54 protein-coding genes and 1 tRNA gene (1 of these 55 only partly in view) are annotated in these 56,856 nt (G+C 63.3%); 32 read left to right on the top strand and 23 right to left on the bottom strand.

From position 1 onward, the window contains the following. On the bottom strand, positions 1-642 hold the 5' portion of the coding sequence (gene nucS, locus QRN42_RS13515; protein WP_284979674.1) for an endonuclease NucS. 54 nt of this gene lie to the left of the window's left edge; only the first 642 of its 696 coding nucleotides appear in the window; it begins with the start codon at positions 640-642; its stop codon lies beyond the left edge, outside the window. A gap of 49 nt (positions 643-691) precedes the next feature. Between nucS and QRN42_RS13510 the strand changes: the two genes are divergently transcribed. After that, positions 692-1,036 (top strand): Rv1322 family protein, encoded by a 345-nt coding sequence (locus tag QRN42_RS13510; RefSeq protein ID WP_284979673.1) that lies wholly within the window; start codon positions 692-694, stop codon positions 1,034-1,036. A 19-nt stretch (positions 1,037-1,055) separates the two neighbouring features. Next, positions 1,056-1,850, top strand: coding sequence for an alpha/beta hydrolase (locus QRN42_RS13505; RefSeq protein ID WP_284975361.1), 795 nt, complete (start codon positions 1,056-1,058; stop codon positions 1,848-1,850). Positions 1,851-1,942: 92 nt separating this feature from the next. On the opposite strand, the gene QRN42_RS13500 is transcribed toward QRN42_RS13505, so the two are convergent. Then, positions 1,943-3,235, bottom strand: coding sequence for an AI-2E family transporter (locus QRN42_RS13500; protein WP_284979672.1), 1,293 nt, complete (start codon positions 3,233-3,235; stop codon positions 1,943-1,945). A gap of 244 nt (positions 3,236-3,479) precedes the next feature. On the opposite strand from QRN42_RS13500, the gene QRN42_RS13495 reads away from it, so the two are divergent. The 6 genes from QRN42_RS13495 (at position 3,480) to QRN42_RS13470 (ending at position 10,465) form a co-directional block, all read left to right on the top strand. Beyond that, a complete protein-coding gene (locus tag QRN42_RS13495) occupies positions 3,480-5,360 on the top strand; it encodes a DUF8094 domain-containing protein (RefSeq protein WP_284979671.1) in 1,881 nt (626 codons plus the stop codon). A gap of 38 nt (positions 5,361-5,398) precedes the next feature. Next, positions 5,399-6,391 carry a tetratricopeptide repeat protein gene (locus tag QRN42_RS13490; RefSeq protein WP_284979670.1) on the top strand — a complete coding sequence of 331 codons (993 nt, stop codon included), beginning with the start codon at positions 5,399-5,401 and terminating at the stop codon, positions 6,389-6,391. After that, entirely contained in the window at positions 6,391-7,491 is a 1,101-nt protein-coding gene (locus QRN42_RS13485) for an NADH:flavin oxidoreductase/NADH oxidase (RefSeq protein WP_284979669.1), read from the top strand. Before QRN42_RS13490 ends, QRN42_RS13485 begins: the two co-directional genes overlap by 1 nt. A 66-nt stretch (positions 7,492-7,557) precedes the next feature. After that, a complete protein-coding gene (nagB, locus tag QRN42_RS13480) occupies positions 7,558-8,340 on the top strand; it encodes a glucosamine-6-phosphate deaminase (RefSeq protein WP_284975366.1) in 783 nt (260 codons plus the stop codon). Positions 8,341-8,348: 8 nt separating this feature from the next. Further along, positions 8,349-8,684, top strand: coding sequence for a DUF3039 domain-containing protein (locus QRN42_RS13475; RefSeq protein WP_284975413.1), 336 nt, complete (start codon positions 8,349-8,351; stop codon positions 8,682-8,684). Next, the gene (locus tag QRN42_RS13470) at positions 8,684-10,465 is read left to right on the top strand and encodes a DEAD/DEAH box helicase (protein WP_284979668.1); all 1,782 of its coding nucleotides are present in this window, start codon (positions 8,684-8,686) and stop codon (positions 10,463-10,465) included. Before QRN42_RS13475 ends, QRN42_RS13470 begins: the two co-directional genes overlap by 1 nt. A 26-nt stretch (positions 10,466-10,491) precedes the next feature. Here QRN42_RS13470 and QRN42_RS13465 read toward each other — a convergent pair whose 3' ends face one another. Continuing rightward, positions 10,492-11,118, bottom strand: a complete 627-nt coding sequence (locus tag QRN42_RS13465; RefSeq protein ID WP_284979667.1) for an isochorismatase family protein — start codon at positions 11,116-11,118, stop codon at positions 10,492-10,494. Continuing rightward, positions 11,118-12,446 carry a nicotinate phosphoribosyltransferase gene (locus QRN42_RS13460; RefSeq protein ID WP_284979666.1) on the bottom strand — a complete coding sequence of 443 codons (1,329 nt, stop codon included), beginning with the start codon at positions 12,444-12,446 and terminating at the stop codon, positions 11,118-11,120. The genes QRN42_RS13465 and QRN42_RS13460 overlap by 1 nt, the downstream gene beginning before the upstream one ends. 37 nt (positions 12,447-12,483) lie before the next feature. Between QRN42_RS13460 and clpS the strand changes: the two genes are divergently transcribed. From clpS to rdgB, 6 genes are all read left to right on the top strand, one after another. Next, positions 12,484-12,846, top strand: coding sequence for an ATP-dependent Clp protease adapter ClpS (gene clpS / locus QRN42_RS13455; RefSeq protein WP_284975370.1), 363 nt, complete (start codon positions 12,484-12,486; stop codon positions 12,844-12,846). Continuing rightward, positions 12,839-13,405: a DUF2017 domain-containing protein gene (locus QRN42_RS13450; RefSeq protein ID WP_284975371.1), complete on the top strand. Its 567-nt coding sequence runs from the start codon at positions 12,839-12,841 to the stop codon at positions 13,403-13,405. Before clpS ends, QRN42_RS13450 begins: the two co-directional genes overlap by 8 nt. 103 nt (positions 13,406-13,508) lie before the next feature. Next, the gene (gene murI / locus QRN42_RS13445; protein ID WP_284979665.1) at positions 13,509-14,510 is read left to right on the top strand and encodes a glutamate racemase; all 1,002 of its coding nucleotides are present in this window, start codon (positions 13,509-13,511) and stop codon (positions 14,508-14,510) included. Continuing rightward, positions 14,507-15,304, top strand: coding sequence for an MBL fold metallo-hydrolase (locus tag QRN42_RS13440; RefSeq protein ID WP_284979664.1), 798 nt, complete (start codon positions 14,507-14,509; stop codon positions 15,302-15,304). The genes murI and QRN42_RS13440 overlap by 4 nt, the downstream gene beginning before the upstream one ends. 19 nt (positions 15,305-15,323) lie before the next feature. Then, a complete protein-coding gene (gene rph, locus QRN42_RS13435) occupies positions 15,324-16,082 on the top strand; it encodes a ribonuclease PH (RefSeq protein WP_284979663.1) in 759 nt (252 codons plus the stop codon). Then, entirely contained in the window at positions 16,079-16,750 is a 672-nt protein-coding gene (gene rdgB, locus QRN42_RS13430; protein WP_284979662.1) for an RdgB/HAM1 family non-canonical purine NTP pyrophosphatase, read from the top strand. The genes rph and rdgB overlap by 4 nt, the downstream gene beginning before the upstream one ends. Positions 16,751-16,765: 15 nt before the next feature. On the opposite strand, the gene QRN42_RS13425 is transcribed toward rdgB, so the two are convergent. Then, positions 16,766-17,530: a VTT domain-containing protein gene (locus QRN42_RS13425; RefSeq protein WP_284979787.1), complete on the bottom strand. Its 765-nt coding sequence runs from the start codon at positions 17,528-17,530 to the stop codon at positions 16,766-16,768. A gap of 104 nt (positions 17,531-17,634) precedes the next feature. On the opposite strand from QRN42_RS13425, the gene QRN42_RS13420 reads away from it, so the two are divergent. Further along, the gene (locus QRN42_RS13420) at positions 17,635-18,660 is read left to right on the top strand and encodes a 3'-5' exonuclease (RefSeq protein WP_284979661.1); all 1,026 of its coding nucleotides are present in this window, start codon (positions 17,635-17,637) and stop codon (positions 18,658-18,660) included. Positions 18,661-18,667: 7 nt separating this feature from the next. On the opposite strand, the gene QRN42_RS13415 is transcribed toward QRN42_RS13420, so the two are convergent. Beyond that, positions 18,668-19,738: an ADP-ribosylglycohydrolase family protein gene (locus QRN42_RS13415; RefSeq protein WP_284979660.1), complete on the bottom strand. Its 1,071-nt coding sequence runs from the start codon at positions 19,736-19,738 to the stop codon at positions 18,668-18,670. Between the two features lie 80 nt (positions 19,739-19,818). On the opposite strand from QRN42_RS13415, the gene QRN42_RS13410 reads away from it, so the two are divergent. The 6 genes from QRN42_RS13410 (at position 19,819) to QRN42_RS13385 (ending at position 27,488) form a co-directional block, all read left to right on the top strand. Next, the gene (locus QRN42_RS13410) at positions 19,819-20,175 is read left to right on the top strand and encodes a YidH family protein (protein WP_284979659.1); all 357 of its coding nucleotides are present in this window, start codon (positions 19,819-19,821) and stop codon (positions 20,173-20,175) included. A gap of 2 nt (positions 20,176-20,177) precedes the next feature. Next, complete coding sequence (locus QRN42_RS13405) at positions 20,178-20,564, top strand: DUF202 domain-containing protein (protein WP_284979786.1); 387 nt, start codon at positions 20,178-20,180, stop codon at positions 20,562-20,564. A gap of 146 nt (positions 20,565-20,710) precedes the next feature. After that, positions 20,711-21,679: an aquaporin gene (locus tag QRN42_RS13400; protein ID WP_284979658.1), complete on the top strand. Its 969-nt coding sequence runs from the start codon at positions 20,711-20,713 to the stop codon at positions 21,677-21,679. Positions 21,680-21,750: 71 nt separating this feature from the next. Continuing rightward, positions 21,751-22,998 (top strand): exonuclease SbcCD subunit D, encoded by a 1,248-nt coding sequence (locus QRN42_RS13395; RefSeq protein WP_284979657.1) that lies wholly within the window; start codon positions 21,751-21,753, stop codon positions 22,996-22,998. After that, a complete protein-coding gene (locus tag QRN42_RS13390; protein ID WP_284979656.1) occupies positions 22,995-26,027 on the top strand; it encodes an AAA family ATPase in 3,033 nt (1,010 codons plus the stop codon). The genes QRN42_RS13395 and QRN42_RS13390 overlap by 4 nt, the downstream gene beginning before the upstream one ends. Positions 26,028-26,147: 120 nt before the next feature. Continuing rightward, positions 26,148-27,488 (top strand): MFS transporter, encoded by a 1,341-nt coding sequence (locus tag QRN42_RS13385; RefSeq protein ID WP_284979655.1) that lies wholly within the window; start codon positions 26,148-26,150, stop codon positions 27,486-27,488. Positions 27,489-27,500: 12 nt separating this feature from the next. Here the strand turns inward: QRN42_RS13385 and QRN42_RS13380 are convergent, their stop codons facing one another. After that, a complete protein-coding gene (locus tag QRN42_RS13380) occupies positions 27,501-28,460 on the bottom strand; it encodes an AraC-like ligand-binding domain-containing protein (RefSeq protein WP_284979654.1) in 960 nt (319 codons plus the stop codon). A gap of 230 nt (positions 28,461-28,690) precedes the next feature. On the opposite strand from QRN42_RS13380, the gene QRN42_RS13375 reads away from it, so the two are divergent. Then, positions 28,691-30,169 carry an APC family permease gene (locus tag QRN42_RS13375; protein ID WP_284979653.1) on the top strand — a complete coding sequence of 493 codons (1,479 nt, stop codon included), beginning with the start codon at positions 28,691-28,693 and terminating at the stop codon, positions 30,167-30,169. A 24-nt stretch (positions 30,170-30,193) separates the two neighbouring features. On the opposite strand, the gene QRN42_RS13370 is transcribed toward QRN42_RS13375, so the two are convergent. Together QRN42_RS13370 and QRN42_RS13365 are read right to left on the bottom strand one after the other, a co-directional pair. Next, on the bottom strand, positions 30,194-30,940 hold the full coding sequence (locus QRN42_RS13370) for an IclR family transcriptional regulator (protein WP_502869505.1): 747 nt from the start codon (positions 30,938-30,940) through the stop codon (positions 30,194-30,196). Between the two features lie 33 nt (positions 30,941-30,973). Next, complete coding sequence (locus tag QRN42_RS13365) at positions 30,974-31,636, bottom strand: phosphoribosyltransferase (protein ID WP_284979784.1); 663 nt, start codon at positions 31,634-31,636, stop codon at positions 30,974-30,976. A 72-nt stretch (positions 31,637-31,708) separates the two neighbouring features. Between QRN42_RS13365 and QRN42_RS13360 the strand changes: the two genes are divergently transcribed. After that, complete coding sequence (locus QRN42_RS13360) at positions 31,709-32,122, top strand: winged helix DNA-binding protein (RefSeq protein ID WP_284979651.1); 414 nt, start codon at positions 31,709-31,711, stop codon at positions 32,120-32,122. 12 nt (positions 32,123-32,134) lie between these two features. Here the strand turns inward: QRN42_RS13360 and QRN42_RS13355 are convergent, their stop codons facing one another. The 5 genes from QRN42_RS13355 to QRN42_RS13335 all read right to left on the bottom strand — a co-directional run bounded on the left by QRN42_RS13355 (position 32,135) and on the right by QRN42_RS13335 (position 36,880). Continuing rightward, positions 32,135-32,962: an alpha/beta fold hydrolase gene (locus QRN42_RS13355; protein WP_284979650.1), complete on the bottom strand. Its 828-nt coding sequence runs from the start codon at positions 32,960-32,962 to the stop codon at positions 32,135-32,137. Positions 32,963-32,966: 4 nt separating this feature from the next. Beyond that, positions 32,967-33,296 (bottom strand): biotin/lipoyl-containing protein, encoded by a 330-nt coding sequence (locus QRN42_RS13350; RefSeq protein WP_284979648.1) that lies wholly within the window; start codon positions 33,294-33,296, stop codon positions 32,967-32,969. Next, entirely contained in the window at positions 33,289-34,320 is a 1,032-nt protein-coding gene (locus QRN42_RS13345) for an alpha-ketoacid dehydrogenase subunit beta (RefSeq protein WP_502869504.1), read from the bottom strand. The genes QRN42_RS13350 and QRN42_RS13345 overlap by 8 nt, the downstream gene beginning before the upstream one ends. Next, positions 34,313-35,359 (bottom strand): thiamine pyrophosphate-dependent enzyme, encoded by a 1,047-nt coding sequence (locus tag QRN42_RS13340; protein ID WP_284979647.1) that lies wholly within the window; start codon positions 35,357-35,359, stop codon positions 34,313-34,315. Before QRN42_RS13340 ends, QRN42_RS13345 begins: the two co-directional genes overlap by 8 nt. A gap of 138 nt (positions 35,360-35,497) precedes the next feature. Continuing rightward, entirely contained in the window at positions 35,498-36,880 is a 1,383-nt protein-coding gene (locus tag QRN42_RS13335) for an amino acid permease (RefSeq protein WP_284979646.1), read from the bottom strand. A 200-nt stretch (positions 36,881-37,080) separates the two neighbouring features. Here QRN42_RS13335 and QRN42_RS13330 point away from each other — a divergent pair, with 200 nt between their 5' ends. The 6 genes from QRN42_RS13330 (at position 37,081) to QRN42_RS13305 (ending at position 43,503) form a co-directional block, all read left to right on the top strand. Further along, positions 37,081-37,554: an Lrp/AsnC family transcriptional regulator gene (locus QRN42_RS13330; RefSeq protein ID WP_284975418.1), complete on the top strand. Its 474-nt coding sequence runs from the start codon at positions 37,081-37,083 to the stop codon at positions 37,552-37,554. Positions 37,555-37,701: 147 nt separating this feature from the next. Continuing rightward, complete coding sequence (locus tag QRN42_RS13325) at positions 37,702-38,412, top strand: NUDIX hydrolase (RefSeq protein ID WP_284979645.1); 711 nt, start codon at positions 37,702-37,704, stop codon at positions 38,410-38,412. Beyond that, positions 38,409-39,716, top strand: a complete 1,308-nt coding sequence (gene nadA, locus QRN42_RS13320; RefSeq protein WP_284979644.1) for a quinolinate synthase NadA — start codon at positions 38,409-38,411, stop codon at positions 39,714-39,716. The genes QRN42_RS13325 and nadA overlap by 4 nt, the downstream gene beginning before the upstream one ends. A 34-nt stretch (positions 39,717-39,750) precedes the next feature. Beyond that, on the top strand, positions 39,751-41,433 hold the full coding sequence (gene nadB / locus QRN42_RS13315; protein WP_284979643.1) for an L-aspartate oxidase: 1,683 nt from the start codon (positions 39,751-39,753) through the stop codon (positions 41,431-41,433). After that, a complete protein-coding gene (gene nadC / locus QRN42_RS13310) occupies positions 41,430-42,320 on the top strand; it encodes a carboxylating nicotinate-nucleotide diphosphorylase (protein ID WP_284979642.1) in 891 nt (296 codons plus the stop codon). The genes nadB and nadC overlap by 4 nt, the downstream gene beginning before the upstream one ends. Before the next feature lie 16 nt (positions 42,321-42,336). Continuing rightward, complete coding sequence (locus QRN42_RS13305) at positions 42,337-43,503, top strand: cysteine desulfurase family protein (protein WP_284979641.1); 1,167 nt, start codon at positions 42,337-42,339, stop codon at positions 43,501-43,503. A 36-nt stretch (positions 43,504-43,539) separates the two neighbouring features. On the opposite strand, the gene QRN42_RS13300 is transcribed toward QRN42_RS13305, so the two are convergent. Further along, complete coding sequence (locus QRN42_RS13300; protein WP_284979640.1) at positions 43,540-44,025, bottom strand: GtrA family protein; 486 nt, start codon at positions 44,023-44,025, stop codon at positions 43,540-43,542. 149 nt (positions 44,026-44,174) lie between these two features. Between QRN42_RS13300 and QRN42_RS13295 the strand changes: the two genes are divergently transcribed. Continuing rightward, positions 44,175-45,446, top strand: coding sequence for an SLC13 family permease (locus QRN42_RS13295; RefSeq protein WP_284979639.1), 1,272 nt, complete (start codon positions 44,175-44,177; stop codon positions 45,444-45,446). Here QRN42_RS13295 and QRN42_RS13290 read toward each other — a convergent pair. Then, complete coding sequence (locus QRN42_RS13290; protein WP_284979638.1) at positions 45,443-46,114, bottom strand: DUF1684 domain-containing protein; 672 nt, start codon at positions 46,112-46,114, stop codon at positions 45,443-45,445. The genes QRN42_RS13295 and QRN42_RS13290 overlap by 4 nt on opposite strands. A gap of 138 nt (positions 46,115-46,252) precedes the next feature. On the opposite strand from QRN42_RS13290, the gene QRN42_RS13285 reads away from it, so the two are divergent. Then, on the top strand, positions 46,253-47,059 hold the full coding sequence (locus QRN42_RS13285) for a transglutaminase-like domain-containing protein (RefSeq protein ID WP_284979637.1): 807 nt from the start codon (positions 46,253-46,255) through the stop codon (positions 47,057-47,059). Here the strand turns inward: QRN42_RS13285 and QRN42_RS13280 are convergent. From QRN42_RS13280 to bcp, 7 genes are all read right to left on the bottom strand, one after another. Then, positions 47,056-47,517, bottom strand: a complete 462-nt coding sequence (locus QRN42_RS13280) for a MarR family winged helix-turn-helix transcriptional regulator (RefSeq protein WP_284979636.1) — start codon at positions 47,515-47,517, stop codon at positions 47,056-47,058. The two genes, QRN42_RS13285 and QRN42_RS13280, sit on opposite strands and share 4 nt — an antisense overlap. Beyond that, a complete protein-coding gene (locus QRN42_RS13275) occupies positions 47,517-48,635 on the bottom strand; it encodes an LLM class flavin-dependent oxidoreductase (RefSeq protein WP_284979635.1) in 1,119 nt (372 codons plus the stop codon). Before QRN42_RS13275 ends, QRN42_RS13280 begins: the two co-directional genes overlap by 1 nt. 134 nt (positions 48,636-48,769) lie before the next feature. Further along, positions 48,770-52,024, bottom strand: a complete 3,255-nt coding sequence (locus tag QRN42_RS13270) for an efflux RND transporter permease subunit (RefSeq protein WP_284979634.1) — start codon at positions 52,022-52,024, stop codon at positions 48,770-48,772. Between the two features lie 67 nt (positions 52,025-52,091). Then, positions 52,092-53,597, bottom strand: a complete 1,506-nt coding sequence (locus QRN42_RS13265; protein ID WP_284979633.1) for a malate:quinone oxidoreductase — start codon at positions 53,595-53,597, stop codon at positions 52,092-52,094. A gap of 79 nt (positions 53,598-53,676) precedes the next feature. Beyond that, complete coding sequence (locus QRN42_RS13260) at positions 53,677-55,341, bottom strand: ABC transporter substrate-binding protein (RefSeq protein WP_284979632.1); 1,665 nt, start codon at positions 55,339-55,341, stop codon at positions 53,677-53,679. 211 nt (positions 55,342-55,552) lie between these two features. Beyond that, positions 55,553-55,634 (bottom strand) — tRNA-Leu (locus tag QRN42_RS13255). A gap of 52 nt (positions 55,635-55,686) precedes the next feature. Further along, positions 55,687-56,163, bottom strand: coding sequence for a thioredoxin-dependent thiol peroxidase (gene bcp, locus QRN42_RS13250; RefSeq protein WP_284979631.1), 477 nt, complete (start codon positions 56,161-56,163; stop codon positions 55,687-55,689). An 85-nt stretch (positions 56,164-56,248) separates the two neighbouring features. Here bcp and QRN42_RS13245 point away from each other — a divergent pair, with 85 nt between their 5' ends. Continuing rightward, entirely contained in the window at positions 56,249-56,716 is a 468-nt protein-coding gene (locus QRN42_RS13245; RefSeq protein WP_284975406.1) for a MarR family winged helix-turn-helix transcriptional regulator, read from the top strand. Positions 56,717-56,856: the final 140 nt, after the last annotated feature.

The following is a 56,856-nucleotide window of genomic DNA, read 5'->3' as shown; positions in this document are numbered from 1 at the left end:
CGTGACGCAGTCGATGCCCCGGTCGTTGGCCAGCACCTTGGCCTGTGGCTTGATCTGTTGGGCAGCGAAGATTCCGCGCACCGGGGCGAGTAGGGGGTCGCGGTTGAGCAGTTCCAAGTAGCGGGTCAGCTGTTCGACGCCGTCGATGTCGCCCCTGCGCTTCAACTCGATGGCCACGGTCGCCCCTGTGGCGTCCCTGGCGAGAATATCCACGGGGCCGATGGCAGTGAAGTACTCACGCCGGATCAGCGAGAAGCCCGTGCCCAGCGTTTCTATCTGCTCGGCGAGGAGGCGTTGCAGGTCTGCTTCGACGCCGTCCTTGATGAGTCCCGGATCGGTCCCGAGTTCGTGGGAGGAGTCGTGCAGGTGCTCATAGATGTTGATGATGAGGCGGTCGTCGGCTTTGGCTGACTGGACTGTCCACTGCTCAATCACCCCGGATTCGAGGTCAGTGTCCTCGGGCGTGCCCACACGGAGCTTGGCGGGCGGACTCATCCAGTTCAGCGGCTTGTAGGACCCGCCGTCCGAATGCACCAGGACCGAACCGTCGGCCTTGACCACAAGGAGCCGCGTGGCCAGGGGGAGGTGGGCCTTCAAACGGCCGACGTAATCAACAGAACAACGGGCTATGACGAGTCGCACGCGGCCAACATTACCGTGTGGATGGCACATGCTGGGGCAGAATGGAACCATGCCCCGCTCCAACCGACCCCGCCGCAACACGTCCACTGGGCGAGGCGCCAAGCCGGCGGGCAAGTGGATGGAACCTCCCGTCGAACTGGATCTTGAGCGTGCACGGGGCGGCATTGTCCGGCGGGAAAGTGCCCCGGACGGCGAATGGGTAGTCCGGACCATGACGGCCAAGAAAGCGGAGAAGCAGTACATCTGCCCGGGTTGCTCCACGGCCATCCTGCCCGGCGTTGCGCATTTGGTGGTGTGGTCCGATAGCCATCTGTTCGGACAAGCCGCCGGCTTGGCCGAACGTAGGCATTGGCACACGAACTGCTGGGCTTCCCGGACGTACCGCTACCGCTGATGCCCGTAGGCTTGGAAGCATGACTTTCGACCCCGCATCGTTCGTTTTCGCTTCCCAGGATGCTCCGTCCGGCATCCGCGCGTCCACGGTATTGCCCGCCCGGCGGGAAAATGTGGAGTTCACCACACAGGACGGGAAGGTCTTGGTGGGGGAGCTTGCGCTGCCCGAATCAGGGGAGATCAGCGCCACCCTCATCACGCTTCACCCGTTGCCGACGCACGGGGGGTTCATGGACTCTCACGTCTACCGGAAAGCCTCGTACAGGCTTCCCGCACTGGCCGGGATTGCTGTTCTCAGGTTCAACACCCGCGGCACGGCATCGCCTCGAGGAGTCAGTGACGGCGAGTTTGAGGAGGGTATCGGCGAGCGTTACGACGTCGAAGCCGCCGTGCGTTTCGCAGTGGAACGGGGCCTGCCAAACCGCTGGCTGGTTGGCTGGTCCTTCGGCACCGAACTTGCCCTGATGTATGGGGCTTCGGAGCCAGTCGCATCACAGATCGAAGGTGCTGTGCTGTTGTCTCCACCGTTGCATCGGGCCACCGACGTCCACCTGAAAGAGTGGGCAGCCTCGGGCAAACCCCTGACCGTCCTGGTACCGGAGCACGACGACTACTTGCAGCCAGCCGAGGCACACCGCCGCTTCAGCGTGGTTCCCCAGGCGAGGGTGGTGGGCGTCGACGGCGCCAAGCACCTTTGGGTCGGCGAGAAGTATGCGGCGCGCGTGTTGGACGAGATTGTCGACGACGTGACGGCGGCAGGGGCGGGAGTGGACGGACTGCCCCGGGAGTGGGCGGGGCCGGTCGCGACTGGTTAGCCCGGTCGCGACGGGTTAGTGCCGGTCGCGACTGGTTAGCCCGGTCGCGACGGCATAGCTCGGTTGCGACGGCATAGCCCGGTCGCGACGGGCTAGTGGCGGTCCTGCCGCACAATGAAGACTTCCTTGATCAGCAGCATGGTGGCCGCGGCCGTTGGGATCGCGATCAACGCCCCGAGGACGCCGAGCAAGCTGCCGCCGGCGATCACGGAAATCACTGCTACGGCTCCGGGCACTGCGACTGCCCTCTGCATGATGCGTGGGGAGATGAAGTAAGCCTCGAACTGCAGGTAGGCAAAGTAGGCAATTGCGTAAACCACTGCGGTCTGCCAGCCGGCCGTGAGGGCCACCAAGATGACCACCACTGCTGCGATGAGCCCACCCACCAAGGGTATGAACGCCAGCAGGGCCACCACGAAGGCCAACAGAACACTGAAGGGGATGCCTAGGATGGTCATGACAATGAAGGCAAATGCGGCGTTCAAGAGCGCAACACAGACTTGGCCGATGACGTAGTTACCCACGGAATCGGTGATGGCCTCGGAAAGCGCCTCTACCCTCGGGCGGCGCGATCGAGGCGCCAGGCGGTAGCCCCATTTCTTCATGGAGGGCAGTGCTGCAAGGAAGTAGAGGCTGAGAACCAGGACGATCAGCGAGCCGAACAGGCCGTTGGCCACAGTTGAGCCGAAGCCGACAACGCCGCCGAAGATGCCGCCCATGGCCTGGGGATCCTTGACGAACTTGTCCAGTTCAGTGGTGATGCGGTCCCTGATTCCGAACTGGCTATCGACGCTACGGAAGAAGTCAGAGTTGAGGAAGCTGCGAATCCACTCCGGCCCTTGGCGGACGATCTCCGAGACCTGTTCGACGATGGTCGGGATCAACGTGGCAAAGAACCCGGCCACGGCCAGCACCAGGACGGAGACGGAAATAAGGATGCCGGCCGGCCGCGGGACTTTGTGGTTCTCGAGCCACCGGACCACGGGATCCAGCCCCAAAGCGATGAAGAGCGCTGCGACAATCCACAGGATGAGCTGCGTGGTGTTGCTGGCGATGTAAAAGACGGCAAGGGCAGCACCGACGCCGGCCGTGCCCAGGAATCCTACGTAGAGCGGGTGCTGCGATGAGATCCGCGGGCCGGGGGAGCCGAAGCCGTGATCATCCTCGGTTTCGGTGTCCGTGCCGTAGCCCTCACCGGTCTCCTCCGGGGGCATCTCGAAGCGCATGCGGGTCCGCGCTCCCGGGATGGGCTGGCGTAACCGGCGGCTGATCGCGGCCAGTCGCCCCGTCCGTACCGGCGGGTTGGCGGAGATACCGTCGACTGGGGCATCCGCAGCGCTTGACCCGGTCTCATCGGCGGGACGGGGCTCCAGATGGTCTTTCACGCGGTGTACAGCCTTTTCTTCGAGGGAACGGGTTTGGATTTGGGACGGAACACAGCAGCAATGAGCAAGTAATTGACGCTTAAGTGCCCGGATGTCCTGCGGATATCATGATCATCGCCACACTATCAGCAGCCGCGAATCACGCAGCGGCTGCGCCACGGCGCGGTTTGGAGGGCCTTGACAAGGACCCCCGATCTGACTCCGTGATAACAAAACGGTTACCCTTAAAGTTCAACGACCGCTGATGATAGGTGATCCTGTGCGTTTGAAGACTGCAGCCTTGCTGGTGCTGCTGGGCCTGCTGACGATGTTGGCCGGCATCGGCCAGCTGACTTTTTGGGCCCCTCCAGAGACCGTGACAGCTTCGGTTCCCGGCGACACCAAGGCCGCCCCGCTGACTGTGATCGATCAAAAACTGATTTCCCAGCACGACGGGCCGGTGAAGATCAAGATCCAAGGTGACGGCAACTTCGTTGTCGCTACGGGTCGTCCCGACGACGTCCAAGCTTGGGTTGGCAAAACCGCCCACAATACCCTGACTGGTGTTTCCGAGGACCAGAAGTCGCTCCAAGTGACCTCCTCCGACGGAGAAGCCAAGGCTCCATCGCCTGCCGGATCGGATCTGTGGGTGAGCACCGAGAACGGCAGTGGCGAGCTCGACTACACGTGGAACCCGCCTGCTGACGGAGACTGGTCACTCCTGGTGGCCAGCGACGGTACCAAGCCGGCGCCTTCGGCAATTTCCATGACGGTTCCCAACCACGCCACCACGCCCTGGGCTGTCCCCTTCATCGTCTTGGGCATCATCATCATGCTGGCAGGAATCGCACTGCCATTCATCACCAAGACGCTGTCCAACCGGAAGAACAACAACGACGGCGAAGGTCCGGACGGGGGAGCGAAAACCAGCACGCTTCCTGCCCAGTCGGGCGCCCTTCCGGCCACGGATGCCAGCCGTCGTCGTGGCTCCGAAACTGACGGGCCTGCGTTGAGGGTGACGGCAGTCGCTGCCGCGCTTGCAGCTGTCATGGTCGGTGGCACCGCTATTGCAGCGCAAGCTGATACGTCCCCAGCCCCGGAACCGAGTTCCACCAGCACCGCGAGCCCGAGTTCCAACAGCACCGCGAGCCCGAGTTCCAACAGCACGGCGAGCCCAAGCTCCAGCAGCACGGCGAGCCCAAGCTCCAGCAGCACCGTGAGCCCGTCGGCCGATGCTTCCTCTCCGGCGGGGAAGGGCACGCCGGTCATTCTCGAATCACAACTGCAGCGCATCCTCGAGCAGGTAGCGAGCACCGTTGACGCCGCAGATGCCGCCAAGGACGCCGCGAAGCTGGCGCCCAGGGTTGACAAGATGGAGCTCTTGGTCCGGACGCAGAACTACAAGATCCGCTCCACCGTCTCTGCATATGAACCCCGGATGCCGATCCGCGCCACCAAGCTTCAAAGCAGCGTCATCAGCACCAAGCGCGATTGGCCCCGCACGGTCTACGCCCTGACCCAAGGCGACGGCAACGTGGTTCCCCAGGTGCTGACCTTGGTGCAGCTCTCACCGCGCGAGAACTACAAACTGTGGGGTAGCGCACCGCTCCAGCCCGGCACGAACTTCCCGTCCTTCCCGGCTCCCCGCGAAGGGACGGCGGCCATACAAGCCAGCGACAAGACCGGCTTGGAATACAGCGGCAACGAAGCATTGGGCATTTTGTCGGAGATGCTGACGAATCCTGTTTCGCCGAACCGCAGCAAGCTCGCCGACGGTCAGGCATCGCCATATATCGCCGGCGCCCTCGCCTACCAGGCGGACACGGTCAAAAGCGGTACCAGCGCCAACTTCACCTTCACGCACACCCCGGTCACCAACCAGACCGTGGTACTCCGTACCGCTGATGGTGGTGCACTTGTGGTGGGCCGCCTCGACTTCTCCTTTGAAGGAACACCGAAGTCCGCAGGCGACAAGCTCATACTCCAGGACGATTCGGCAGTGTTTGCCGGTGGCAAGGAAACCACCACGGGAATGGTCTTGAAGTTCGCGGAGTCAGTTGCGGTCTACATTCCCCCGGCAGGTTCTTCTGATCCGATGAAGCTGGTCGCGGCTACGCGTGGGCTCGTGGGCGCCAGCTTCAAGTAGGAAATGCCCCAGGCAGGGCAGCGGCTAGAGTGGACGGTATGAGTTCGCCCGGATACCGACCCACTCCAGCCGCTGCCAGCCAGCTCAACCTTCGCGGCGCCGTCGACCTCTCGACGTTGCGGCGCCCCGCCTCCCCGCCTGCGTCGCCACCGGCGGCGCCCCCGGGCGGAACCGCAGCCGCACCACCGGCAACTGACGACGCCGGCACCGCGCCACTTCGGGTGGACGCCAATGAATCGAACTTTCAGGATCTTGTGCAGTTGTCAGCCCAGATCCCCGTCCTGTTCCTGTTGTGGTCCAGGTACGCGCCCGAGTCCCCGGCGGTCCTTGACGCCGTTGAGCGTGTCGTCCTCACTTACGGCGGCCGCTTGGTCCTTGCAGCCGCCGACGTTGATGCTTTCCCGCAGTTGGCGCAGGCTTTCCAAGTGGACGCAGTCCCCACGGCCGTCGCCGTCATCAAGGGCCAGCCCGTGCCCCTGTTCCAAGGCCCTGCGGACGACGCACAAATCGGCAGCCTGGTGGAGGAACTGCTGAAGGTCGCGGCCGCCAATGGCGTGACCGGAACCATCGGCGACGGGGGACCGGCCCAGGACGCGGGTCCCGCACCTCTGCCACCACTGCATCAGGCAGCCATTGACGCTATTGAGGCCGGCGACTACGCCGCTGCTGCCGCCGCCTACAAGCAGGCCCTTCTTGACCAACCCGCAGACGCCGATGCAAAAGCGGGCCTTGCCCAGGTTGAGCTGATGGCCCGGTTGGAGTCGCTCAGCGCGCGAGCAGCGGAAAGCCTCCGGGAGCTGGCGGCCACAGAGCCGGACAATCTGGAGGCACAGTTGGGGGTTGCGGACCTTGACGTGTCCGGTGGCCACATCGAGGACGCCTTCAACCGGATCATCTCCTTTATCGGCAGGAACTTTGGACCGGAGCGTGATACGGCCCGGATACGCCTCCTTGAGCTCTTCGAAGTAGTGGGCAGCTCTGACGAGAGGGTCGCCAAAGCCCGCCACGGCCTGGCAAGGGTGCTGTTCTAGTGCCGTCCGCACTGTTCACGCCCATCGAACTGCGGTCGCTGACCATCCCCCATCGGGGCTGGGTCTCGCCGATGTGCCAGTACAGCTGTACTCCCGAAACCGGGGAGGGGGTGCCCAATGATTGGCATCTGATGCATCTTGGCTCTTTCGCTGCCGGTGGTGCCGCACTCATGCTGACGGAGGCGGCCGCCGTGAATGCGGCCGGTCGTATCAGCCCCCGGGATGCAGGGCTGTACACCGACGAGCAGGCGGCGGCGTGGGAGCGGATAGTCCACTTCGTGCACCAGCACGGCGCAGTGGATTGCAAGATCGGGGTCCAACTGGCGCACGCCGGACGCAAGGGATCAACGTATTGGCCTTTCGCCGATCGCTCCGGTTCCGTGCCGGCTGACGACGGCGGTTGGGTGACTTCCGGTCCCTCAAACCAGCCCTTCGAGGGGTATGCGCCGCCTGTGGCCATGTCCGAGCAGGAAATCGAAGGTGTTGTGGCCGACTTCGCAACCGCCGCAGGCCGTGCGGTTGCCGCAGGTTTTGACACCGTGGAGATCCATGGTGCCCATGGCTACCTTCTCCATCAGTTCCAAAGCCCGCTGATCAACACCCGAACAGACAAGTGGGGCGGAAGCGAAGAAGGCCGGAACCGGTTGATGCTCACGGTGGTTGACGCCGTCCGGGATGTCATCCCTGATTCGATGCCGCTGCTGTTGAGGATCTCTGCGACCGACTGGGCCGAAGGGGGCGTGGATGTTGAGGCGTCGGTTCGTTTGGCCCGGGCCGCAGCGGAGCGGGGCGTGGACCTGGTTGATGTTTCCAGTGGTGGCGCCGTTGCCCATCAAAAGATCCGTGCGGTGCCCGGTTACCAGGCAGGGTTCGCCGAGCAGGTTAAGCGCGACGCCGGTGTCAGGACCGGGGCGGTGGGACTCCTTACGAGCCCTGCGCAGACCGAGGACATTGTGGCCAACGGCAGGGCCGACGCGGTCTTTATGGCCCGCGCCGCGTTGCGGGATCCGCATTGGTGGCTGAGGGCAGCTTACGAGCTTGGCTACGACATTCCCTGGGTTCCGCAATACCAGAGAGCTGTTCCGCGCCACGGTTTCTAGATCCCTTAATGTCGGACATGGGATATCCTGTCAGCTCGCAGCCTTAACCAAGGAAAGGTCAGGACGATGGAAGTTGTCATTCTCCCCGGCGCCCACCAGATAGGTGTCCTGGCAGCTGATGCCATCGAGGCACTGGTGCGCCGGAAGCCTCATGCCGTGCTGGGCTTGGCTACCGGCTCATCTCCCTTGCCGATCTATGACGAGTTGGCGCGCCGCCATGAAGCGGAGGGCTTGGACTTTAGCCAAGCGCAAGGCTTCTCGTTGGACGAATACGTAGGACTGGAACCCGGGCACCCTGAGTCTTACCGCGAGGTCATCCGCCGCGAGTTCACTGATCGCGTGAACATTGCTCCGGAGAATGTTCACGGTCCCAACGGCGCCGCACCGGACCTTGAAGCGGCATGCCAGGAATACGAGGATGCCATCAAGGCAGCGGGCGGAGTGGACCTGCAGATCCTCGGAGTCGGGACCGATGGGCACATCGGCTTCAACGAGCCGGGGTCGTCGTTGGCATCAAGGACCCGGATCAAGACGCTGATCGAGCAAACACGCAAGGACAATGCCCGTTTCTTCGACAGCATCGACGACGTTCCGCACCACGTGGTGACCCAAGGCCTGGGGACCATCATGGACGCCCGTCACGTCCTGCTGGTTGCGACCGGCGCCCAGAAGGCCCAGGCGGTCCGCGACTTCGTCGAGGGTCCCGTCGCGGCCATCTGTGCCGCATCAGTGCTGCAGTTGCATCCGCACGCCACGATCCTGGTGGATGAGGCCGCCGCTTCCTCCTTGAAACTGGCCGACTACTACCGGCACACGTACGACAACAAGCCAGAGTGGCAGGGACTCTAGACGGTAAGATGGTGGGCATGACTACGCTTCCTCCGGATCCATTCGAAAACGACCCCATGCGCGAGCTTTCCGGAGCCGGAACGTCCACCGCCACCATTGAGCGCGAGGAAACGCGCCCGGAAGTGGAGCCCGGCGACCGTGAGCGGTTCTCCCACTATGTCCGCAAGGAAAAGATCATGGAGTCGGCCATGACGGGCGACCCCGTGATCGCTCTGTGCGGCAAGGTCTGGACCCCGGGTCGGGATCCCAAGAAGTTCCCGGTGTGCCCGGAGTGCAAGGAGATCTACGATGGTCTCCGCCCGGGTAAAGACGGTGGAGACAGCGGCCCAGGCAACTCCAAGTAGTGAGTGGGACAGAAACTCTTTTTGGTGGTCCATCGCTCCCTCCGGCGTACCCTGAACGGGCTGCCTGGGGGACTGCGCAGAAGCTCCGTGCGTGGCAGCAGGAGGCGCTGGATCTCTACATGGCCCGGCATCCAAAGGACTTCCTTGCCGTAGCGACGCCGGGCGCAGGTAAGACCACATTTGCCTTGCGCATTGCCACCACGCTGCTCGATGCCGGCGTCGTGAACCGGGTGACCATCGTTGCGCCAACGGACCACCTGAAACGGCAGTGGGCAGACGCGGCCGCGAAGGTAGGGGTCGCAATCGACCCCAACTTCAAGAACTCCGACGGCCAGCACGGACGGGGATTCGTGGGTGTTGCCGTTACCTATGCCCAGGTTGCCAGCAAGCCCATGCTGCATCGTGCCAAAACCGAGGCAGCCCGCACGTTGGTGATCTTGGACGAAATCCACCACGGTGGCGAAGCTTTGTCCTGGGGCGACGGCCTCCGGGAGGCCTTCGACCCCGCCACCCGCCGGCTTTCCTTGACGGGTACGCCGTTCCGCTCTGACACTTCACCCATTCCGTTCGTCGAATATGCCGAGGACAGGGACGGCATCCGGAGGTCCAAGGCGGACTACACCTACGGCTATGGCAATGCGCTGCGCGACCACGTGGTGCGTCCCGTGCTTTTCATGGCCTATTCCGGGCAGATGCGTTGGCGGACCAGCGCAGGGGATGAGATGGCCGCTTCACTCGGCGAAGCCGCGGTGACCAAGGACATCACGTCCCAAGCCTGGCGTACCGCACTTAACCCCGCCGGGGAGTGGATTCCGGCTGTTCTGGCAGCAGCGGATAAACGCCTTAGCGAGGTGCGGCGGACCGTTCCCGACGCCGGTGGCCTGGTCATCGCCACGGACCACGACGACGCCCGCGCGTATGCAGGACAACTGAAGAAAATCACCGGACAATCGCCCACGGTGATCCTCTCGGACGACTCCAAAGCATCCAACAAGATCGAGGAATTTTCTGCAGGGGACAAGCGCTGGATGGTGGCCGTCCGCATGGTCTCCGAAGGGGTGGACGTTCCCCGACTTTCGGTGGGCGTCTACGCGACGTCGACGTCGACGCCGCTGTTCTTTGCCCAAGCCGTGGGTCGTTTCGTGCGTGCCCGGAAGAGGGGCGAGACGGCGTCGGTATTCCTTCCTTCCGTTCCGCCCTTGATGATCTTGGCGAACACCATGGAAGCGGAGCGTGACCACGCCCTGGACCGGCCGGAGAAGGACGACGACGGGCTGTTCAGCCCCGAAGAGAACCTCATGGCCGAAGCGAATCGGGAAGACAAAGCCTCCGACGAGCTCACCAAGGGCAAGTTTGAGGCGCTGGATTCGCAGGCGTCCTTTGATCGGGTGCTGTTCGACGGCGGCGAGTTCGGCACGGGCGCGGACATCGGTTCGGATGAAGAGCTGGATTTCCTGGGCATACCGGGCCTGCTGGACGCCGAGCAGGTAGGCACGCTTCTGCGTCAGCGCCAACACGAACAGCAGTCCCGGAAGAAGCGTCAATCACCGTTGGCTGCTGCGGCCGCTCCGGCCATCCCTGACCACCGGATGTTGATGGACCTGAGGAGCGAACTGGCCAAGAATGTCGCCGCTTGGTCGGCCCGCACCGGGACACCCCACGGCGTGGTTCACACCAAGCTGCGGGAAGTCTGTGGCGGCCCTGCTGTTGCCCAGGCCAACGAGGAGCAATTGCAGGCACGCCTGCGCAAGCTCCAGGACTGGTTCATCGGCAGGAAGTAACCGGTCCCGCGTCAATGAAGGCGGGACTAGTCCCGTTCCACCTCGACGCCGGCGTCTTCCATTTCCTCATACGCGTCGCTGAGGTCCTGGGCGATGCCGGCGGTGAGGCCTGCGACGACGGTGGTGGTGTACCCGGCCTGCACGGCATCGATCGCCGTTGCCTTGACGCAGTAATCCGTTGCCAAACCCACCACCACGACTTCTTCGACGTCGTGGCTTTGCAGCCAGTCATCCAATCCGATGGCGTCCTCATCGATTGCCTCTGGTTCCAGGGCACCGGCCTTGAGGTCGCCGGTGGGGACGTCGTCCTCGGGGGCCAGGATGCCCTCGAATCCGGAATAGGCCGCGGTGTACTGTCCCTTGCGGAAATAGGCTTGGATGTACTCCGGGTCCAAGTCCTCGTGCAGTTCCGCGCCTTTGGTCCGTGCACGGCAGTGCGGAGGCCAGGAGTCCACCATGTCCGGTTCGTCGGAGAAGTGGTTGCCGGGCTCTATGTGCCAGTCCTGGGTTGCCACGATGTGATCGAAGTTTTGCTGGTGGGCGTCGAGGTACTCCGTGATGGCAGCGGCTACGGCAGTTCCACCATCCACGGCCAACGCGCCGCCTTCACAGAAATCGTTTTGGACGTCAACAATGATCAGGGCGCGGGACATCAGTTCTCCTCGTACACAGTGGGGATGGCTGGCTCGCCTCGCTGCAACCGGTTCACGACCGGTGGCAACTCGGCCATGCTCGCGGTGTGGCGTTGCTTGGCACGGATGACGCCCTCGGGGCCTGTCCATCCGGGCAGGACCTGGCCGTTCTTGACGAACTGGTGCAGCAATGAGCGGTCGTTGCCGTCGTCCTCGGGACGGTGCCCGATGCCAACGAGCTCGTGGGTGGCGCGGCCGCGTTCGTTGAGCTTGCGGAGGGCGTATTTGCGCCCTCCCATGCTGACCTTGTTTTTGGCGGCCTTCGCTACCGGGATGAACTCGCCGGAGTCGTCGGTCCTGCTGACAAGCTTGTAGACCATGCTGGCCGTGGGAGCACCGGACCCCGTGACCAGCGAGGTCCCCACGCCATAGGAGTCGACCGGAGCCGCTTGGAGGGCTGCAATCGCGAACTCGTCCAGGTCCGAGGTCACCACGATCCGTGTGTTGACGTTCCCCAAGTCATCAAGCAATTGCCGCACCCACTGCGCTTGGGCAATGAGGTCACCGGAGTCCAGTCGGACCGCCCCCAGCTTGTCGCCGGCAAGTTCGACGGCGGTACGGACCGCTGTCTCGACGTCGTAGGTATCCACGAGCAGCGACGTCCCGGGACCGAACGCCGCGATTTGGGCCTCGAATGCCTCGCGCTCCGTGTCGTGGAGAAGAGTGAAGGAGTGCGCTGCCGTGCCGACTGTCTTGATGCCGTAGCGTCGTCCGGCCTCGAGGTTGGACGTGCTGGCAAAGCCTGCGATGACAGCGGCGCGTGCCGCCGCCGTCGCCGATTCTTCCTGGGTGCGCCGGGAGCCCATTTCGATGCATGGCCGCGAGCCGGCCGCCGAGGTCATCCGCGACGCCGCCGAGGCAATGGCGCTGTCGTGATTGAGGACCGAGAGAATGAATGTTTCCAGGATGCAAGCCTCGGCGAACGTGGACTCGACGATCAGGATGGGGGAGTTGGGGAAGTAGGCGTCGCCTTCGGCGTAACCCCAAATGTCGCCACTGAACTCGTAGTTGGCCAAGTAGTCCAACGTTTCCTGGTTGACCACGTTATTGCGCTCAAGGAAGGCCAGTTCGGCGTCTCCAAAGCGGAAGTCGGCAATGCCCTCCAGGAGGCGCCCGGTGCCTCCCACCACGCCGTAACGGCGGCCGTCCGGCAGGCGGCGCGCGAAAGCTTCGAAGACTGAGCGGCGATGCGCAGCACCTGAATGCAGGGCGGCCTGGAGCATCGTCAGTTCGTAGTGGTCGGTGTACAAGGAAGTTGCGGGGTGGTCCCAGGAAGAGGCTCTACTCACGGATTCACTCTAGTGCGCGCCGCCATAGAATGGACAGATGACCCCTAGCGTTGCGTACGGCACGGACATTGATCAGCGGACGGACACTGCACAACAGACCTCCACCGATGTCCTCACTGCTCCGGACATTCCTTGGAACCTCGTGATCTGGAACGATCCCGTCAACCTCATGAGTTACGTGAGTTATGTCTTCCAGAGCTATTTCGGCTACTCGGAGGCCAAATCGCACAAGCTCATGATGGAGGTCCACAAAAAGGGCCGGTCCATTGTGGCGCACGGCAGTAAGGAACAAGTGGAGCAGCATGCGGTAGCCATGCACGGGTTCGGCCTCTGGGCGACAGTTGAAAAGGCTGCCAGCGGCAACGAGACACCGGGAAAGGGCGGCCGCCAGCGTGGCTAAGGCATTCAAATACGGACTCAAGGGCATCACCGGGCACCTGGAACCGGCGGAGCGGGACTTGCTGCGCGGTTTGCTGGACGATGTCATCTCCATGCTGGAATCGGACGTGCGGGAAAACGAGGATCCGCTGGCAGCACTCATCGGCCTGGACATGGACGCCAAGAAGCCCAGCGATCGCGCCCTCCTGCGGCTCTTGCCCAACGTCATGAAAGACGACGACGCCGGTTCCCTCGAGTTCCGGCAGCTCACCGAGCGCTCTGTCAGGGAAAGCAAGATCGGCGCGCTCAAAGCCACCGCACTGGGCTTGGACAAGAACGACCTTGTCCTGACCGGTGAAGAGGCGGCCCGCTGGTCCATGGCCCTCAACGATGTGCGGCTGGTCCTGGCTGAGCGGTTGGACATCCGCGATGAGGCGGACGCCGACCACATCCACAGCATGCAGGACTGGAGCCAGGCTGAGGATGTGGAGAGCTACCTGGCCTTGGTCTATAACTTCACCACCTGGCTGCAAGAGTCTTTGGTGCAGTCGATGATCTCCGCCAGGCAGGCGCAGTCCTGATAGGAGATGCCGGCCCCGGACCGTCCGGTGTGACGCATCCGACACGAGGCGGTGGACACAGGTAATGGCCGGACACCAAGGGAAGCCTTATTCTCGAATAATTATGACTTCAGCATCGGGCAGTTCATCAGGCGACGCCCCCGTAGGGGCCCGTCCGATCGGGATCTTTGACTCCGGCGTCGGCGGCCTCACGGTGGCCCGCTCCATTATCGACCAGCTTCCCAATGAATCGATCCTCTACGTGGGTGATACCGCGAACGGTCCTTATGGGCCGCTGCCCATTGCCGAAGTGCGGGCCAATGCCCTCGGGGTCATGGACGAACTTGTGGATTCCGGCGTAAAGCTACTGACTATCGCCTGTAATTCCGCATCGGCGGCGGTGCTTCGTGACGCGCGCGAGCGGTATACCGCCCGGTACGGCATTCCCGTCATTGAGGTCATCCAACCGGCCGTGCGGAGGGCAGTCTCGGCCACGCGTTCGGGCAGGATCGGAGTTATCGGCACGTCCGCGACGGTAGGCTCCAGGGCGTATGAGGATACGTTCGCCGCGGCACCTGACCTCACCATTACCTCTGCAGCCTGTCCGGCGTTCGTGGAATTCGTTGAAGCCGGCATCACCACCGGGCCGGGCCTTCTGGCGGCTGCCAACGAATATCTCCAACCGCTCAAGGACGCGGGTGTGGACACTGTGGTGCTTGGGTGCACGCACTATCCCTTGTTGACCGGCGTTATCTCCCTCGTCATGGGCGAGGACGTGACACTGGTTTCCAGCGCCGAAGAAACAGCCAAGGACGTGTACCGGGCGCTGGCCACCCACGGAATCCAGCGGACGGCAGCCAGCGCGCCCAGCCACGAGTTCGTCGCTACCGGCGATGCCGCAGGTTTTGAAACACTTGCCAGGCGCTTCCTGGGCCCTGAAGTCCTTTCCGTGAAGCACGTGGACCACGTGGCGGCCCAATACCCCACCGGCAGTCTCGCCCGTATTACACCGGAAATGTTGCAAGCCGCCCGTGCTGGTTCCGGCCTGTCGCGGCGCTCCTACTTCGTCCAGCCGGACGGCCTCCCGCCCGTGGATCCCGCTACGGGCTTGGGACGTGGCCTGTGAAACTGACTATCGTCGGCTGCACCGGTTCGTTTCCCGGTCCCGGCTCACCGGCGTCGTGCTATCTGGTGACCGCCCACGACGGCGAACGTCAGTGGAAAATCGTGATGGACCTCGGCAGCGGGGCGCTCGGTGCCATCCAGCGGTACACGGATTTGGAGGACATCGACGCGATTTTCCTCACCCACCTGCATCCGGACCACTGCATGGACCTGTGCGGATTGCACGTGGCAGTCCGGTGGAAGCCGGGCGGCTGGGGCCGCGACAGGATCCCCGTGTGGGGTCCTGCCGCGACGGCGGACAGGATGGCTACCGCCTACGGGCTGGACTTGGATCCGGGCATGCACGAGGAATTCGATTTCACGCACTGGGCCGAGCGCCAGCCGGTAACGGTGGGGCCTTTCACGGTGACTCCCTTCGCGGTTAACCATCCGGTGGAGGAAGCCTATGGTTTGCGGGTCACTGCCACTGAACCCGGCAAAGACGGCGTAACGGTCACGCGCACGCTGGCCTATTCGGGTGACACTGATTCGTGTTCCGGCTTGGAAGACGCGGCGCGGGACGCGGATCTTTTCCTGTGTGAAGCAGCCTTCGAAGAAGGCCGCGATGACGCGATCAAGGATGTGCACCTGACGGGGAAGCGCGCGGGTGAGGCCGCCACGAATGCAGGTGCCAAGCGCCTGCTCCTGACGCACATTCCCGTGTGGACCTCCCACACCAAGGTGATGTCCGAGGCCAAGCCTGTCTTTTTGGGGGACGTTGCTGTGGCGGTCGCCGGAGTCCATTACACGATCTAGGCATGGCTAAGCTTGAGGCATGACTTCTGAAGCTACAGCCATACCCGTGACCCGCGCCGACGGCCGGACTCCTGACCAGCTCCGCCCCATCAGCATCACCCGGGGCTGGTCCAAGCAGGCCGAAGGTTCGGCGCTCATCGAGTTCGGCAACACCCGGGTGCTCTGCACGGCTTCCCTGACAGAGGGCGTGCCGAGGTGGCTCAAGGGTGAGGGCCGCGGCTGGGTCACGGCGGAATACGCCATGCTTCCCCGTGCAACCAACACCCGGTCCGCCCGTGAGTCCGTCAAGGGAAAAATCGGCGGCCGCACCCATGAAATTTCACGCTTGATCGGGCGATCGCTGCGCTCCATCATCGACACCAAGGCGCTGGGCGAGAACACGATAGTCCTGGACTGTGACGTCCTCCAGGCCGACGGCGGTACACGTACCGCGGCGATCACGGGCGCCTATGTGGCACTTGCCGAGGCCATCCGCTTCGCCCGCGAGAACAAGTTGATCGCCCGCAACGCCGAGCCGTTGGTGGATACCATCGCCGCAGTGTCCGTGGGAATTATTGATGGCGTGCCCATGCTGGACTTGCCGTACGTCGAAGATGTCCGGGCAGAGACCGACATGAACGTCGTGGTGACCGGCTCGGGCAAGTTCGTGGAAGTCCAAGGGACCGCGGAGGGTGCCCCGTTCGACCGTGACGAGCTCAACGCCTTGCTGGACCTCGCACTGCTCGGTACCAGCCAGTTGTCGGTCATCCAGCGCGAGACCCTGGCGGAAGCGCCGTGAGCGCTGACTTGTCCCAAGGCACAACTCCGCGCCTGGTCCTGGCCACGCACAACAAAGGCAAGTTGAAGGAACTGCGGGAGCTCCTGCGCGGCCAGGTGCCAGGGCTCGACGTCGACACCCAAGTGGTGGACGCCGGCGCGGTAGGGGCTCCGGACGTCGCCGAAACAGGAGTGACGTTCGCGGAAAATTCACTGCTGAAAGCGAGATCGGTGGCCATGGCCACCGGCCTGGTGGCAATTGCTGACGACTCCGGGTTAGCCGTGGACGTCCTTGGAGGCGCTCCCGGGATCTTTTCCGCACGCTGGTCAGGCCGGCACGGAGATGACGCGGCCAACCTGGACCTGCTCCTGGCCCAGCTTTCGGACATTCCGGATGCGTTCCGCGGGGCCGCGTTCGTGTGCGCCGCGGCCTTGGCCGTGCCCGGTCCCGACGGAGTACTGCACGAGACAGTGGAGTACGGCCAACTGGAGGGCACGTTGCTGCGGCACCCCCGCGGCGCAGGCGGATTTGGCTACGATCCCGTACTGCAGCCGGCCGGGATGGATCGAAGCTGCGCCGAGTTGAGCTCGGAGGAGAAGAACGCCATCAGCCATCGCGGTGAGGCATTCCGCGCTCTTATGCCCGCCATCGTTTCGGCGTTGTCTGGCGGCGTCGTCCCGCAGGGGTGACTCGGAGATGGAGGCTTAGCGGCCGCCTGCTGTGCCGCCGTCGTGGTCGTCGATGAATTCGTCCACGGGGGCGGTGCCGTTGGTGGCGGCCTTCCGCTTGGCGAAGAATCCGCGGGCCACTTCGATGGCGATCGGGATCACCGAAATCAACACGATGACGATGAAGATGAGGTCCAGATTGGCCCGGACCCAAGGGACGCTGTCGCCCAAGAGGTAGCCCAGGAGCGTCACTCCGCCGCCCCAGAGCACGGCACCGATGACGTTGAAGAGGAAGAACTTGCGCTTGTCGATCTGGGCTACCCCGACGATCACGGGCACGAACGTGCGGATGATCGGCACGAACCGGGCGAGGATGAGTGCTTTTCCGCCGTGCTTCTCAAAGAACGCGTGCGCGCTTTGGACATTTTCCCTCTTGAAGAGCCGGGAGTTCGGACGGTTGAAGATGGCGGGTCCCGCTTTGGCCCCAATGAGGTAGCCGGCCTGGTTGCCGATCACCGCAGAGACGATGACCAGCGCCGCGAGACCCCAAATATTGAATTTGATGGTTCCCGTTGCCACCAGCAGGCCGGCGGTGAAAAGCATCGAATCGCCCGGGAGGAAGAATCCCACCAGCAGGCCGGTTTCGGCGAAGATGATGCCGCATACCAGGAGCACGACCCACGGAGCCAAAGCCGGATCGGCCAGGAAAACTTGGGGGTCCAGCCAACCGGGCAGGAACGAGCCCATAGGCGGCCGCACCGGTCCGGCGCCTCCGAACATGGATACGGCAAGGTGGTTCACAGCTGAAAGGATCACCCTTCAAGCCTACTTGACCGCCGTCGTCGTTCGATTTCCGCGGTGAGCCGCGCGGACCGGGCGGGGGTTTGGAACTGTAATATTGTCCGGTGGCCTTGGACTTTACTGCGATCGACTTCGAAACAGCCAACGGTTTCAGGGGGTCGCCCTGTTCTGTTGGGCTCAGCAAGGTCCGCGGGGGCGTAGTTGTGGAGGAAGCCTCATGGCTGATGCGTCCGCCGGAAAACCACGACCACTTCGAGTTTCACAACACGCGAATCCACGGCATCAGGGCTGAAGACGTAGCCGGCCGGCCGCGGTTCGGGGAGCTCTTTCCGGAAATCGGGGCGTTCATCGGTGGAGACATCCTTGCCGCGCACAACGCCGCCTTCGATCTCGGCGTCATCCGGTCGGGCTTGGAAGTTTCCGGCCTCCCTGGTCCTGCCTACGAGTTCGTCTGCACGGTGATGCTGTCCCGCCGTTGCTATTCTTTGGTGTCCAACTCCTTGCCCTACGCAGCAGAGGAAGCCGGAGTGCCACTGGTCAATCACCACGACGCCGCCGAGGATGCCCGGGCTTGCGCCGGAATCTTGGTGGACATCGCGCGTCGCAACAACGCCAACAGCATCGCCGAACTCTACCTTTCGTTGGGCCTTACCGTGCCCCAACAACCAGCCTTCGACCCGTCGGCCGGGTTGTCCAAAGCAACTCTTTCAGCCCTCGCAGCCAGGCTGGGCACCAGCGCGGACGGAACCGCCGGCAAGGGCTCGGTGGGACAACGTGATGCCCGCTCCGGTGCTTGGTCCACTTGGCGCGAGGAAGGGCCGAATCCGGTGCCCAACGCCGCTGCTGAGCCCGGGCACCCGCTTTTTGGCGAAACCGTGGTCTTCACCGGAGACCTTGCCATCCCCCGGCCCGAAGCGAAGTCCCGGGCTGCGGATATGGGTGCTCGCCCGGAGAGCAGGGTTACTGCACGGACCACGGTGTTGGTGGTTGGGGATGGCTTCGTCGCGGGGGACCTCCGGGCAGGGCGGCTGACGGGCAAGGCCAAGCGGGTACTGGAACTGCACGCCAAGGGGCAGCAGATCGAGGTTGTCTCCGAGGGGGAATTCCTGCAGATGGTGGGCGGGAACTAGCGGCCGGTCACCCCGTGGTGACGGCGATCAGCCTCGAGGCCATCCCTTGGACCACCTCACTGCCTTCGAGCACCTCCAGCCACTCGGACGGCAAGCATTGTTCGCCGTAGAAGGCGCCGAGGATGTTCCCGGCGATGGACGCCGTCGAATCGCTGTCACCGTTGTGGTTAACCGCGACGCCAATGGCACTGCGGAAGTGCCCGGTAGGTTCGCTCCCGCTGGTCGAAAGAACTGCGTAAAGCCCGACGGCGAGGGCCTCCTCGGCGACCCATCCCTCACCCAGCGCCGCGGTCAACTCCTCGGGCGGCGTGACAGAGGGCTGGTCCGAAAGTTGGATCGCCGTTCTGAGGCGGTCCGGGAGCTCCGGGGCCTTGGTGGGCGACTGCTCGATGTGGTCCAGCGCTGCCTCGGCGGAGCTCCGGATGCTGGAGCCAGCCACGATTTTGTGAATCAGGAGGCTGAAGACGGCTGCGCTTAGCCGTGCGGAAGGGTGGCCATGGGTCAACGAGGCGGCATCGGAACTGAGCTTGTAGACCGTTTCGGGGGAGATGTGCGGGATGAGCCCGAACGGTGCTGAGCGCATCACTGTACCGGAGCCCTTGGAGTCGGGATTTACGGGGCGGGCCACGGTTCCCATCTGGCCGGATGCCAGGCCGCTGATGCAGTCCTCTGCCGGCGCGCGGCGTTGCCGAAGAACCTCCTGCTGGTCGATCCAGCGGGGTTGGGGGACAGGGGCGGAGGAACTCGGAGCGACGCCTTGGGTTGTGAGCCACCGCAAATAAGCAAGCCAGAGGCACGCGAGTTCGTCGGCAGCGACGCCGTCGTTGGCCCATTCCAACGCTTCAACAAGCCCATCGACGGTGTAGAGCGTCATTTGAGTGTCGTCCGAGAAGTGGCCACCGCCGTCGAGCTGTTCAAAGGAGGTGAGGCCCTCTTGGCCGTACTGTGCACGGATCGCGGACAGTGATTCAAACTCCACGGCGTAGCCCAGGGCGTCACCCAAAGCACCACCGAGCAGTGCTCCCCGGACGCGGGATTCGAAGGTTGGAGGGACGGGCGTGGAAGCGTGAACACTCATGCCAGTAACTTACCGTGGCCCGCGCACCCGCTGATATGGTGGGGAAGCTTCCCCGACCGCTTGAACCCTGGAGAAACGACGTGCGTGAACCTGCTTGGCGACGGACGGGCAAGACTCCCGATTACAGGTTTTCGCTCGCCAATGAGCGCACCTTCCTGGCATGGATACGAACCTCGCTTGCCCTGCTTGCCGGTGCTATCGCGATTGACCAGTTGGCGCCGAACATCGCTCCGCAACCCGTGCGGATCATCCTTTGCGTGGTGCTTTCCTTCATCGGGGCCGGCCTCGCGGTCCTGTCCTACCGCAGGTGGGGCCTGATGGAAGCTGCGATGCGTAACAACCAGGCGTTGCCGTTTTCCCGCGTCCTGCTATTCATGACCATTGTGGTGGCAGTGGCTGCTATTGGTTTCGCCGTCTTGATCCTCCTGGCCCGGTGAAGATGGACCTCCGGGATCCAGGGCTTCAACCTGAACGCACCACCTTGGCGTGGCGGCGGACGCTGATCTCGCTGGTGGTGGTGGACCTGTTTATCTGGCGCCGGTGGCTCTCGGGGCTCGCCGGAGCCCACCCGGGGTTCGACTATCAAGGGCTCTGTGCGCTGGTGGCTGCTGCTGCGACCGTGGTCCTTGCCTCAGTGGTGTGGGTTCGCTCACGCGAACTCCATCATGACAACCGGGCAGCGCATAACCAGGCAGCGCATACCCACGCGGCGCATACCCAGGCAGCGCATACCCCGGCGGCGTCCCGCAGGTTGGTGCTTTCCAGCACGCTGGCGGTCATGGCGCTGGGCGGGGCCGTCATCGCGGCCATCGCCTCGGGCGGCTAAGCTCGTCATCAGGCCCCGGCAGGCCAAGGTCCAGCAACTGCACAGCTTCGGCTGGCAAGATGCGTTGGGGCCAGCACCCACTGCTCCGGTCACCCCGTACTCCGGTCACCCGCATTTCACCAGCAAACTTTAAGGATCCATCCGCCATGACCACTCCCGTATTGGACACCGCCGACCGCAGCCCGGGACTCCTGGCCCGGGCGTCGGCTGAAGCCCTCGGATCGATGTTTGTGGTGCTCGTGGCGGCCGGTGTGGCAGTTTTTTCCACGCCCGCTTCTGCTCCTGTTCCCACTGCCTTGGCTGCCGGCCTGACAGTGACCGCCGCGATGTTTGCCTTCGGGCATGTCTCCGGTGGGCACTTCAACCCCGTCGTCACGGTGGGCAACTTCATAGCAGGCCGTATCCGGGCAGTAGCCGCGCTCGCCTACGTGGTGGCGCAGGTCGTCGGTAGCATTCTCGGCGCGGCGCTCGTCTACTTCGTGGTGTTGACGGTGCCTGTCCTCACTGACGCGAGGAAAGCCTTCGACGCCGCAGCTCCTGGTTTTGGGGAGCACTCCTTGGCGCAAACCCAGATGGCTGGCGTTCTTTTGGTTGAGGTCATCGGTGCGGCGCTGATCGTCGCTGTTTTCCTTGGCTCCACCGTGGGCAGCCGCGCACTGCCGTCCGCAGCACCCATTGCTGTTGGCCTGACCATGGCAGTCCTGCTCCAATTCGGCCAGGTCTTGGGTAACCTCCCCTTCAATCCTGCCCGTGCTACAGCCCAGGCTTTCTTCAGCGATTCGTGGGCGTTGGGGAGCTTGTGGCTGTTTTGGGTGGCCCCCGTCATGGGCGCCGTCCTGGCGGGCCTGACGTTCCGTGGGTTACGCGACGCTTCCTCGGCCAAGGCCGCCAAAGAGGCCAGCGCTGACGCCGTGGTTCCCTCGGCCCCGGTGGCTCGCGTGGAGAACAGGAACGCTTCGGAGGACGAGGATTCGAACGTTTCGGAGCGACTCGACGATGACGACCTGGCCCAAACCGGCTCCGTTGAGTCCGGTACGGTCGCGACCGCAACCTCGCGGACTCAGGCAACATCAACTGATGAGGCGCGCGAGTTTTTCGACGGCAAGAGAGGCTAGCAACCGCCAGGGCTCGACGACGGATGGCTCGCCTTCCTCTTTTTGTCGGTGCCCCCGGTTAACTTGGGAACATGAGGTTACTCCACACATCCGATTGGCATCTGGGCCGCTCATTCCACGGCGTTGGCATGCTGGAAGCGCAGCGCGGCTTCGTGGACCAGTTGGTCGCGTTCGTTGTGTCGGCCGGGGTGGATGTGGTCCTGATAGCGGGGGACGTCTACGATCGCGCGTTGCCGGGCCTTGACGTTGTCAAGTTGTTGGACGAGGCCTTGGTCCGGATCACCGAAGCCGGGGCCCGTGTGGTACTCACCAGCGGCAACCACGATTCCGCCATCCGGCTCGGTTTTGCTTCCCGCCTCTTGGAACGCGGGGGAGTGCACCTCAGGACGCGGATCGAGGACTTGGATGTCCCGGTTGTCCTGCCGCTGGACCCGGAGCGGTCTGTGGAGTCGGGACAGTCTCCGGACCAGGAACAGCCTGTGGACCCGGAACAGCCCGCCAAGGGCGTTGTCGCCATTTATGGCATCCCGTACTTGGAACCCCGGCTCGTAGCCGACGGCCTGGGAGTGGAGAACGCCAGCCACTTTGACGTTACGTTCGAAGCCGTACGGAGGATCCGGGCCGACGTCGAGCGCCGGCGCGCGCTGGGCCCGGTGCACCCTGTGGTCCTCGCCCACACCTTTGCCTCCGGCGGGGTCACGTCGGAAAGTGAGCGGGACCTGAGCATCGGCGGCCTCGGTGCAGTACCACTCGATCTCTTTAAGGGCTTCACCTACACTGCCTTGGGCCACCTCCACGGGCGGCAGGAGTTGGGCCACAATGTGCGTTATTCGGGCTCGCCGTTGGCCTACTCATTCTCGGAAGCAAACCATCGCAAGGGCGCTTGGTTGCTGGACATAGAACCCGGGGGCGAGGCAGGAGGGCCGGGCGCCGTGGCGGTCCAGGAAGTGACGTGGCAAGAGCACAAGGCATTGGCAGTATTGCGCGGACAGTTGGGGGAGCTTCTGGAGTCTCCCGAGCACGCGTGGGCAGAGTCGGCCTACTGCCAGGTCACGTTGACTGACACCCAGCGCCCAACCCAGGCGATGGAGCAGGTGAGGTCACGTTTCCCGGACACCCTTGTTTTGGTTTTCGACCCCGACGACGCTGGGGTGCGGAGCAAGGAAAGCTACAGCCGCAGGTTAGCTGATGCCAGGGACGACCTCGAGGTCTGTTGCGGGTTCCTGGAGCACGTTCGCGGGCGGGAGCCCGGCAACGCGGAAGTAGCCGCATTACGTGAGGCCTTGGAGGCTGCCAGGGTAGCGGAGGCGGAGCTATGAGGATCCATCGCCTGGACTTGGAGGCTTTCGGGCCCTTTGCTGCAAAACAGCACATCGACTTTGATCAATTGGGCGCCCAGGGTTTGTTCCTCCTGAACGGAGCCACGGGAGCGGGCAAAACCAGCGTCCTCGACGCGATCTGTTTCGCCCTCTATGGCTCCGTGCCGGGTGCACGCCAAGAGGGAAAGCGCCTCCGCAGCGACCACGCCGCTCCAGGGGTGGAACCGCACGTTGTCTGCGAATTCTCGGCCCGGGGCCGTCGGTTCGAGGTGACCCGGTCTCCCGCCTGGGACAGGCCCAGCGCACGTGGCCGCAAGGGCTTCACCACCCAACAGGCCAAGACCCTCCTGCGTGAACGAGTGGCGGGAAGCTGGATAGAGAAGTCATCCCGGAATGATGAAGTGGGTGCCGAGCTCTCCGATGTTCTCGGTATGGATCGCGATCAGTTCACGCGCGTGGTGATGTTGCCCCAGGGTGATTTCGCCGCTTTCCTGCGGTCGAAGGCCGGCGACCGGCTTGATCTCCTGCAGAAACTCTTCGGTACCCAGCGCTTCGAGGCAGTCGAGAAGCAAGTAGCGCTCCAAGCCGCGGAAGCTGCACGGGCGGTAGAAGAGAACGCAAGGCACCTCGATAACCTTCTTGACAGGGCAGCTGGGGAAAGGGATCACCTCGGCCTTCCTGCTTCCGGCGAGGCTGGCGGTTCCGCCGTCGAACTCGATCAAGCTGCCCGCGCAACGGAGCCGGAGGCATGGCTTGAAGCGCTGGAGGCCGAAATAGCGGCGGAAACTGAACGACGGCAAGGTCATGCAACGCTAGCGGAGGCCCGCGCCAGGCAACGTGAGGAGCAGTTGCAGCACGACGTGCAAAAAGCGCAGCGCCACGCCCGCCTCGCGGCCGGAATGCAACGGCGGGTGTTGCTGGAGTTGGCAGCACCGCCTGCGCTCGAAAAGAAAGACAAGCTCGCCCGGCACCGTCGCGCGGCCGTCCTCAGCGGGCATCTGGAAGCACTTGAAACCGCCGTCGGCATATTCCACGCCGCGCGTGACCGTAAGGATCACGCCGTGGAGCGCTTGGAGGCGGCCGCCTTGGACGTGTCGGATCCCAAAGCCGTCCTAGAAACCACCAAAACCACCCTGGCCGTTTTGGACGCCAGATTGCCCGATGAGCAGCGCCTGGAGCAGATTACCTCCAAGCTGGCCTCCAGGCGCGACGAGCTGGAACGGCTGGGGGCGACTGCCGGCGAGGCGGCCGCCGCTCTGGAGGAACTCACGGCGGAACAAACAGCCGTTGCCGCAGGCATCGAGCTGCTCGAGCCCGTGGCGGCCCGCCTTGCGGAAGCCCAACGTGAGGCGGAAGCGGCAGAGCACCATGTGAACCTCGTGATCCGACACGCTGCCTCCTTGCAGGAATTGAACGTTCTTACGGAGCGCCACGCTCAGGCCCGCACTGAGTCCCAGGATCTCCGGCAAGCTTGGCTCGATGTAAGGGAAGCGCGGCTGGCAAATGCCGCCGGTGAACTCGCTGCCGCCCTGATTCCGGGGCAACCCTGTGCCGTCTGCGGCAGCCACGACCATCCTTTCCCTGCTGCCGCCGCCCAGTCCGCCCTGAGCATCGCCCAAGACGAGCAAGAGGCCGAGCGCGCCTTCCAAGCAAGCGAGCAAGTCCTCGGACAGATCGCAGCGGACCTCTCAGCAGCGACGGAACGGGTCGCAGGCCTCGCTGCCCAAGGAGGTTCGGATGAGCTCGATGAAGCTGAACGCCGCTTGGCGTCCTCGAAAGCGGCTGTGGTGGAGGCGCGCGAGGCTTCCCAGGCCCTGGAGAAACTTCGAGCCGAGCACGAGTTGCTCACGGGCCGCATCGTCCTGGTGAAGGAACAACTCACCGAGACCAGGCAGGCATCCCTGCAAGCCTCGTCCGCGGCAGCCATGCTGCAGGAACAGCTCGTTGCTTTGGAAGCAACACTCACAACGCTGAGGCAGGACTTTCCGAGCCTGTGGGAACGCTCCGAAGCCCTCTCTGCACAACGGATGCTCCTTCAAACCGCCGTCGACGCCGTCGCTGAGTTTGACCACGCCGAGAAGGCCCGTTCGGAGGCCGCAGCAGCGCTGGATAAGGCGCTTCCCGGGGCCGGGTTCGCATCAGCGGGGGACGCGCGCCGGGAGCTCTTATCGGCCTCCGACGTCGTGGCGTTGGAGACGGATTTGGCGGAGTTCGACGCCGAGGCAGCGCGAATTGAGGAATTGTTTGCCAGCGAGGACCTTTCCCTTGCTTCCAAGGAAGTTGGCATCGGCGACCTCCCATTGCCTGCGGCCGAGTTGGACGCGGCCCGGGCCGCAGCTGCAGTGGCCGGTGAGGAGGCCCGCGAGGTGGCGCTCGCGGCAGGTCTTGCGGAGAAGGCTGCGAAGTCGGTGAGCCGTATCCGGGCGGAGTACGTGGAGGCAGCCCAGTCAGGGAAGGAACCGCGGCAACGGGCTGGCATGCTCTCCGGGCTGGCAGAGACTGTCCGCGGTGCCGGTGAGAACAGCTACCGAATGAGCCTGAACAGTTACGTGCTTGCTGCCCGGCTTGAACAGGTGGCTGTCGCTGCATCGGAGAGGCTTGTTGCCATGAGCGATGGCCGGTACACGTTGCAGCATACAGACGCGCGCGCCGCCCGCAACCAAAAGTCCGGCCTCGGGCTTGAAGTGGTGGATGAATGGACAGGACAGCAAAGGGACACGGCCACGTTGTCCGGTGGTGAATCCTTTATGGCCTCGTTGGCGTTGGCGCTTGGGCTGGCGGACGTAGTGCAACAAGAAGCCGGCGGCGTTGACATCGAAACGTTGTTTGTCGATGAAGGCTTCGGCAGCCTTGACGAGCAAGCGCTGGAACAAGTCATGGATGCCTTGGAGGGGCTGCGCGACGGCGGCAGGGTCGTAGGACTGGTCAGCCATGTAGCTGAGATGAAACAGCGCATCCAAACCCAGTTGCAGGTGGTCAAGGGCAGGCATGGGTCCAGTGTCCACATCGCCGGTGCCGGTCCGAGCTAAGGCCGATCCGATAGACTTGGGTCGTAACCGGGTCGCGCGCATCGGGAGGAGGGACGATGCGCAGCTATTAGCGAACCCGGAATCATGGAAAAACCTATTGTGACCCCTTTGCCTTCGCAGATGCCCGCGCGACCGCGGAATCCCGCGCCGTCACCGGCAGCCCAAAAACGCACCTCCCGCCTGCCTGGCAGATTCTCCCGCCTGCCCGAACTCGCAGGACCCGGATTCCTCCCGCTGGGACTGTTTGCCCGCCTTCCCCTGGCGATGCTGACGGTAGGGACACTGACCCTCATTACGGCGGTCAGCCAGTCCTACGCCCTTGGCGGTATGGCCGCAGGAGCCGTCGGGATCGGGTCGGCCGTCGGCGCCCCCGTCCTCGGTTCTTTGGCGGACCGGGCCGGCCAGCGCACGGTACTGCTCGTGGCCGCCGTCGTGAATGCACTGGCAGTGGCGGGACTGCTCGCCGCTGCCTATGTGATGCCAAGATATGAGTCCGTGCAGGACGCCTCTGCCGTGTTGCTGGTAGCCCTGCTCGCCGGTGCAAGCTGTCCCCAGGTTGGACCTATGGCGCGGGTGCGTTGGATGGCGTTGACCAGCCGCAACCTGGAATCCAGCGGTGGACGCGGAAGCGTCGCCAGCAACAGGGCGGATCTGGACACGGCACTGTCTTACGAAGGCACCGCGGACGAGGTCACGTTTGTCCTCGGACCAGCACTTGTTGGTATCCTCGCCAGCCTGGTTGCCCCGTGGCTACCGTTGGCGTTGGCGGCTGCGATAACTATCACCCTGGTCCCGGCGTTTGCCGTGCACCCGAGCCAGGAAGCCGTGGTCCCCACCCGGCGGAAGCAACCCACCAGTGCCGGGACGCCGAACGACAATCCCGCCCGGCGCGGCCGCTGGGCGGCAGCCGTGGTGGCTGTTCCGGTCGTTGCCATGGTGTGCATGGGCACTTTCTTCGGGGCCACCCAAAACGCACTCAGTGCATTTTCGGCACAGTACGCCACGGCCGAGATCGCCGGACTCCTCTACTCGGTGATGGGCTTGAGCTCGGCTGTTGCTGCGCTGTCCGTGGCGTACTGGCCGCAGCGGTTCAGTCTGGCCGCCCGCTGGGTTGTCGCGGCGTTGGCCATGGCCCTGTTATCCGTGCTACTCGTGCTGCCCGCCGGGATCTGGCCCATGGTCTTTATCCTGTTGCTCCTGGGCGTTCCGGTAGGGCCTGTGATGGTCACTGTCTTCAGTATTGGCGGCGTGGTTGCCCCGTCCGGACGGATGGCGACGGTCATGACAGCCCTTGCCAGCGGGATTGTGGCAGGAACGGCACTTGGTTCTTACGTGGCCGGCCAGTTGGCGCAGGCACAGGGGGCTACGGCGGCTTTCATCGTTTCGATGGCGGCAGCGGTGGCACTGCTGCTGTTGGGTGTCCTCACCGCCTTGGTCATGCGGCGGCGATCGCGGGAGTAGGCACCTCCCATGTCAGCCGGCGTTGCGGTACCCCGTCGGTGAGTTGCCAAAAGAAGCACGGAAAATCCGGCTGAAGTGGGCGGCATCGGTGAATCCCCAGCGTGCAGCAATGGCTGTTACAGGGCGGTCCGCGAGGACGGGATCCCTCAGATCGCGGCGGCACCGTTCCAGCCGGCGCTGCCGGATGGACGTCGCCACCGTGGTCCCGATCTCCTGGAACAGGTCATGGAGGTGCCTGGTAGAGATGTAATGAGCGGCCGCAATGCTTCCCGGGGAAAGTTCCGGATCCCCGAGGTTGGCCTCGATGTAGTCATGGATCCGGCCGAGCAGGAGCAAGTGCGGGTCCCGGCCTGTTTCAATGAGCTGGTCCAGCTCACCGTTGAAGAGCGTGGTGACCAAGTCCAGCGCGTTGTGCACCAGCCGGAGTCCGTTGGTTCCTGACAGGGCTTCCAGGTTCTCTGCCAGCCGCACCAGAAAGGGACTGATGATCTCGCCGAGACCTTGGTCGCCCGGAATACGCAGGGCCGTCACATGCTCCATGGCCCCCGCAGGCAGGTCCAGCACGCCGTGGGGGAACATCAGCACCAGCGTCCGGAAGTCGTCGTCGAACGTCAGTTGGTAGGGGCGGGAGGTGTCGTAGATCGAGAGATCGCCAGGGCGCAGTATCGCTTCGCGTTCGTCCTGGACCAAGCGGCCCGTTCCGGCAAGTTGGATACTGAGCTTGAAAAAGCGTCCCGTGGATTTGGCAATCAATTCGGAGGTGCGCATTACCGTGTGTGGTCCTGCGGTGATGTCCACTACGGAAATTTGGCCGAGCACGCGTCCGCGCATCGTGCCGTGGAACTGCGCATTGGCCGGACCCTTCGCCAACAAAGGAACGAAAGAAGCCGAAATGGCCTTGGTCCATTCTTGGAAAGACCCTGCCACGATTGTTTGAACGGTGGTGGCGCCTGCTTCGGCCTGGACGGTCATCCAATTCCCTTTCAACGGCCCGCGGTACCGGGCCGCTTCTGGAGGGTCGTTGGTGCGGACGTGAGCTTGCCCACGATTCTACACCGGCTCGCCTCTGCAAGGGTGCATGCGTGAACTGACAAACACCCTGCCGTGTGAGACAAGTCACGGCCTGTCCTGACGGTGGAAGATTGCGGAAAGACCCACCCCGTGCCGCGCGATGATCCGCGGTACCGAAGCAGGAGCACACTATGAGCGTGGACAATCCCGTCAAAGGCAGGACCAGCAGTGCCACCACCAGCAAGAGGCGGCTCGGCGTACCAGCGGTAACTTTCATGATTATCGCTGCATCCGCACCTCTGACCGTACTTGCCGGCGGAGTCACCACGACGTTCGCTGTCACAGGGGTGGTAGGTGTCCCGCTGTCTTTCCTGATCCTCGGCGGGATTCTGGCCCTGTTTGCCGTGGGCTACGCGGCAATGAGCCGCTACGTGACGAACGCCGGAGCGTTCTATGCCTACATAGCGCAGGGAATCTCACGACCGGCCGGGGTGGGGGCATCCCTGGTTGCACTCATGGCATACAACCTTATGCAGATCGGCATCTACGGACTGTTCGGGTTCACCGTGTCCTCGCTCCTCTCGGCCCGCCTGGGCATCAATGTGCCGTGGTGGATTCCCGTCCTCGTGTGCATAGCAATTGTGGGGTGGCTGGGCGTCAACCGGGTGGACTTGTCCGCCAAGGTGCTGGGCGTTCTGGTGGCCTTGGAATTCGTAGTGGTGATCGCCTACGACGTGATCAGCCTGGCAGTGGCTCCTGAGGGCGTCAGTGCGGAGGCTTTCAGCCCCGCCACGCTTTTTGTGCCAGGGATCGGGGCGGTGCTCTCGTTCGGCATCGCAGCCTTCATGGGTTTTGAATCAGCGGCCATCTATGGAGAAGAGTCCAAGGACCCGCAGCACACGGTGGCCAGGGCGACGTTCGCGGCCGTGGGCATCATCGCGGTGTTCTATGCGGTGTCCGCATGGGCGATGACAGTAAGCACAGGCCCCTCCTCCGTTATCGCGGCCGCCACCACCAGCGGTCCGGACATGATCTTCTCGTTCCTCGGTGCGCACGGGGGAGTCCTGCTCAGCGACATCGCCCAGCTCCTCTTCGTTACCAGCCTCTTTGCTGCGCTGGTCAGTTTCCACAACGCCGTTGCCCGGTATTTTTTCTCCCTCGGCCGCGAACGCGTCCTCCCATCAGCGCTGGCCAAGGTCCGGACAGGAACCGGAGCTCCCTTCGCCGGTTCCTTGGCGCAGACGGTGATCGCCGTCGTCGTGACCGTGGCGTTCGCCATCGCAGGGTCCGGATCCGATCTTGGCGAGATGTATCCGGTGCTGACGATGTTCACGTGGCTGACGAACAGCGGCGCGATGGGACTCGTGCTGTTGATGGCCGTGGTGTCCGTGGCCGTGATCGGGTTTTTCCGAAAGCAGCGGCATGCTGCCAGCTTGTGGGTAAAAGTGATCGCTCCGGGCCTTGGATTTGTTCTCCTGGCACTCGTTTTCGGCCTCATCACAGCGAACTTCAACGTCCTTCTGGGCCAGACCGAATCCACCCCGGCGTCATTCATCCTTCCTGCGTTGGTGCTGCTCCCCGGCGTCGTAGGCATCATCTGGGGTTTGCGGTTACGGCGCTCGCAGCCGGCCCTCTACGCACGTATCGGTCACGGGTCCGAAGACGACTGAGAAGACGCGCGCCCGGGCCGCAGGTCAGGCGAGCTGGGTTTCGATTCGCGCAGCACTAGCGGCCAGTGCCTCGCCCACGGCTTCGGCATCCTGGTCCAGCCGGATATAGACGACGGCGATCGCTGCCGGCCGTCCCGAGGGGACGTGAATCGGGGCCGCCAATGACGAGAGGCCGGCGATGACTTCGTCATGGCTCGCAGCGTAGCCCCTCTTACGCGCCTCCTGCGCTTCGGGCCGGTAGGGGATGCCTGGGGCCATCTGGTCCCACCGTTCTTCACTCATGGTGGATTGGATGGCTATCCCGGGAGCTCCACTGCTGACGGGGTGACGGCTTCCCGGGTGTTGAGCGAGGGCAGCGCCGGAGTGCCTGGGCTCGACCGTCACCAACGTGACGCATTCCTGGTGGTCCCAGACGGCCACAAAAGCGGTCATGTGAAAAGTGTTTGCCAACTGGGTCAGCTCCGGCAACGCAGCTGTTTGGAGATTCCGGGACACGCCACTGGCCAAGACCGCCAGCCCTGGTCCGGGTTGGACACGGCCTGAGTCGTCGCGGACCAGTAGTGAGTGGTCCTCGAGCGTCCGGAGGATGCGGTAAGCCACCGAGCGGTGGACACCCAGCGCGGTCGTAAGCTCGGCGATGGTGAGCGGCCGTTCTGCTGCGGCGAGGATTTCCAGGGCGCGGATTCCCCGTGAGAGCGTTTGGGCCGGAGGGACCTGGGCGGTCGCTTCGCCTGGGCCCTGGGTGGCGCTGCGGGGATTCATGCGAACCATCTTATGGTGCTGGGCCGGCTTTCCCGCTTGTCCCTAGCCACCTAGTTGGCTCACGACGTCGGCATCGGTCAGTTGCCCGAATTCTTCATAGAACGCCCCGACGGCGTGGAACTTACCCGGGATGTGGAGGGGAAGCACAAAGTCGCACACCCGCGCCAGGGACGACGTGCCTTCCAACGACGCTACGGGGACCGCAGAAATGACCGTAGAGGCGCCTCCCGCGCGGACTGCTTCCACCGCGGCCCGCATGGTGGCCCCGGTCGCAAGGCCGTCGTCCACGAGGATCACCGCTTTTCCGTGGAGATCATGGCCAGTGCCCGGGTACTCGTCCGCGCGGCGCAAAAGCTCCGTGCGCTCGTGGGCTTCGACGGCGTCCAGGGCAGCCTGGGTGATGCCGCGGGAAAGAATCAGTTCCTTGATGGGTTTGTTGACGATCCGGAGGACATCTCCCTGCGACCAAGCCAGTGCGCCAAAGGCGGTCTCGTCCCGGCCGGGAATGCCGAGCTTTCGCACCAGCACGGCGCCGAAGGGCAGGCTCAAGGCTTCGGCGGTTGCGGCTGCGACCGGTACGCCGCCGCGGGCGAGCCCGAGCACGATGGTGCTGCGATTTTCCCGGAACTGGGGGAGTGCTTCAGCCAAGCGCCTGCCGGCCTCTGCCCGGTCTTTGTAACGCACGCCCATCTGCTCCACTTCCATGTCCATCGTTTGCAGACCCCAGCCTACCGTTCGCTCCTTGCCCGCTGGCCCATCCACTGAAAGCATGAACAAGTGGACAAGCCCATCGGATATTGGATCAAGAGGCTCGATGCCGCCCTGGAGGCCCAGCTTGACCGCACCCTTGCCCGGCTCAAGCTCAGTCGACGGCAATGGCAAGCTCTCACCATCCTCGACGACGGCGCCCTTCGTCCCGGTGAACTGGTGGAGGCCCTCCTGCCGGTCTGGGGAAGCGATGTTCGTCTGCGTGAACGGGAGCTGGCAACTTTGGTGGGACGTGGAATGATCACCATGATCGATGACCGGCTGACCCTCAGCGACGTGGGGCGGAGGAAGTGCCACGAAGCCGCGTGGTTGGTGGAAACGGCCCGTCAGGACTTGTCCATGGGCATCGGCATCGATGAATACGCCATGGCCCTCAGTGTGCTCGAACGCATGAGCCTCAACGCTGAACGGCTGGCCCGCTAGCGGCTCAGCGGTTCAGACTCCGAGGAACTCGACGGCGGCCTCTTTGAACGCGCGGCTGGTGACCACATTGGTGTGCGTGCGGCCCGGGATCAGGAGTGTTTCAACGTTGGCACCGTGTTTCGCGGCGATGGCGGCCAATTCCGGCATGGTCGCTGCACGCTCGTCCTTCTCCCCGGCCACGAGCAACAGAGGCATGTGCGGCGCGGCCTCTGACGGATCGAAAGGTTCTTCCTTGATGGCCTCAATGAGGGACAACATGGCGAACAGGTTGTTGCTGGGCAGCAGTTGGGCCATCTTCAGCAGGCCGGCCGTGGAGGCGTCGTTGATCGGCGTCCCGTCGGCCAAATGCCGCTGGGCGGCGGCAAGGTCGAACGCGGCCAGGGGATCGGCCGTGCTGGGTCCGCCCAAGACCATCCGGTGGACCAGGTCTGGCTGGGTTGCGCCGAATTCCCAAGCGAGCCGTGATCCGAGGGAATAGCCGATAACGTCCACGCCGGTGGCCGGGTCCCCTTCGCGAAGGGGCCGGGCTCCGGCGTCGGTCACGATTTGAAGGAAGTCTGCGCGGATCCGACTGGGTGTATACGAGTCCAGATCTTCCGGGGAGTAGCTGCGGCCGTGGCCGGGCAAGTCCACACTGATGATCCGGCGACCGGCTTCCTGGAGGGCGGTGATCCAGCCGCTGTCCTGCCAGTTCAACTTGCTGGAGGACGAAAATCCGTGAATCAGGAGGACAGGCCGGAGGCCGGCGTCGTTGGCAGGTTCATGGATTTGAACGAACAGTCCCGGGTCGGTGCCCTCCACTGTGTGCCTGTGCTGTTCCACGGTGTGCCTGCCGGTCATGGTCTCAGTCCTCATCGAGTACGGCGCTCAGGCGGACCCGGCGCTTGGGTGCTTCGTCCTTGGGAACAGTGCCCACGATCCCGGCGGTGTCGTCCGGCACCTCGAACACAATCAGCGGTTCGCCGACGTTGACGGTGTCACCTGGCGCTCCGTGAATACGCACCACTTTACCTGCCTGGGGACTTGGCAGTTCGAGGGCGGACTTGCTGGTTTCGAGTTCCACGATTGCCTGGTTGCGCTCCACCTGCTGGCCGGGTTCCACCAGCCATTCGAGCACGGTTGCCTCGATGAGGCCTTCACCAAGATCGGGCAACGGAAAGGTAAGTTCAGTCACGGCGGTACTCCAGTACGCGTTGGATCCCAAAAAGGATGCGGTCGATGTTCGGAATGTATTCGTCCTCCAGGTCCCCGGACGGGTAGGGAACGTCGAAGCCGGTCACTCGCTCCACCGGGGCCTTGAGCGTGTCGAAGCAGCTCTGCGTGATGAGCTGGGCCACCTCGGCGCCGAGTCCGGAGGTGAGCGGTGCTTCATGAACGACGACGGCGCGCCGCGTCTTCCCGACAGAGCGTGCCAGTGCTTCGGCGTCGATGGGCTTTAGCCAGCGAAGGTCCAGGACTTCGACGTCGATCCCGTCCTCTGCGGCGAGTTCGGCAACCTGCAGGCAGCGGGAGACCATCGCACCCCACGCCACCAATGTCAGGTGGCGGCCCTCCTTGGCCACCCGTGCGCCTGTAGGGTTTCCAGCAGCGAACTCCACAGGACCTTTCTGCCAGTAACGGGACTTTGGTTCCATGAAGATCACAGGGTCCGGGCGGCCGGCGGCGTACTTGAGCAGGTGATAGGCATCGTTCGGAGTGGACGGTGAGACGACTTTGAGTCCGGGGACATGGGCGAACAGTGCCTCCAGGCTTTCGCCGTGGTGCTCGGGAGCCCGGATCCCGCCGAAGCTGGGAACGCGCAACGTAATTGGCATGGGCAGCGTGCCGCGGCTGCGGTAGTTCATCCGTCCGATCTGGCACACGATTTGGTTGATTGCCGGGTAGGCGAAACCGTCGAACTGCACTTCGGGAATCGGGTGGAAGCCCGCCATTGCCAAGCCCACCGACATGCCGAGGATGCCGGACTCTGCCAGCGGGGTGTCAAAGACACGGTCCTCACCATGTTTTGCCTGGAGTCCGTCCGTGATCCGGAAAACGCCGCCCAAACGGCCGCAGTCCTCACCGAAGATCACGGCTTTTGGGTTTTCTCCCAAAACCTCGTCCAAGGCAAGGTTGAGGGCTTGCTGCATGGACATGGTGACTACATTCGGTGCCGGTGCTTCAGCATCCTGCACGGGTGTCATGGTGGTCTCAGACATGTTCTGACTCCTCGCGCCACGCAGTGGCCTGGGATTGGAGGTCGGGTGTTGGCTCTTGGAAAACCATGCTGAACATCTCGGCGCCGGGCCGGGGCCCCAGCTCTTCGATGCCGGTCCGGATCGCTTCAGCCTCTTCTTCGGCTGCGCGCTGCGCCTCGGCAAAGAAGGCTTCATCCGCCACGCCTTCGGCAAGCAGTCGCTGCTTGAAGCGTTCCAGCGGGTCCTCGCCCGCAGCCAGCCGCTCCTCCTCAAGAGTGCGGTAACGGCCGGGATCATCGGCTGTTGAGTGCGGACCGCGGCGGTACGTCATGGCTTCGATGACCACTGGGCCATTGCCGGAGCGGCAATGTGCCAAAGCTGACTGCGTCGCTTGGTAAACAGCAACGACGTCGTTGCCGTCCACCTGAAGGGACGGGATGCCATACCCGGCTGCCCGGGCAGCAACGGAGCCCCCGGCAACCTGCCGTTCTGTGGGGACGGATATTGCCCAGCCGTTGTTCTGGACGAAGAAGACCACTGGGGCTTTCATGACCGCTGCAAAGTTCATGGCTTCATGGACATCGCCCTGTGATGAAGCGCCGTCGCCGAAGTACGTCACGGCAACGCCGCTGTCCGTGTGTCCGCCGAGGGTCTGGCCATGGGCCCAGCCGACGGCGTGCAGGACCGAACCGGCCACCACGGCCTGGATCGGTGCGAAGCGCGACTCCAGCGGGTTGTACATACCCCCGTGCCAGGTGGCTTTGTGAGTGGACATGTAGCCCACCATGTCCAGTCCCATCGCCTTGGCCACCCCCATCTCGCGGTAGGTGGGAAAAACGAAGTCGCGTGTCCGGTCCACGGCATAGCCGCTGCCCACCTGGGCAGCTTCCTGGCCGAGCTCCGGAGCGTAGCCGGGGATGATGCCTTGGCGTTGCCAAGCGACAGCGGCGGTATCCAGCCGGCGTACCGCTGACATGAGGGCGTAAAGCTCACGGAGCTGTTCGTGCGTGAGCGGGGCCGGCGCGACGTCGCCGCCGGACAGCACGGGATGGGTAGTCATGGGTGTGACCCTAGTCACCGGGATCGTGCCTGCGCAATAAGCTCAGTTTGAGTACAGCATTTTGTCCATGTTGAGGAACGAACGAAGCCCTGCACGGTACAAACTGTGCAGGGCTTCGTCAATGCGTTAGGCAAGTAGTTAGCGGACTTCCTGTGTCTTTCCGAACTTGGCTCGTGCGTTGAAGAAGCAACCCGCGGCAATCACCAGGATCAGCGCCACCGTGCCGAGCAACTGGGCTGCGCTCTCAGGGTTAGCGAAGCCAACGGCAAGGATGAGTACCAAGAGCGCCAAGCCGAGGATGGTCAGGAACGGGAATCCCTTCATGCGCAAGGGCAGCTCCGTTCCATCGCGATCAGCCCTTCGGCGCAGGATGAACTGGGAAACCAGGGCGGTTCCCCAAACCATCAAGCAGGTGGAGCCCACCAGGTTCAGCAGTGCAGGCAGGACGTGCTCGGGGAAGATCAGTTCCAGGACGGTCGCGATGAAGCCGAACGCCACGGAAATGCCGACGGCGGCCACTGGCACCTTGTTGCTGTTCACCGCGGACAGCATCCGGGGTGCTTCGCCTCGCTCGGACAACGAAAAGATCATCCGCGACGCCCCGTAAAGGTTGGCGTTCAGGGCCGACAACAGCGCCACCACGGCCACCAGGGTGATGGCTGTCCCGGCTCCGGGAATTCCTGCAAGGTCGAGGACTCCTGCGAAAGGGGACTTCAGCCCGGCAGATCCCATGGGGAGGACAGCTGCGATGACGAACACGGAACCGATGTAGAAGACCAGGATGCGCCACACCACGGTGCGGATCGCCTTGCCGACGCTGTGGGCCGGATTCTCGGTTTCGGCAGCGGCCACGCTGACGATTTCCGTGCCGCCGAAGGCGAAGATCACCACAAACAAGGCGTTCGCTATGCCGCTCATGCCGTGCGGAGCGAAAGTCCCGAACGCCGAGAACCCGGGGGACGCGACGTTAGGGAGCCAGCCGAACAACAGTGCTGCCCCGATGAGCAGGAAAATGACGATTGCCGCTACCTTCAAGATGGCGAACCAAAACTCGAACTCGCCAAAATTGCGGACACCAACGAGGTTGATTCCCGTGAAGGCCACCATGAAGACCAGTGCGAGGATCCAGACCGGGACGACGGGCCACACCGAGAAGAGCAGCCCTGCGGCGCCAAGAGCTTCTGCGGCGATCACCACCACCAGTTGCAGCCACCAGAGCCAACCGACGGTCCCTCCGGCTGTCTTGCCCAGGGCCTTTTCAGCGTAAACGGAGAAGGCGCCGCTATTGGGATTGGCGGCAGCCATCTCGCCGAGCGCCCACATGACCAGGATAATCAGGGTTCCGGCCACGAGGTATGAAACCAGTACGGCCGGGCCGGCGGCTTGGACACCGGCGCCTGAGCCGAGGAACAAGCCCGCGCCAATGGCACTGCCCAATCCCATCATGGTCAGCTGGCGCGGCTTCAGGGAGTGGCCGAGGCCGGATGTTTGGGCAGGAGCCGCCATGGACTTCGTTGTCATACGTGTCTACCTTCTATGGATTACATGGGGGTTGAGCCTGGCAGCCTCGTGAGCTGGACAAGCTATCTGGGATGCGAGCGGATCAACCGTGCGTCGACGCCGCAGGCAGGACCGTGGAATAATTCTCGCAGATTGTAAGATACATCACTTCTCACGGTGCCGATGTGACAGGTGACAACCCTTGGGCGATGGGAACTTTGATGATGGTCGATGCGCTTGATGCAAAAATTGTACGGTTCTTCACGGATTCGCCCCGATCCTCCGTGCTTGAAGCCTCCAGGGTGCTCCGCGTCGCCCGTGCCACTGTGCAGTCCCGGATCGACCGCATGATGGAAAGCGGCGTCATTGGATCGTGGGTCCCGCAGCCGGATCCGGCGAACTTCGGCTTCCCCGTGGTGGCCTTCTGTTCCGTCACCATCACCCAGGAGATTGGCCACGACGCCGTTATCCAGAGCTTGAGTGCCATCCCCGAGATCACCGAAGTGCACACGGTGACGGGCAATTCAGACCTCATGGTGCGGATCGCCGCGCGCTCCAACCCTGACATGCAGCGGGTGCTTGACGCCATGATTGCCACCAAGTCCGTGGTCCGTTGCTCGTCGGTCATCGCGCTGAACAGCCATATCCAAGGGCGCACGCTGCCCCTCATGGAGGCGGCAGCCGAGCAAATGTGACGCAGGGCATTTGGTTCAACGTTGCCACGGACGTACCATTAGTTCTAGTCAACATGACTTTAACTAATTCTGATCATCCAATGTATTCCTCCGGGGTAGCACCGAGACTCCGGCGGGACGGGCTGGCGTCGAAGCGAGGTGCGTGCCATGAGTCCCATCTCAGCGAACGTCGCCGAACGGCGGCTGGCACCGCCGTCGTTGGCTATTTCAACCGTCATTTTCGCTCTTCGGCCAAGCGAAAAATCGGGCCGTCCCACCCTCTGGTTGCCGCTGGTCCGGAGGATTCGCGAGCCGTTCAAGGACATGTGGGCCCTGCCAGGTGGGCCGCTGTCTCACGACGAATCCCTCCAGGACGCAGCTTCACGCAACCTCCGTGAGACCACCGGCCTCATTCCGCACTACCTTGAGCAGCTGTACGCATTCGGCGGCCTCCACCGCTCTCCCAGCCAGCGTGTGGTCTCCATCGTCTATTGGGCTCTGGTCCAACCGACAGAAGCCGCCCTCGCTGACGAATCGGAGAACGTGCGCTGGTTCCGGGCCGACCGCTTGGGGGAGTTGGCCTTCGACCACAAGGAAATCGTGGACTACGCACTGTGGCGGCTCCGCAACAAGATGGCCTACGGATCGATCGCCTACCACCTTCTGGGTGAATTCTTCACCTTGGCCCAAGTGCGGGAAGTCTACGAAGCCGTCCTGGACCGGCAATTGGATCCCGCTAATTTCCGACGCCACATCAAGGCCACGCCGGAAATCGAAGAAACCGGCCAGTACCTCCAAGGCGGGAAACACCGCCCACCACGCCTCTACCGCTTTACCGGAACACCCGGCCTCGGGCCAGATAACAGGAGCACATCATGAGCAGCGTCAACACTGCCGTCCAGTTGATCACTCGCGAAGAAGCAGAGAACGGACTCTCCCGCGCAGGCGCCACCTGCAGCCCGGCGTTGGCGAAGGGACCTTGGGAATACGACCTCGCCGAAGCGCTCGCGGGTGCTCCTGCCTACGGTCCTGGGGCATCCAGCAGCGACACCGCACCGGCCGCCACGCCGCGGCAAGGCCAGTTGCCGGACGAATACAAACAGGCCAGCGACGCCGAACTCGACGCCCGTATCCGTGCCGCGAAAGCCAAGCTCGGCGATCGCGCGGTGATCCTGGGGCACTTCTACCAACGCGATGAAGTCATCCAGTACGCGGACTTCGTGGGTGACTCCTTCCAGTTGGCCAACGCCGCACTCACCAAGCCGGACGCTGAAGCCATCATTTTCTGCGGTGTCCACTTCATGGCAGAGACCGCCGATATCCTCTCCACCCCGGAGCAGGCCGTCATCCTGCCCAACCTCGCAGCCGGATGCTCCATGGCGGACATGGCTGATGAAGATTCCGTGGAGGAGTGCTGGGAGCAGCTCGAGGAAATCTTCGGGACGGAAACCGATGACCAAGGCCGCGTACCTGTCATACCGGTCACCTACATGAACTCTTCTGCCGCACTCAAAGCTTTCTGTGGCCGGAACGGCGGTATCGTCTGCACCTCCTCCAATGCCAAAGTGGTCCTGGAATGGGCGTTCGAACGCGGTCAGAGGGTCCTGTTCTTCCCGGACCAGCACTTGGGGCGCAACACCGCCAAAGCCCTCGGTGTGCCCCTTGAGCAGATGCCCATGTGGAATCCGCGAAAAGAACTGGGCGGCAATGATGAGCAGGCATTGCTGGATTCAAGAGTCATCCTGTGGCATGGATTCTGCTCGGTCCACAAGCGCTTCAACGTCAGCCAAATCGAGAAGGCCCGCCTGGACTTCCCGGGCGTGAACGTCATCGTTCACCCGGAGTGCCCCATGGAGGTCGTGGACGCTGCGGACTCCGCCGGTTCCACCGACTTCATCAAAAAGGCCATCGCCGCTGCCACGGAACCCACCACGTTCGCCATCGGCACCGAGATCAACATGGTGAACCGGCTTGCCGCCGAGAATCCCCAGCACACCATCTTCTGCCTTGACCCCGTGATTTGCCCGTGCTCCACCATGTACCGCATCCACCCGGGCTATCTGGCGTGGGTGCTCGAGGAACTCGTCCAAGGACGCATCGTCAACCGCATCACCGTGGATGACGCAGTGCAGGACAACGCGAAAATCGCCTTGGAGCGCATGCTGGCCGCCAAGCCGGCCTGACGACAGAACAACCACTAGCCGAATCGAGCCTCACATGACTGCAGATAGTTTTCCTATCGCTGCAGGCAGCCCTGCCGAAGGGCCCCGGCAACGGCTGATCGTCGTCGGAAGCGGCATCGCGGGGCTGTATTCCGCGCTGCTGGCCGCCGAAGCCGGTTCCGACGTCGTGCTGCTGACCAAGGGCGCGCTCGCGGACAGCAACACGTACTTCGCCCAAGGTGGCATCTCTGCGGTGCTCGATGAACCGGCGCCCGGTGACACGGTGGCGGCGCACATCGCCGACACCATCAGGGCCGGTGCCGGGCATTGCAACGAGGAAGCCGTCCGGGTGCTGTGCACCGAGGCCCGCACCGACATCGCCGGACTCGCCCGGTTCGGCGTCAGCTTCGATCTTGACGACGACGGCGGACCGGCCTTGGGGCTGGAGGCGGCGCACTCGGCGCCGCGCATCATGCACGCAGGTGGAGATGCCACGGGTGCCCGTGTGGCGGCAGCACTGATCAAGACCGTGCTGGAGTTCCATGATGCAGGCAGGCTCCATGTCATCGGGCACGCCCAGGTGACGGTTCTGATGCGAGCGGGTGCAGGGTCCGCACGCGTGTCCGGCGTCGAGTTCCTCCACAACGGGGCCCGGCACAGCGTCCACGGTGATGCTGTACTTTTGGCCACCGGTGGGGCCGGGCAACTCTTCGCGCAAACCACCAACCCGTCCGTGGCCACAGCTGATGGGCTGGCCCTTGCCTGTCGTGTCGGCGCCGACGTGGCGGACCTTGAATTCTTCCAGTTCCACCCGACGTGCATGGTGTTTCCCACTCCCCAGGCCGACGGCGCGGCGGAGCCGCTGTTGATCTCCGAAGCGGTGCGCGGGGAAGGGGCGATCCTCGTGGACGCAAACGGCCACCGCTTCATGCCTGACTACCACCCGGAGGCCGAGCTGGCCCCCCGGGACGTTGTTTCCCGAAGCATCGCCCTCCACCTTGCTGCGCTTGGGGACCCCAACGGCCATGTGTTCCTCGATGCAACGGTCATCGAAGCCCAGCGCGGGAGCGGTTTCCTCAGCAAGAGATTCCCCACCATCTCCGCCCGCACCCTCCAAGCCGGAATCGACTGGACCCGGGAACCGGTCCCCGTGGCCCCGGCAGCACACTACTGGATGGGCGGAGTGGTCACCGATCTTTACGGGCGAACCTCCGTTCCCGGCCTGTTGGCCGCTGGCGAAGTCGCTTGCACAGGAGTTCAGGGCGCCAACCGGCTGGCCAGCAATTCCTTGCTGGAAGGGCTGGTGTTTGGCCGGCGGGCTGTGCAAGGCTTCCTTTCAGAAGACCGCAGGGCTCCGCGCGGAACCACTGACGTGCTCCCGCTCAACGAGCCCGCCGAGGCGCCAACATCCAGCGGCCTCTCACGGCAGGCATTGCAGCGGCTGATGACGGCCAAGGCCGGCGTCCTGCGGAACGGGCTGCTGCTGGCTGAGGCCGAGGCTGCCCTGGCCGCTTGGGAGGCCGACATCGTGCCCTTGGTGGTCTCCAGGTCCTTGGATGTTCAGGCGCACGAGGACTCCAACTTGCTGCTCGCGGCGCAGTTGCTCGTGCGTGCGGCGCGGAAGCGGAGGGCATCGCTCGGCGCCCATTACCGCAGCGACAGCGTGGCGGAACCTGCCGCCGTCGAGCCTTCAGAGAAGCATCACATCACCACCCGGAAAGCGAGCCTCGTCCGATGACTGCTCCAACAAACCATCTGGCCCTTCCCATGGCTCCTGTACGGGAGATCCTGGAACGAGCCTTTGCCGAGGATGCGCCCAGCGGCGACATCACTTCACAGCTGTTGATCCCGGCGCAGGCAAGGGCCGTGGCCGTGCTCAATGCGCGCGTGCCCGGAGTGCTGAGCGGAGGCTCCGTGTTCCGTGAGGCCATGCTATGCGTGGACCCGGCGCTGGACGTGGAGCTGTTGCTCTCCGACGGCGAAGAGTTCGACGCCGGAACGCACCTCGCCAGGGTCAGCGGCAGCGCCCGCTCGGTGCTGCTCGCCGAACGCGTCGCCCTGAACCTGGTGCAGAGGATGAGCGCCATTGCCACCAAGACGGCGGAGTTCGTCAGGCTCGTGGAAGGCACGAGGGCCCGGATCACGGACACCCGCAAAACCACGCCCGGGCTGAGGGTGCTCGAGCGTTACGCCGTTCGCTGTGGCGGGGGAGCCAACCACCGTTACAGCCTGTCCGACGCCGTGCTGGCCAAGGACAACCACCTCGCGGTCATGACCGGGGGCGACTCCAGCAAGCTCACCGAGTTGCTGATCGCCGCGAAGGCGCAGTTGGGCCACACCACCCATTTTGAAGTCGAAGTTGACAGCGCGGACCAGATTGAGCCCGTCCTGGCGGCGGGAGTGGACACCATCATGCTGGACAACTTCTCCATCGAGCAGCTCCGGGCGGGCGTCAAACAAGTGGACGGGAGGGCAATCGTTGAAGCGAGCGGCAACGTCAACACCTCCACTGTTACCGAAATCGCCGCGGCCGGAGTCGATGTCATCTCCATCGGCGGGCTGACGCACAGCGTCGCAGCATTGGACCTCGGCCTCGATATCGAACTGACGGCGCCGCAGGGCTGAAGCCGGGGAGTCCACCATGATCTATCTTGACGCCGCCGCCACCACGCCTGTTCGCCGTGAGGCCCTTGAGGCCATGTGGCCCTACCTGAGCGGCGAGTTCGGCAACCCGTCAAGCCACCACACGTTGGGTGAAGCTGCGGCGGCAGCACTGGCCAAGGCGCGCTCCGGCGTCGCTTCAGTGCTCCATTGCCGTGCTGGCGAGGTGACATTTACGTGCGGCGGTACGGAGGCCGATAACCTTGCGGTCAAGGGCATCGCCCTGGCGCGGAAGTCAGCCGATCCCACGGTCAACCGGGTGGTGATCAGCGCCGTCGAACATCCGGCAGTGGAAGAGTCCGCCCGCTACCTGGAACGGGCGCATGGATTCGCCGTGGACGTGGTGCCGGTGGATGACAAGGGGTTGGTGACCATCGACGCCCTGCGGAGCGTCCTGGGCCCCCAAACGGCCCTGGTGAGCATCATGTACGCCAACAACGAGGTTGGTACAGTGCAGCCGGTCGCCGCTCTGGCGGCCGCCGCACACGAGTTCGGGGTCCCCTTCCATACTGACGCCGTGCAGGCAGCCGGCTGGCTTTCCCTGGATGTCAAGGCGTTGGGCGTGGACGCACTGAGCCTCTCCGGACACAAAGTCGGCGCACCCAAGGGCTCCGGGGTCTTGTTCGTCAAAGGACGGATACAGGTCGAGCCCCTCATGCATGGCGGAGGGCAAGAGCGAGGCAGGCGTTCAGGTACGGAAAACGTGGCAGGGGCAGTGGCGCTGTCCACAGCGCTGGCCCTCTCCGAAGTGACCCGCAAGGAGGAAGCCGCCCGGGTTACGGCATTGCGGGAGGAATTCATTGACCGGGTGCTGGCCGCAGTGCCGGATGCCATGCTGACCGGCCACCGGATTCAACGGCTCCCGTCCTTGGCGTCATTCTGTTTTCCCGGCACCAGCGGCGAATCTGTTTTGTTGGAACTTGAGCGCCTGGGGGTCATCTGTTCCAGCGGCTCCGCCTGCGCCGCCGGGTCGGATGCTCCCTCGCCGGTGTTGCTTGCGCTTGGTATCCCCCCCGAAACAGCCCAGACGGCAGTGCGCTTCAGCTTCACCTCCGCGGTGACCAGCGCCGAGCTCGAGCAGGCCGCCACCGCTGTGGAAACCGCCGTCGGACGCGTCCGGAACCTGGCGGTGCCACAACAGCACTAGCGGCGCCACAAGAAAACCAGCGGCGCCGAAGGAAAACTAAACGTGCCGCGCCCGCCGGAAAATCCAGTGCCGGAGCAAGCTGAACCGCACCGCGGTGGCCGCGAATCCGGAAAGCGTCGTGGTCCACAGTTCATCGCTGACAGTGGCATCCGGCCGGACGAGGTGAAGCACGCCGAGACTGCCACCGGTAATGACCAACGCGATGCCGATAACGATCATCCCGCTCAGGTTGTCCTTGGCGCGCTTCTTCCGGCCGCTGATCTTGAAAGTGACCCTTCGGTTCAGCGCCGTGTTCATCAGTGATGTGAGGATCAATGCCACTGCGTTCGCAAGCTGAGGGTCGATCCAGGGACGGAGCACGGCGTAGATACCCAAGGAGCTGGCAGTGCAGACGATTCCGACGCCCGTGAAGCGCAGCAGTTGCCTGACAACGGGGTACCGCAGCAGGCCGCGACGCCGTTTTGGCTTGGTCTTGGTGGGGGTCGCCGTCCGCAATTCAGTGGCGTCGGCGGCAGTCTCCATAGGGTTAAGCCTGACACATTAAGTCGCCGGTTCTTCCCAGAGTGCGCCCGAGGAGGGGTCCGGTAGCTCCCCGATGCCCTTCCACCCGGGGACAGTGCTGCAGGCGGGCCTCGCACGGCCGAGCGGTATCCGGGCTTAGAATCCGAATCATGCGTCTTGCGATTATTGGCCTGGTTCTCCTGATAGTGGGTGGGGTAACTGTCGCGACAGGCGTGCTTCCCGTACCGGAAGTTTTTGTGTTGGTTGACCGGGTGGCACCCATCCTCGGGTTCGTGGTCGCGATGACAGTTGTCACCGAACTCGTCAGCGAGGCGGGCGCCTTCCAATGGATTGCCCGCCGGTTGCGGCAGTGGGGACGCGGTAGCAGCGTCCTTTTGTGGCTGCTCCTGGCGTTGTTCGCTACGCTGAGCACCGTTTTCCTGTCCCTTGATACGACGGCGGTGCTGCTCACCCCTGTGGTGGTAACGGTAACCCGGCAGGCAGGCTTGCCCGTCCTGCCGTTTGCGTTAACCACGGTGTGGTTGGCGAACACCGCGAGCTTGCTCCTGCCGATCTCCAACCTGACCAACCTTTTGGCACAGCACAGCTTGAACGGCATCAGTCCGGCTGGCTTTGCACAGCTGATGTGGGCTCCATCCATCATCGCGGTCCTCGTGCCGTTGGCTTTCATCGCTGTAGTCTTCCGACGCGAACTGTTCAAGAGCTACGCCACCGGGTCCCACCGTCCGGCGTCGGGAGCTAAGTCCGGCAGTTCGTCGGTAAGTGGGTCCGGAAGTTCGTCGGTAACTGCCTCTGGAGCTGCGTCGCGAAATGCGGACGGCGCCCGGGTGCCCGATAAGGTGCTCCTTTCGGGAAGCGCCGTGGTCTTGCTCCTGGTGCTTCCGGCTTTGGTGTCCGGTATCGCCATCTGGATCCCGTCGGCAGCCGCCGCCGTCGTCTTGGCCTTGTTGTTCGCGATCCGGCGACCCAAGGTGCTCAAGGTGTCACTGATACCTTGGTCCCTGTTGCTGTTCACCTGCGGCCTGTTCCTGGTGGTCGAGGCCACCCGATACGTTGGCGCTTCCGTGCTGATCGGGCAGGTAGCGGGCCAGGGTGAAGGGTTCTGGGAGCTGTTGCGGCTGGCGATGACGGGGGCCCTGGGTTCAAATGTCCTGAACAACCTGCCGGCGTACCTTCTGGCCGAGCCACTCGCCGGAACTCAGGCCAGAATGGCCGCGCTGCTGATCGGGGTCAACGCGGGGCCGCTGATCGCGCCCTGGGCCTCGCTGGCTACGCTGCTATGGCACGACCGGCTGACCCGGATGAACGTCCTGATCAAATGGCCAGGCTATGCCTTATCCGGCTTGATTGTGGCGCCGGTGACCATCCTGGCCTCGGTTGCGGGTCTTGCCATCGTGGGCCCTGGGGGCTTGTTCCGTTAGGCAGGCGTGTATAACTCGCCAACCGGAATATCCGCCGGGATGCGGTTGGCCGGTCCCGCCAAGGGGCAAGCCCACGCCTCGTTGTAGGCGCACGAGGGGTTGTAAGCGAAATTGAAGTCGAGGATGAATTCCTGCTCCGCGCCGGTTCCCCGGGTCCCGTGGAACGCGCCTTTGACAGTGTCCAACAAGTATCTGCCTGCCCCGTAGCTACCGCCGTCCTTGCCGGCCGTTGCGTCACGGAAGGGCACGAAAATTCCACCCCCGTAGCTTCGCAGCCGCCAGGCTGCCAGCGAGCCCAAGCCGGGAAGGTCGAACGTGCCGATACGCGTGAACGGAACCACCCCGTCCGTACCAGTTTGGACGTTCATCTCCTGCCCGAAACCCTCAGGAGACAACACGGCGTTCAGCCGGAACGAGGGATCGTATTGCGCCATTGTCAGTCCAGAGAACGTTGCCTTCAGTTCCGATGTGAGCGCGGACGCGGGGTGGGTGGCAAACATGAGATCCCGCTCCTGGCGCCAAAAGACGTGTGCGTCGAACGGGTTGGACGCTGCAAGCTGGCGCACCTTGTCGTACATGGCAAATGTCCGCAAGCGCCAATCCACTATGTCCAGGGCGGACATCGTGGGGAGAGTGTCCTCGGATTCAACGTGCGGAAGGGGAGCCATACTCCCAGCCTAGACCCGGACCGCCACAGCACACGGCCGGACCTGGTTGGGCAACGAAATCCGGCACCCTGCAGGGGGTGCTACTGTCTCTGAAGGCCCCGCCCGCCAACACCCCCGTTACGAACACCCCGGAGATCAATGGAACGCAATGTTGCTGCAGAGCTCGCCTTCAAAACGGCAGCTGACACGAAGGTGGCGTTGGCGATTGCCGTGGCCAACAACTCCGGATACACCTCGGTATCGGAAAAGCTGTCCGTTACCGTCGATGGCCGGGAAGTACCGTTCCGCGAACTCGACGACCACCACGGCGGCAGGTTCCAGTACATGGAATTTGCCCAACCGAGCGAGGTCCTCGTCGCCTACAACGCCACAGTGCAGGGGCTGGGCGACCAAGACACAGCATCGGCCATGGAACTCATCCGGTACGTCAGGCCCAGCAGGTATGCCGAGTCCGACCGGCTGTTGCCAACCTCCTACGCCGAGTTCGGCTCCCTGCGGGGCGTGGAGCTGCTTCAAGCTGTCCGCGATTGGGTCAACCAGGAGCTCCGTTACGTCAGCGGATCTTCCCGGGGGACGGATGGGGCGGTGGAAACGTTGCTTCATCGCAGGGGAGTGTGCCGCGATTTCGCGCACCTTGCCATCGCCCTGTTGCGCTCCAAGGATGTGCCGGCGAGGCTTGCCGCCGTCTACGCGCCGGGTCTGACCCCCATGGACTTCCACGCCGTTGCCGAGGCTTACATCGACGGCGCTTGGCACGTCATCGATCCCACGGGACTCGCCCCCCGTGGATCCATGCTCCGGATTACCGCGGGCAGGGACTCCTCGGACACGGCCTTCCTTTCAACGGTGGGTGGCAGCTTGGTGCTCACAACGCTCAAGGTCAGCGCTTCCGTGAACGGCGAGCTCCCGAGGGAGGACCCCCGGGAGCTCATGAGCCTTCGCTAGTGCCCTGCCACGGCAGTGCGCAGCTTCTCGGTCAGGCGCAGCAACTCGCGCTGTTCCGCCGCGGTGAGGGCGGGCTCGATCAACGCGGCGATGTCACGTACGTGGTCGCGCCCGATGGCTTTTTGAAGTTCCCGTCCGGACTCGGTGAGGGAGAGCAAGATTCCGCGACCGTCGTCGGGAGCCGACGTCCGTTCCACGAGGCCTCGCTTTTCCAAGCGGTCCACCAAGCGGCTCAGGCTTGATTGGCTCAGCAGCACCTTGTCGTTGATTTCGTTGAGGCGCAGCTGCCCGGAGGGGCAGCGGGACAACGTGAACAAGACGTCATACTCCCTGACGGGGAGTGTCTTGAACGCCGGTCCCGACTGGAGTTTCCGCATCACCGCCACCTGGGAGCGGAACAACGACTCCCAGGTCTCGGCGGCGAGGCGAACAGCGGACGACGCCGGGCTTCCGGACATCAGGCGTCCTGCTCCGCGGCGGCCGCTGATTCGTTGACCTTGGCCTCCAACGCGGCAGCCACACGTGAAGCGTGCGTCGGGGCGTCCGGAACGTGTGCGGGCTTCAGCGCTGCATACTCCTTGCGAAGAGTAGGCAGTACTTCCTCCCCGAAGAGGTCCAACTGCTCCAAGACCGTCTTCAAAGGAAGCCCGGCGTGGTCGATCAGGAACAACTGCCGCTGGTAGTCGCCAAAGAACTGACGGAAGGTCAGCGTCTTTTCGATTACTTCCTGCGGGCTGCCCACGGTCAATGGCGTCTGGGAGGTGAAGTCCTCCAAGGAGGGTCCGTGTCCGTACACAGGTGCGTTGTCGAAGTAGGGACGGAATTCCTTCACGGCATCCTGGGAGTTCTTCCGCATGAAGAACTGGCCGCCGAGGCCCACAATCGCTTGGTCCGCCTTGCCATGGCCGTAGTGCTCGTAGCGCTCGCGGTAGAGTCCGATCAATTGCTGGTAGTGCTCTTTGGGCCAGAAGATGTTGTTGGCGAAGAAGCCATCGCCGTAATAGGCCGCGACTTCGGCGATCTGGGGCGTGCGGATGGAGCCGTGCCACACGAACGGGGCAACGTCATTCAGGGGGCGGGGGGTGGAGGTGAAGTTTTGCAGCGGTGTGCGGAACTTGCCCGACCAGTTGACGGTGTCCTCATCCCACAGTTTGCGGAGCAGGCTGTAGTTTTCGATCGCGAGTTCCACGCCGTCTTGGATGTTCTTGCCGAACCAGGGGTACACAGGGGCGGTGTTTCCCCGCCCAAGTACCAAGTCCACCCTGCCGTCGGAGAGGTGCTGCAGCATCGCGAAGTCCTCGGCGATCTTCACCGGATCATTGGTGGTGATCAAGGTGGTGGCCGTTGAGAGGGTGATCCGCTCCGTCTGCGCCGCGATGTAGGCCAACGTCGTGGTGGGGGAGGAGGAGAAGAAAGGCCGGTTGTGGTGCTCGCCGATGGCGTACACGTCCATACCAATTTCTTCGACCTTCTTGGCGATGGCAACGGACGCCTTGATGCGCTCGTTTTCCGTCGGGGTGCGGCCCGTGGTGGGGTCAGTGGTGATGTCACTGACGCTGAATACGCCGATCTGCATGGTGTGCCTTTCTCCTTGCCCGTGGTTCCGGGCCCTAGTGCCACTGTACCTCAAACTAGATGCATTTGCATGTATCGAAGCCTGTAACAGGTCAGAGCCGGGAAATGTTCCCGGCTCTGAAGTGGAGGAGTTCGCTAGTCCCCGCGGGTGGGAGCGGCGCGGCGGCCGGTTACCCGTGGGATGGTACCGGTGGTCCAGTCCTGGAGCCCACCGGCTCCGGCTCCTGCACCGGAAGCCGGGCTTGCGGTCGGTTTGCGCTGAAGGTCCTTCAACAGCTGCTTCTTTTCCCGGCGGCCCTCCACCAGCTTGTAGAGGACAGGAACCAGAACCAGCGTCAGGGCGGTGGACGATACCAGCCCACCGATCACGACGATGGCCAAAGGCTGGGAAATGAAGCCCCCACCACCGGTAAGGCCAAGCGCCATGGGAGTCAAGGCGAAAACCGTTGCCAGGGCGGTCATGAGAATGGGCCGCAGACGCTGGCGTGCGCCGTGTGTGATGGCGTCGGCGACGCCCATGCCGGGCTTGCCGTCGTGAGGTTTTCGGTATTGGTTGATCAGGTCGATCAGTACGATTGCGTTGGTCACCACGATGCCCACGAGCATCAGCATGCCGATCAGCGATGGCAGGCCCAGGGGAACGCCCGTCAGCAGCAACAGCACGATTGCGCCGGTCGCCGCAAACGGCACTGAGACGAGCAGGATCAGGGGCTGGACCAGGGACTTGAAAGCGGCCACCATGATCACGTAGACGATCGCGATTGCGGCCAGCAGGGCCAACCCCAACTGTCGGAAGGAATCCGCCTGCTGGGTAGTTGCTCCGCCAACGGATGCCGTGACGCCGGCCGGAAGGTGGACCGTTGCCAATCGTTGTTGGACGGCGGAGCTGACGCTGCCCAGGTTGGAGCCCGACGGCGTCACCGTGACTTTCGCCGTCCTCTGGCCGTTGCTGCTGGTGATGGAGACCGGCGCGTCCACCTGTTCGACGGCGGCGATGCTGTCCAGGGCGAGGCCCCCACGTACTGTGGGAATCTGGAGGGCGCGCACCGCAGCGATGCTCGTGAAACGGGTGCCCTGCCCGATTTGTACGGGGTAATCGTTGGTTTCTATGCGCACAGTGCCCGCCGGAATGGGGCTGACGGTCGAAGCAAGGAAGGCACCTACCTGCTCTTCTGTCAGCCCGGCAGCAACAGCCTTGGCACGATCAACACGGACTTGGACCACCGGTTGTGTGGCGGCAAGGTTGGTGGCAACCTCGGAGCTGCCGGGAACGCCGTCCATGGACTTGACGATTGCATCGCTGGCTGTCTGGAGATCAGCCGAATTAGCGGCCTTGATGGTGATGTCCACGGTGGAGGAGGTACCGAATCCACCCTGCTGCGAGCCCACAGTGACTTTTCCTGCGGCGCCTTTGAGCTTGGCCCGGACATCGTCCTGGAGCTTCTGCTGATTCGCTTTCTCGTCCGTGACAATGGTGAAAGTCGAGTTCGAAGCACCGGAAGAGGTCAAGGCAGCGAAGCCCGTTTGAGCATTGCCCGAGGTGACCTGGACGTCCTTGATTCCACTTAGCCCGCGGAGGGCAGCTTCGATTTTTGTCGCCTCATCACTCGTGGCCTGAAGGCTGGTTCCGGCGGGAAGGACCTGTTTCACCGTCATGCTGTTCTCGCCTGAACTCCCCAGGAGATCAGTGGCCAGCAACGGTGAGAGGGCGAGCGTGGCAACGAGGATAACCGCAGCCCCCGACAACGTCAAAACAGGATGCTTCTGGGTCTTCTGGAGGATGGGAAGGTAGCCGCGCTGCAGTCTGCTGCGCTGTTCAGCCTCGCGGGCCGTCTCCGCAACGCTGCGTGACCGGTCCATCCGGGAGCCGGCGCCCTCCATGGCGCCCTCGATGTTCCCCTCCGTGGTTCCTGCCGCCGCGGGGGAGGCCAGGAACCAGAATGCGAGGACCGGGACAATCGTCAACGAGACCAACAACGATGAGAGCAAGGCGATGGTCACTGTCAGCGCGAAGGGCCTGAAAAGCTCACCTGCCAGATCACCGACGAACGCGATGGGAAGAAAAACAGCGACCGTTGTGAGGGTCGATGCTGTGATAGCCCCGGCTACCTCCCGTATGGAGGTCAGGATCGCGGTGAGCTTGGGCTCTCCATAGCTGAGATGCCGTTTGATGTTCTCGATGACCACAATGGAGTCATCAACCACCCGCCCAATGGCGATGGTGAGGGCGCCGAGGGTGAGGATGTTCAGTGTGTATCCCGTGGCGAAGATGCCGATGAACGTGATCAGCAAAGACAACGGGATCGAAATGGCCGTGACCAGGGTTGAACGCACGGACATCAGGAACACCAGGATCACCGCAACGGCGAATCCCAAGCCCAGAAGACCTTCGGTGGTGAGATCTTTGATGGACTTTTCGATGAAGGGAGCCTGGTCGAAGACGGCGGTGAAGGACGCATTGTTGCCCAGTTCGGCCTGCATGGGGACGATGGCGTCCCGTACCGCGTGGGAGATGGCCACCGTGTCGCCTTCGGGCTTCTTGGTGATCGAGAGGGCCAATGTTGGCTTGCCATTGGTCCGGGTGATCGAGGTCGCTGCATCGTCTTGGATGCTCACATCGGCCACGGCGCCAATGGTGGCCGGATTCTTGGTTCCCCCCAGTGGCAGGCCCTTGATGACGTCAAGGGAATCTATGGGGCTTCCCAACTGAAGGGAGAGCGTTTTACCCTGGTCTTCGATGGTGCCCACGGGAACCAGCGTGCCGTTGTTCTTCAGGGCTTCGCTGATCGCTCCCACGGAGGCTCCGGTAGACGCGAGATCGGCCGGGCGGGGCTGGATGAGGATGTGCTGGGCGGCGCCCCCAGTGACGTCGGCGCCGCGAACGCCGTCGATCTTCTGGAGCCGGGGCACGCTGAGCCTCTGGAGATCCGCGTTGAGCTCGCTGAGCGGCCTGTCAGAAGATACAGCCAGGAAAACAATGGGGAAATCGCTGATGTTCCCGGCGATGGCTTGGGGATCCACGTTGGCCGGGAGTAGCCGCTTGGCGTTCGAAATAGCCCGATCGATCTGGTTGCGCGCGCGGTCGAGGTTGGAACCGTACGTGAACACCAGGGTGATCTGCGAAACTCCGCTTCGCGAAGTGGACGAGGTCGACTCCAGTCCTTCGACGCTGTTCAAGGCCTTCTCAAGGGGTTGGCTGAGTTGCTTGTCCACTACCTCAGGCGACGCGCCCTGCATCGAGGTCACCACTGTGATCTGCGGGAACTCGATGGACGGGATGAGTTCCTGTTTCAGGGAACCCATGGTGATCACGCCGAACACCGCCGCAAAGACGGTGATCAGCGCGATCAATGCCCGGTTTCCCAGGGACAGCGTGGCCAGGCGGAACATTGCATTGACTCCTGCGGTCTACCAAACGATTCGTCTGACGGGAACCGGCCGCAGCCCCGGGAAAGGCCTAGCTTTGGACTGCGTTGGCTACTTCCAGCTGCAGGGAACGGGCTGTGCTTGCCTCGAGCTCGGCAGCAAGTTCAGGGTTTTCGTTGAGCTTGACGCCATACCCGGGCATCATGTCCTTCAGCTTGGACTGCCAGGCCTTGAAGTTCTTCGGGAAGGACTTCTGCAGCAGCTCAATCATGATCGGCACAGCCGTGGAGGCTCCGGGGGAGGCACCGAGAAGCGCGCCGATGGAGCCATCGCGGGAGGCAATGACTTCCGTGCCGAACTGAAGGACTCCACCCTTTTGCGGGTGCTTCTTGATGATCTGGACCCGCTGACCCGCAGTGATCAGTTCCCAGTTTCCGCCCGATGCTTCGGGGTAATACTCCCGAAGGGATTCCACCTTTGCCTCGTGCCGCTTGGCAACTTCCTTGATGAGGTAGGCCGTCAAGTCCATGTTGTCCTTGGCTACTGCCAACATAGGGATGATATTGCCCGGGCGTATGGACAGCGGAAGGTCCAGGAAGCTGGAGGTCTTCAGGAAGTTGGTGGAGAATCCAGCGTACGGGCCGAAGAGCAGCGACCGTTTGCCGTCCACGTAGCGGGTGTCCAGGTGCGGGACCGACATCGGAGGGGCGCCCACGGATGCCTGGCCGTAAACCTTGGCGCTGTGCTGGGAGGTGATGGCCTCATCGGTGCAGCGGAAGAACTGCCCGGACACCGGGAAGCCGCCGTAGCCCTTGCTTTCCGGAATTCCCGAGGCCTGCAACAGGTGCAGCGCGCCGCCCCCTGCGCCGACAAAGACGAACTTCGCGTGGATGCGGCCATGCTCGCCGGACGCAGGGTGCTTGAGGGACAGGTCCCAGCCGCCGCCGGCTGCGCGGTTGATGTTGGTGACGTCATGCCCGTAGTTGACCTCGGCACCACTGTCCTTCAGGTAGCCGGTCAGCTCACGCGTCAAGGCGCCGAAATCGACGTCGGTTCCTTCTGCTGCGCGGGTGGCGGCAACACGCTGCTTGGGGTCGCGGCCCTTGACGATCAGGGGAGCCCACTTTGCGATCTGGGCTTGGTCTTCGCTGTATTCCATGCTGCGGAAGAGCGTGTTGGGCTTCAAAGCTTCGTAGCGCGTCTTCAGGAAGTTCACGTGGTCATCGCCGATGACGAAGCTCATGTGCGGAACAGTGTTGATGAAGCCCTTGGGAGAGCCAACGACCTTGCTATCCACCAGATGGGACCAGAACTGGCGGGAAAGCTGGAACTGCTCGTTGATGTGCAGTGCCTTCGACGGGTCTACGGAGCCGTCCTTGGAAGCCGGGGAGTAGTTGAGCTCGCACAGTGCGGCGTGGCCCGTTCCCGCGTTGTTCCACGGGCCGGAGCTTTCAAGCCCTACCTCGTCGAGCCTTTCAAAAAGGGAGATCGTCCAGGTGGGTTCAAGTTGCTTGATGAACGCACCAAGGGTGGCACTCATGATTCCGCCGCCAATAAGGACGACGTCGGCATGTTGAGTCTTGGAAATGAAGGTCACAATCAATCTCCGTAAGCGGCGGCACTGGCTGTCACAGAATATCCCCGGGTGGACCCAATACTGAAATTGCGGCCGATCGTCAAGGCTTTAGGCGGACGTTCGTGAAAACTTCGTTCAAGACCGGTGATGCCGGGTAGCTTTCCACCTTGTTGGATAGGGCCAATGCAGAGATGGGGAAGGCGATGGGAACGGCCGGGACGGAGGCGGCAATCTCGGCATTGATGGCTTGGTACTGGGCGTTGCGTTGGTCACCGTTAGGCACCGCGCGGGCTCGTTCGATGTTGTGGAAAACCTCCGTGTCCGAGTATCCGAACTCGCCGCGGGCCTCTCCGAAGAGAGGTCCCAGGAAGTTGTCGGCGTCAGCATAGGAGCCGTTCCATCCGAGCAAATGCAAAGCGTGATCGCCGGGCGACTGCACCTTCTGAAGGTATCCGTCGTCCCAGTTGACCGGTACTGGCTTGATGTTGAACCCCACGGCAACGAGTTCCCTGCTGATCTCCGCATAGATTTTTTCCGGCGTGGGCAAGTAGGCGCGCGTGGCGTCGAGCGGATAGTAGAACTTCAATTCCTCGCCCTTGTAGCCGGCCTTCTGCAGGAGTGCCTTCGCTTTGTCAGGGTTGTAGCCCAGTGACGGAGCGTTGTTGTTGAAGCCGCTCAGCTTGGGCGGAACGAACTGTGATGCCTGAGTGGTGTTGTCGATGAAGAAGCGTCGGATCAGCGTCTCTTTATCGATCGCCATTTCTATGGCTTGGCGGACCTCCGGTTTGTCCAGCGGAGGCACGGCTTGGTTTATCCCCAGGTACATCACCGAGAACGGGTCGCGTTGGACGATCTGGACGCCCTTTTTGACCAACTGGTCGAAGGTACCGGATGTCACAAGGTCATAGGCGTCGATTTTGCCGTCAAGGAGGGCTTGTTGACGTGTCTCCGCGCGGTCGTACGGGATGAAATTGATGGTGGCGATCTGTCCCTTGTTGCCCCAGTAGCCCTTGTAACTTGTCAGGGTGACTTTGCTCGCATCCCAGCCCGAGACCACATAGGGTCCGGTGCCTACGGGGTGCAGTGCGTAGGCGGACATTGGCTGGCCGTTCCGGATGGTGTCCAGGACGTTCGCTTTTTGCGCCGTGAGGGCTGTGGGGGAGGAGATCGCGAAAGCGGGAAGGGTCAGGGCCTGGAGGAACCCGGTAAAGGGCCTCGTCAGGTTGATCTGGACATCGGCGGGGGAGACGACCTTGCAATCTTTGAAGATCGAGAAAACCGGCGTGTCCGAATAAGCCTTGAAGACGCTCTGGAACGAAATCCCGGTGGCTTGTTTTCGAAGGTCGGCCGGGAACGTGAACCAGCGATTGAAGTTGGCGCAAACAGCTGCCGCGTCGAAGGGCGTGCCGTCTTGGAACGTTACCTTGGAACGTAGCGTGAAATCGTAGGTCAGGCCGTTGTTGCTGTCCTTCCACTGCGTGGCCAGCAGGGGAGTCGTCTGCCCGGTGGAACCATCCACACCCACCAGACCTTCAAGGACCTGGCGCGTGATGCGGTACGACTCGGAGTCACTTGTCAGTGCCGGGTCTAGTCCGAGGGGCATGGAGGGCGTACCGAAATTGAAAGTCGCCGTCGGCACCGTGGATGTCGTTCCTGACGACGACGACGGCGCTGGGCCAGGCGCGCCGGTACACGCCGCCAAAGCTAAAGCAGCAACAAACGCGCCGATCTGTACTGTCAGCCGCCGTCGTGTGTTGCCTGCCACTTATGTCCCCTTCAAACCCGTCCGTATCGCTGTGGTCCGCCTCGGCCAGACCGGGTCCAAGTCTAGTTGAACGTCCCCGCCAAGCTTCCCAGCGAGCTGCCAGAAACGTCCGTCGACATGCAGGAAGAGCCACCGTGGGTTTCATGACCCAAGGTGGCTCTTATGGTTCTGACCCTGTGTTGACTCAACTGCAACAGGTGAGTCACCGCAGTGCGCAAGGGGGGACTTGAACCCCCACGCCCGAAGGCACAGGAACCTAAATCCTGCGTGTCTGCCAATTTCACCACTCGCGCTGGCTGGCCTTTCCGAAGGTCGTCGACGACGGTCCCGGAAATGTACCGGGCCCTAGTCTACATCCAGGTTGAGGTCGCGCCGGAGTTTGGCAACGTGACCCGTGGCACGGACGTTGTATTGAGCGAGAGCGACCTTGCCGTCCGCATCCAGCACCACTGTGGACCGGATGAGTCCCATGTAGGTTCGTCCGTAGTTCTTCTTCTCGCCCCACGCTCCGTATGCCTCGGCCACGGCGTGGTCCTGATCGGAGAGCAGGGGAAATGTCAGCTCTTCCTTGTCGACGAACTTGGCTAAGGCCTCCACCGAGTCCGGGGAGATGCCCACGACCTCGTAGCCGGCTCCTTGCAGCGATGCCAGGGAATCGCGGAAGTCGCAGGCTTCCTTGGTGCAGCCCGGAGTCGATGCAGCGGGATAGAAGTAGACGATCGTATTGCGGCCGCGGAATCCGGAAAGACTCACGTCGCTGCCCTTGTGATTGCGGAGGGTGAAGTCAGGTGCAACGTCACCTGGAATAAGTCGTTCAGCCAAAATTTGCTCCTTGCAAGCGTAGCGAATCCACAGTTTAGTTTGCGCGAAGCCACGAGTTCGCGCTTGGCGCGCATATACTATCGGCATGCCAGATATGGAAAGATGGCCAACGACCCGATTGCTTTCGACGGCGGCGCGCCTTGTGGAAATCTCGTGGAACGAGAAATTAAAGTCTATCGGCCTGACCCACGCAGGCGTCATTGCCATGCAGGTACTGGCCGCCAAGGGTGCAATAACGCAAGCCGCCCTTGCTGAAGTTGCGCGGGTCAAGGCTCAAACGATGGGAACCACGTTGGCCAGGCTGGAGTTGCACGGGCACATCAGCCGCCATCGCAGCGACTCGGACCGCCGGAGCCACGTGGTAACACTCACGGATGCCGGGATAGCCGCCCTGGAAGAAGCTGTGAAGCTTGAGCAGGACGTTCTGGCCCCTGTTGCGGTAGACACCTCACGGTTGCGTGACGAACTTCGCATGGTGGTGCGGGGATTGGCCGGGCTGCCGGCCGTTGAGCAAGAGTCCGGGGCAGTCGGTACCGACGCCCCGCAAGGCTGAGCGGCTTCAACGCGCTGAGCGCTCCAGTGGGCTGAAAAGCCCCAACGTGAAAGGCCCCGAATCGTGGACACGATCCGGGGCCTTCTTTGGTGCACCCCCCGGGACTCGAACCCGGAACCCATTGATTAAGAGTCAATTGC

The organism is Arthrobacter sp. fls2-241-R2A-200, from assembly GCF_030209745.1.
Classification (GTDB): Bacteria; Actinomycetota; Actinomycetes; order Actinomycetales; family Micrococcaceae; genus Arthrobacter.
The sequence above is the reverse complement of the archived record's forward strand: the minus strand, read 5'-3'. Positions and strand labels throughout refer to the sequence as shown.

Coding starts and splice junctions, on each gene's coding strand:
- nagB (WP_284975366.1), top strand. CDS start 7,558: ATGGAAGTTGTCATTCTCCCCGGCGCCCACCAGATAGGTGTCCTGGCA.
- QRN42_RS13285 (WP_284979637.1), top strand. CDS start 46,253: ATGGAACGCAATGTTGCTGCAGAGCTCGCCTTCAAAACGGCAGCTGAC.
- QRN42_RS13275 (WP_284979635.1), bottom strand. CDS start 48,635: ATGCAGATCGGCGTATTCAGCGTCAGTGACATCACCACTGACCCCACC.
- QRN42_RS13325 (WP_284979645.1), top strand. CDS start 37,702: ATGAGTCCCATCTCAGCGAACGTCGCCGAACGGCGGCTGGCACCGCCG.
- nadB (WP_284979643.1), top strand. CDS start 39,751: ATGACTGCAGATAGTTTTCCTATCGCTGCAGGCAGCCCTGCCGAAGGG.
- QRN42_RS13375 (WP_284979653.1), top strand. CDS start 28,691: ATGAGCGTGGACAATCCCGTCAAAGGCAGGACCAGCAGTGCCACCACC.
- QRN42_RS13395 (WP_284979657.1), top strand. CDS start 21,751: ATGAGGTTACTCCACACATCCGATTGGCATCTGGGCCGCTCATTCCAC.
- QRN42_RS13505 (WP_284975361.1), top strand. CDS start 1,056: ATGACTTTCGACCCCGCATCGTTCGTTTTCGCTTCCCAGGATGCTCCG.
- QRN42_RS13330 (WP_284975418.1), top strand. CDS start 37,081: ATGATGGTCGATGCGCTTGATGCAAAAATTGTACGGTTCTTCACGGAT.
- QRN42_RS13305 (WP_284979641.1), top strand. CDS start 42,337: ATGATCTATCTTGACGCCGCCGCCACCACGCCTGTTCGCCGTGAGGCC.
- QRN42_RS13390 (WP_284979656.1), top strand. CDS start 22,995: ATGAGGATCCATCGCCTGGACTTGGAGGCTTTCGGGCCCTTTGCTGCA.
- QRN42_RS13385 (WP_284979655.1), top strand. CDS start 26,148: ATGCCCGCGCGACCGCGGAATCCCGCGCCGTCACCGGCAGCCCAAAAA.
- murI (WP_284979665.1), top strand. CDS start 13,509: ATGACTTCAGCATCGGGCAGTTCATCAGGCGACGCCCCCGTAGGGGCC.
- QRN42_RS13340 (WP_284979647.1), bottom strand. CDS start 35,359: ATGACTACCCATCCCGTGCTGTCCGGCGGCGACGTCGCGCCGGCCCCG.
- QRN42_RS13365 (WP_284979784.1), bottom strand. CDS start 31,636: ATGGAAGTGGAGCAGATGGGCGTGCGTTACAAAGACCGGGCAGAGGCC.
- QRN42_RS13335 (WP_284979646.1), bottom strand. CDS start 36,880: ATGACAACGAAGTCCATGGCGGCTCCTGCCCAAACATCCGGCCTCGGC.
- QRN42_RS13290 (WP_284979638.1), bottom strand. CDS start 46,114: ATGGCTCCCCTTCCGCACGTTGAATCCGAGGACACTCTCCCCACGATG.
- QRN42_RS13370 (WP_502869505.1), bottom strand. CDS start 30,940: ATGGTTCGCATGAATCCCCGCAGCGCCACCCAGGGCCCAGGCGAAGCG.
- clpS (WP_284975370.1), top strand. CDS start 12,484: ATGACCCCTAGCGTTGCGTACGGCACGGACATTGATCAGCGGACGGAC.
- QRN42_RS13475 (WP_284975413.1), top strand. CDS start 8,349: ATGGTGGGCATGACTACGCTTCCTCCGGATCCATTCGAAAACGACCCC.
- QRN42_RS13300 (WP_284979640.1), bottom strand. CDS start 44,025: ATGGAGACTGCCGCCGACGCCACTGAATTGCGGACGGCGACCCCCACC.
- QRN42_RS13405 (WP_284979786.1), top strand. CDS start 20,178: ATGGACCTCCGGGATCCAGGGCTTCAACCTGAACGCACCACCTTGGCG.
- QRN42_RS13465 (WP_284979667.1), bottom strand. CDS start 11,118: ATGTCCCGCGCCCTGATCATTGTTGACGTCCAAAACGATTTCTGTGAA.
- QRN42_RS13415 (WP_284979660.1), bottom strand. CDS start 19,738: ATGAGTGTTCACGCTTCCACGCCCGTCCCTCCAACCTTCGAATCCCGC.
- QRN42_RS13380 (WP_284979654.1), bottom strand. CDS start 28,460: ATGACCGTCCAGGCCGAAGCAGGCGCCACCACCGTTCAAACAATCGTG.
- QRN42_RS13270 (WP_284979634.1), bottom strand. CDS start 52,024: ATGTTCCGCCTGGCCACGCTGTCCCTGGGAAACCGGGCATTGATCGCG.
- QRN42_RS13510 (WP_284979673.1), top strand. CDS start 692: ATGCCCCGCTCCAACCGACCCCGCCGCAACACGTCCACTGGGCGAGGC.
- nadA (WP_284979644.1), top strand. CDS start 38,409: ATGAGCAGCGTCAACACTGCCGTCCAGTTGATCACTCGCGAAGAAGCA.
- QRN42_RS13400 (WP_284979658.1), top strand. CDS start 20,711: ATGACCACTCCCGTATTGGACACCGCCGACCGCAGCCCGGGACTCCTG.
- QRN42_RS13495 (WP_284979671.1), top strand. CDS start 3,480: ATGATAGGTGATCCTGTGCGTTTGAAGACTGCAGCCTTGCTGGTGCTG.
- QRN42_RS13490 (WP_284979670.1), top strand. CDS start 5,399: ATGAGTTCGCCCGGATACCGACCCACTCCAGCCGCTGCCAGCCAGCTC.
- QRN42_RS13245 (WP_284975406.1), top strand. CDS start 56,249: ATGCCAGATATGGAAAGATGGCCAACGACCCGATTGCTTTCGACGGCG.
- nadC (WP_284979642.1), top strand. CDS start 41,430: ATGACTGCTCCAACAAACCATCTGGCCCTTCCCATGGCTCCTGTACGG.
- QRN42_RS13345 (WP_502869504.1), bottom strand. CDS start 34,320: ATGTCTGAGACCACCATGACACCCGTGCAGGATGCTGAAGCACCGGCA.
- QRN42_RS13295 (WP_284979639.1), top strand. CDS start 44,175: ATGCGTCTTGCGATTATTGGCCTGGTTCTCCTGATAGTGGGTGGGGTA.
- rph (WP_284979663.1), top strand. CDS start 15,324: ATGACTTCTGAAGCTACAGCCATACCCGTGACCCGCGCCGACGGCCGG.
- QRN42_RS13355 (WP_284979650.1), bottom strand. CDS start 32,962: ATGACCGGCAGGCACACCGTGGAACAGCACAGGCACACAGTGGAGGGC.
- QRN42_RS13280 (WP_284979636.1), bottom strand. CDS start 47,517: ATGTCCGGAAGCCCGGCGTCGTCCGCTGTTCGCCTCGCCGCCGAGACC.